Source organism: Sphingobacterium suaedae (assembly GCF_042684625.1).
GTDB classification, from domain to species: Bacteria; Bacteroidota; Bacteroidia; order Sphingobacteriales; family Sphingobacteriaceae; genus Sphingobacterium; species Sphingobacterium suaedae.
Map to the genome: position 1 here is coordinate 479,803 of NZ_JBHULR010000001.1, position 57,671 is coordinate 537,473.

Below are 57,671 nucleotides of genomic sequence, written 5' to 3' on the forward strand. Positions count from 1 at the left end.
TCGGGACAGGTCAACGGACAGCAGTTTGCCGTTCCGGTAAACATAGAGTAGGGACACGGAATCGTCAATCGACCGGTGCACGTAATCGAAGGGTTCACTGAGACTACCCGTGTGGTCGTCGTAAACGACCATGGTTTGATCCGTTTGCGTTATTCGAAAATAGCCATGGTAGCAATAGTGGATCTGCCGGTGCGCTGGGGAGGGCGCAATAATCCACCGATCCTGGGTAAGATGATAGTACCCCCATTGTCCTTGTACACGCAGGAAAAAGGTATTGGGCTGGTCACACGCAAAGCGTTCAACACGGACCTGTTCGATGGATGTATCGACTAGACGAAAGGCCTGTGCTTTGGTATCGAACATCAGCCACTGTTTGTTTTTGCGGATGGCAAAGCCGCTATAGTTCTCAAATGTGCCTCCTATCAGCTGATCTACGTGCTCCAGGAAAACCTGACCCTGTGGATCGATGAGCGAAATCTTCTTCTGCAGTTTGTTGGCGCTACTGGCGAAATATCCATGACCGATAAAATCGAGACTGTCTTCCAAAAATTCGCCCAAATAGACGCCATGAAGGGTGTAATAACGGTGTTTTGATGTACTTTTTGTTTTCGTGTAGAGCAGGTATGGATACGCTATTTCGTACGGTGCGTCTGATCGGTCTGTGATTAGAATCTCGTTTTTGAGGTTGAGCACCCGGAAGCCTCCTTCGTCTTTCACATTGTAAAGTCCAAGCGCGATATGGTCGATGGAGCTATAATCTGCGGGCAAAAGCAGTCGGTTTTGTTCCACATCCAAAACGCCTTGTTTTCCATCTTTGGTGACGATGCCGACCTGAAAGGCCCGTTGCTCGGGAAGGGTCTGCAGATAGGCTTGATCCACGATAGCGTAGTAATCTATATCCTGGACATACGAAACACAGTCGATGGTATCGACATCAAAGGCATCGTCCCATGCGCACGGTACGGCGAGCACGCCCTTATTTGTTAAATAGCCGAAGGCCTCTGCTTGCCGTACAACGGCGTAACCGGAACGGCTAAAGGCATAAATATCATCGTATAATGCGCTGGTCAACAGCGCGCCTTGCCGATCGTTGATGCCGAATTTCCCCTGTTCTTCGAAGACTTCTGTGTAGCCATCTCCATACAACTCTTCATTCCAATAGCCTAAGCCGTAGTGGATCCAATCGGTTCGCAAGAGATCTAAAAAGGAAAGGTCTCTGTACGTCCGCTGCAATACGTCCTGCAGCGGTTCAAGACGCTGTGTTGCCAAGGTTGTGTCTACGATGCCGGCATAGTCACGCATCTCCTGCACCCAGCTTTTTGCCTGCTCTTCATGGCGTTCTTCGTTCATGTTAAATACGTCGGTGGCGTCGATGTGCAACCGGTCGTAAGGCAAGCCACGCAACAGGGCGAATATTTTCTCTTTGGCCAACTGGAAATCATCGTCACGGCTAAGTTCATACTGTTGCTCCAGCAGGTCGTAAAACCGCTCCAGTTTTTCAATACCTGTGTGCAGATCGAAGACGAGCTCTGCTTTTCGATGTCGGGGATCCCCGACAAACAAAGGATAGAGCAAGTGCGGTATTTCGTACTTCCATTCCCCCAGGTAGGTCTCGTAGTAGGTGTTTGTTTTGCTGTCTACATTATAAACATAGAGTCGATGTGCCATGTCAAAGTCGAATGAACGGTTATACACGTCCCCGTGAGATCGCTAACCACAGCCAAGTTGTGCGCACAGAAAGCCTAGATGATGCTCCGGGAGTTGTTTTTTTCTTCCCATCAAAGGTACTTCGGATCTGGAGGATATCTATCCTTGGAAACCGGTATTTTTTTATGATCTGGATTTTCTGAAGATATTTAATAAATTTATAGGAGCGTTTAAAAATGAAGAATGTTATGGAAAATATGGACAAACATGATCAACGTATCGCGCAAATGACTTTCGCATCGGTTTATCCCCATTATGTGACAAAAGTGGAAAAAAAGGGGAGAACAAAGGAAGAACTGCATGCAGTCATCCAATGGTTGACAGGCTTCGATGACGCAGCATTGGAAAAACTGATTGCAGAAAAGGTGACATTCGAAACCTTTTTTCAACGGGCCACACTGCATCCGAATGCGACGTCGATAACAGGCATGATTTGCGGATACCGCATTGAAGATATAGAGAACCCATTGACGCAGCAAGTCAGGTACTTGGACAAAGTGGTGGATGAGCTGGCCAAGGGAAGAAAACTGGAGAAAATTATGCGTACGGGTTCGTGATTGGCGACAGAGACCGTTGCAGGAGGGTTTTATGCCGTAGGTTCACATCGTCTATCTTTTACTTCCCATTAATTCTTCGTATTTTTGTGCCCGTATACCATTGAAGGAGGAGAAACCGTGCCAGTCAAAATACCCGATAATCTGCCAGCGATAGAGCTTTTAAAGAAGGAGAATATTTTTGTGATGAACGATCTACGTGCTGATGCCCAGGATATTCGTCCGCTTCGTGTGCTCATACTGAACTTGATGCCGATCAAAATCACAACCGAGACGGATTTTATTCGGCTGTTGTCAAACAACCCATTACAGGTTGAAGTGGAATTCCTTCGGTTAGACACCCATACACCCAAAAATACATCGGAAGAACATTTAGAGTTATTTTATAAAGGCTTTGGCGAGGTGACAGATAATTATTACGATGGAATGATTATCACAGGTGCTCCGGTAGAGATGATCAAATTCGAGGAGGTGACCTATTGGGAGGAGATCAAGATGATTTTCGATTGGGCACAGCGCCATGTGACTTCCACGCTTTATATTTGCTGGGCATCGCAGGCGGCGCTTTATCATTTTTACGGCGTGGAAAAGGTGCCTTTGCAAGAGAAATTGTTCGGGGTATTTAAACATACGGCCGTGGAAAAAGGGCATCCGCTCTTCCGCGGTTTTGATGATGAATTTTTTATCCCGCACAGCCGGCATACCACCATATTAAAAACGGATCTTGCCGAAAAGGAAAAGATAACAATCTTATCCGAATCGGACGATGCTGGAGTGGCTATTGTTTCCTCAAGGGGAGGAAGGGAGTTTTATTTGACAGGGCATTCGGAGTATGCGCCTTTAACCCTGCACGAAGAATATATGCGGGATGTAGAAAAAGGATTAACGATCGCCATGCCACAAAATTATTATGCCCATAACAACCCGGTAAATCCACCGCTGGTACGCTGGGCGAGCCATGCAAATTTGCTTTTCAACAATTGGCTGAATTATTTTGTATATCAGGAAACGCCTTTTGATTTACGGGATGTGGAGCATTTAGGAGAGATCAAGCAACAGAGTTAAATAGGCGATGGTGTGCGGCTGGCATAGTCCGACGCGTGTAGGCGCGCCTGTCGCGTGCAGTTCTTGGACGAATACGATGGCGCTGCCCGGGTCAAACGGAAATAAACCTTATCTTTGTTTCGTACATAAACTGAAATGGCATGAGTAAGGTGTTGATAACCGGCGGAACCGGAGCTTTAGGCAGATTGATTGCCTCTCGGATAGACCGTCACGACAAGGAGATAGCGATCTTAACATCCCGCACGGATACCGTGGATCTCGATCACGTAACGGTATATCATGGCGACTTGGCACGCGGAACGGGACTTGCCGACGCTATCCACGGAAGTCAGACCATTATCCATTGTGCCAGTAATCCGCGTGATTTTCAATCCGTGGATATCGAAGGGACGATGAAATTGCTTGCCGCAATCCCCACCGGCGAGAAGCCCCACATCATTTATATTTCTATGGTTGGTGTCGATCAAAGTACGTACCCCTATTATCAAGCGAAGTGGGCCGTAGAACGGCAACTGGCCAACAGTGGCTACCCGTTCAGTATACTCCGGACAACACAATTCCATCACTTCGTCGAGGCATTTATCGAGATGCATCTTGCTGATGCAGGTAGCGAAAGTTGTATCCCTTCGGGATTACGTTTCCAGTCGGTTGATTGTACGGAGGTGGCCGACAGGTTGATCTCCATGGCCGCCGCCGGACCCTCAGGGCTCGCCCCAGATTTCGGAGGCCCCGAAATAATCACGTTGGAAACCATGTTCAAGCAGTATCTGGAAAGCTATCAGATGCCGCTCTCCTGGGAAACGAAACCGCTAGACGGACCGCGGTATGCACTATTTCGTAGTGGTATCAATCTATGTCCAGCACATCGGGAGGGACGGATTTCGTGGCGTGAATTTCTATACCAGCGCCGCAATGGTTGACGCCTCTCGTCCAGTCAAGTGGTTCGTAAACTTTTTCTGTATATTTTTCTTTTGCAATACCGTTGCGTTGTTTTATTTTCTAGATTTGCTCTGAATGAGATGGTTGACAACGATATTAGCTGTTTACCTGCTGGGACTTCTGCTGATCCCTTGCAGCGATATGGATACGCGTTTCGCCGATCAGCATATCGAACCGACCAGTCAACAGAAACACGAGCACGAGCATACACGGAATGATGGTTGTTCTCCACTTTGTTGTTGTTCGTGTTGCAGTGCCACGATCACGTCAGTTGATGTTCTCCATCCGACACTCGATGCGCCGCTATCGATCCTGTTATCGGTAACACAAGGTATAGAGACTTTATCCATTATCCCTGAATACCCCTCAAGTATTTGGCAACCGCCAAAAATCAACGCATAAATTCGTATCGTATATCGTTCACATCGATGGAAACTGCTGATCAGCGTTTTATCGATGGACGGTTTATGGCTGATTTTCTTTAGATCTGTTTTTCAAGACATCTTCGATGTTCATGGAAAGCGGATGATTCGCTTATTAACAAGACATGTTGTGTTAGATCATATTATCAAATTTAGTATTAAGAACAAGATCATTATCGGATTAATGACTTTACTCTTGATTATTTGGGGGGCGTGGAGTGCAACGAAATTACCGATCGATGCGGTTCCCGACATCACCAATAACCAGGTGCAGATTTTTACTTCCTGTCCGACGTTGGCCGGTCAAGAGGTGGAACAATTGGTTACTTTCCCTATCGAGCAAAGCATCGCGAACGTCCCCAGGGTGGAGGAAATTCGTAGTATATCCCGGTTTGGACTTTCCGTGATTACCGTTGTTTTTGAAGAAGACGTCGACATCTACTTTGCGAGACAGCTCATCAACGAACAGCTAAAGGAAGCGGTAGAAGATATCCCCGAAGGGATCGGTTCCCCAGAGATGGCACCGGTGAGTACGGGATTGGGCGAGGTATATCAGTATATCATTCACCCAAAGAAAGGCAGCGAAGCAAAATACAATGCGAAAGACCTCCGCGCCATGCAGGACTGGATTGTCGCCCGGCAGCTTTACGGAACGCCGGGTATCGCCGAGGTAAACAGTTTTGGTGGAGAACTGAAACAATATGAAGTGGCGGTCAATCCAGATCGATTGAAAGCGATGAACGTAAGCATCCCCGAAATATTTGCTGCCCTGGAGAACAACAATCAGAATACGGGAGGTGCCTATATCGATAAGAAACCCAATGCCTATTTTATCCGGGGTATCGGGCTCGTGACCTCCCTGGAAGATGTCGGCAACATTGCTGTCAAGATGTCGGGGGCCATACCGGTGTATGTAAAAGATGTGGCCGATGTTCGGTTCGGAAGTGCGGTGCGCTATGGCGCATTAACCTACAATGGGGAGGTGGATGCCGTGGGGGGAGTGGTTATGATGCTAAAGGGCGAAAACAGCAATGAGGTGGTTAAACGCATAAAAGAGAAGTTGCCTACCATTCAGAAATCGCTGCCCGAGGATGTCGTCATCGAGCCGTATTTGGACCGGACAGATCTAGTGGGGCGTGCAATCAGTACGGTCGAGAAAAATCTTATTGAAGGGGCACTAATCGTTATTTTCGTACTGGTGGTTTTCTTGGGGAACCTCCGCGCCGGACTGATTGTGGCCTCTGCAATTCCGTTATCACTGCTGTTTGCGCTGGGTATGATGAATGTGTTTGGCGTTAGCGCAAATTTAATGAGTTTAGGCGCGATCGATTTTGGGCTGATCGTGGATGGGGCAGTAATCGTGGTAGAAGCTACCTTGCATCATCTGGGGCTACGTAAATCCACCGAACGACTGACGCAGCAGCAAATGGATGACGAGGTTTTTGAGTCGGCGTCTAAAATACGGACAAGTGCCGCATTTGGCGAAATCATTATTTTGATCGTCTACATACCGATATTGACGCTCGTGGGCGTAGAGGGGAAAATGTTCACGCCAATGGCGAAAACTGTTGGTTTCGCCATTTTGGGTGCGCTCATTCTTTCACTGACATATATCCCAATGATGTGTGCTTTATTTTTACCGAAGAAAAATAGCTCGAAAAAGACATTCAGCGATCGACTGATCGATCGGTTACAACAGGTGTACCAGCCTTTGCTGCAGAAAGCAATCCGGATGAAATACCTGATCGTTACGGCTACTGTAGCGGTATTTGCTCTTGCCGTATTGCTGTTCAGTCGCTTGGGCGGAGAATTTATTCCGCAGTTGCAGGAGGGGGATTTTGCTTTTCACTGCATCCTTCCTCAAGGGAGCTCCTTGAGTCAAAGTATAGAAACATCAATGAAGGCGTCCCGCATTATCAAAGAATTTGACGAGGTGGACATGGTGGTCGGCAAAACGGGCGCGGCCGAAGTACCCACGGATCCAATGCCTCCGGAGGCAACAGATATGATGGTGGTGTTGAAGCCGGAAAGTGAGTGGACATCCGGACGCAGTTACAACGAACTGGCTGATGCGATCATGGAAAAATTGGAGGTTATTCCCGGCGTGTTCTTCGAAAAAAACCAGCCTATTCAGATGCGCTTTAACGAACTGATGACAGGGATTAGACAGGATGTAGCCGTGAAGATTTTTGGCGAAAACATGGATACGTTGGCCGTATATGCTGAACAGGTCAGTCGGGTCGTTCAATCGGTGGAAGGTACAACGAGCCCACAGGTAGAGCGCGTAAGCGGGTTGCCGCAAATTAATATCACCTACGATCGCACACGAATAGCAAACTATGGGGTCAGCATCTCGGCCGTCAATGATGTAGTCAGCACCGCTTTTGCTGGAAAGCGAGCAGGACAGGTGTACGAAAACGAACGTCGTTTTGATTTGGTTGTCCGATTGGATAGTGCCGCACGGAGCAGCATAGCGGATGTGAACAACCTGATGATACCGACAGCAACCGGGGTACAGGTCCCGTTATCTCAATTGGCTACAGTCGCCTACAAGCTAGGCCCAGCACAAATAAGCCGGGAAGCAGGAAAACGACGTATCGTGATTGGCTTCAATGTGGCGGGCCGCGATGTGCAAAGTGTCGTCAACGATATCCAAGAGCGGTTAGAAAATCAGGTAACATTACCGTCGGGCTACTACTTTACATATGGGGGACAGTTTGAAAACTTACAGAAGGCCAGTGCCCGCTTATTGATTGCGGTACCAATATCGCTATTGCTCATCTTTATGTTACTTTATTTCACGTTCCATTCGGTAAAACAGGCTATCCTTATTTTTACAGCGATTCCGATGAGTGCGATTGGTGGGGTCTTCGCTCTTCTGGTCCGTGACATGCCCTTCAGCATCAGTGCGGGTATCGGGTTTATCGCCTTGTTTGGGGTAGCGGTATTGAATGGTATTGTGCTGATCGGAACATTCAATCAACTAGAAAAAGAGGGCATCACGGATGTGCTCGAACGGGTAAAACGAGGAACGCAAATCCGGTTGCGGCCGGTACTGATGACGGCATTGGTCGCGTCCTTCGGTTTTTTGCCGATGGCGGTGAGCAGTAGCGCAGGAGCAGAGGTGCAGAAACCGTTGGCAACGGTGGTGATCGGTGGACTGACGACAGCTACTTTTCTAACCTTGTTTGTCTTGCCCCTGTTGTATATGATTGTTCAGGGACGGTTTAGTTTTAAAAAAGGAAAATCTATGAAAGCAACGATGATGATCTTGATCGGTGTGTTGTTGGGCATATCACCCGGATGGGCACAGAAACGCATGCCCATTGAAACGGCTTTGGAGGTCGCCTTGCAGCGCAATCAGCAATTCAAGATAAATGAAGCCGAAGTACAACGTGCAACCTTTGCGGGTAAAACGGCTACAGATATTCCGAAAACGGGCGTTTTTGTGGAGAACGAAGATTTTAGGCCTTCGGATCATGCCGGGATCTTAAAGATTGGCGTCTCCCAAGAAATCGCCTGGCCGGGATTGTATGCCGCGCGCCGTGCGTACCTGCAGGAGCAGTTGGTGTATGCACAGATGAATAAGCAGTTGTTAGAGGCAACTATTATTCGAGATGTTCGGGCGGCGTATTATCAATTGTGGTATTTACAGGATCGGCAGGCGTTATATGAACAGTTGGATAGCATTTACTTATCGTTGTCTAAAGCGACAAATCTTCGGTTCCGCACGGGAGATGTGGCTGCTTTAGACAAAATAGCGGCTGAAGCGAAGGCAAATGAGCTGCGTGCGCAGATGGAACAGAACAAGAAGGAAATGCTGGTTCAACAACAACAGCTCATGATGTTGTTAAATCAGCCTGAATGGATTTTGCCCTTAGCGTCTTCGCTCGGAAAGGTGGAGGTCAATATAGGAGAGGGGGGAGATGGTCATCCGGCACTGGATCTGCAGCAACAGAATATCCGTATTGCCGAAAAAAATATTGCCGTGCAGCGAAATAGCAATGGCCCTGATTTTTCCGGACGTTTTTTCTCGCAACGTTTGTGGGGAGCGAAGGACCCTTTTACCGGTTTCTCGGTGACGGCGTCTTTTCCGTTATTTAATTGGAATACAACTAAAAATAAAGTGAAGGCAGCGCGTGCAGCACGGGAGGTCGAAGAACAGACATTCCAGTTCAAGAAATTGGAATGGCAAACGCAACAACGGAATGCAGCAGCGGAAATTGAAAAGAATATGGCTTTGCTGGCATTTTACGAATCGTCTGGACTCCAGCAGGCCGATGAAATTATGCAAGCGGCCACGCTAAGCTACTCAACGGGCGAAATCGGTTTTGCCGAATTGAGTCAATTTTTGAGCCAGGCGATCGGTATTCGCCAGAATTACCTGGATGTCTTGAATGTATATAATCAATCGGCCATTCAATTCCATTATTTTACGAATAAATAGTCAACAACATGAAGGGATTCAACTATATATTTACAGTGCTGTCGTGTACGCTACTATGGACGGCATGCGGACCATCTCACTCGGAAGGAGATGGACACAACCATAGCGGTAAAGAACGTGTGGAACAGGAGGGAAAAGAAAGCCACGTGCAGGAAGAAGAAGAATCGACCGTTACATCACTGACAGCGGAACAGATGGCTGCGGTCGATATCCGTTTTGGCAACATCGAACGGAAAAATTTAACCGCGACTATTAAGGCAAATGGCGTGTTGAGCGTGCCGAACCACAATAAGGCGAATGTAACGCCGCTGTATGGCGGGGTCGTGAAAACGTTACGGGTACAACTCGGAGATCAGGTGCGTAGAGGGCAAGTGGTGGCTACGGTAGCTAACCCACAGTTTATCCAGGTGCAGGAAGAATACCTCACCGTGAATAGTCGGATCGTACTCGCCGAACAGGAATTGCAACGGCAACGCGAACTTAACGAAGGGAATGCTGGAGCACGTAAAAACTTGCAAGCCGCCAATACGGAGGTGAATGCGCTTCGGACAAGAAAGTCATCACTGCAACAGCAAATACAGCTTATGGGGATCGATCCGTCTTCCTTGGCTAACGGTAATTTACGATCCACGTTATCGGTGGTCAGCCCGATCAGCGGGACCGTGAGCAATGTGTTTGCAAAAATAGGAAGTTATGTGGATGTGGCTGCTCCGGTAGTCGAAGTCGTGGACAATAGTTTGATTCATTTAGATCTACAGGTCTTCGAGAAAGATCTGCCCCACATCAAAGTCGGCCAACTGGTTCATTTTACATTGACAAATAATCCGACGACAACCTATACCGCCAAAGTGTTCACGATTGGCGCTTCATTCGAAAACGAAAGTAAATCGGTTGCTGTACATTGCGCGGTGGTAGGTGATAAACAAGGGTTGATTGATGGGATGAATACCATTGGCTCCGTAGGCCTGAAGGACGTGCTTCTGGATGCTGTTCCGAATGAGGCCATTGTCGAAGCCGATGGTAAGTTTTACGTATTTGTTCAGACCGGCAAAGAAGGCGAAGAACATCACGACGAAGAGGGACATGTGCACACGGATGGCGAAGGACATGCACACAGCCATGAGGATAGCAAAGCAGATTCGGGACGAATAAACTTCGAAAAAATGGAGGTTACGAAAGGGGTTTCCGACATGGGCTATACCGCAATAACACCCGTACGCGCAATCCCTGTCGGAGCGAGAATCGTTACGAAGAATGCGTTTTTTATCCTTGCGAAAATGAACAACACCGGCGGGCATGATCATGGACACTAAGACGAAGTAACAGGATGAAAAAGGAAATAGAAGACAAGCTTATCCAAAAGCACACCAAGCCAACAACGATGCGCATTTTAGTCTATGAAGTGCTTATGCAGCACGACATAGCGCTATCCCTATCGGAAATTGAACGCGCTTTTCAGGTGGCTGATCGCGTAACGATATATCGTACGTTGAAAACATTTGAAGAGCGGGGAATTGTACACCGCATTTCGGAAAACAATACATCCAAATACAAATTGTGCGGAGAAACTTGTACAGCAGAGAAACATCAAGATCGGCATTTACATTTTTATTGCAAGCATTGTAAGGAAACAACATGCGGTACTACTATTCAATTGCCTTCTGGCCTTGACGCATCCGTGAAAATCGATGAGGTGCGATTTTTTGCTACAGGAACGTGCACCCTTTGTCTGAAAAAAGGTTTGCAATAGTATTGCACGTATTTGATGTGTACCTTTATGTTGACAACACCGCTGTGATGATCGAAGGCTTTGGACAGATAGCGGTGCAGAACAAAAGAATAAAATAAATGGACTATGAAAAATGATGCCATGGATACGCAAAAAAAGGTTCCTGCCCAGCAGCATCGAGACGACGGGTGCTGCTCGGTAGACACGCATGCGAATGCGCAGGTTGATGCAGATGGGCACGATCACTCCGAAGGGGCGCAACGGCCCTTCAGGCTGTTTGCACCGGCGATGATCTCTTTATTATTTCTTTTATGCGCCATTGCGTTCGACAACTGGATCCCACAGCCTTGGTTTTCAGGCTGGGTACGTTGGGTCTGGTATGTGATCGCCTACTTACCGGTGGGCTTTCCCGTGATAAAAGAAGCACTGATCAGTATACGAAAAGGGGACGTGTTCTCTGAATTTTTGTTGATGTCAATTGCAACGATTGGCGCATTTGCTATTGGCGAGTACCCCGAAGGAGTGGCCGTTATGTTATTCTATTCGGTAGGAGAGGTGTTTCAAACGCTGGCGGTTTCCCGCGCCAAGGGCAACATCAAAGCGCTGTTGGACCAGCGCCCGGATGAAGTAACGCTTCTGGTTCCGGGGGGAACAAAAACGATCCGCGCAGTGGACACAGAAATTGGAGCTGTCATCCTGCTCAAGCCTGGAGAAAAGTTGGGGCTCGATGGTATTTTACGTTCCGAACGGGCTGCTTTTCATACAGCCGCGTTAACCGGAGAAAGTAAACCCGATAATAAAACGAAAGGGGAGGTCGTGTTGGCCGGAATGATCAACTTGCAATCGCCTAGCCAGGTGGAGGTAACAGCCGCTTATCACGATAGCAAATTAAGCAGGATTTTGGAATTGGTTCAGCAGGCCACAGCACAGAAGGCTCCAACAGAACTTTTCATCCGGAAATTTGCCAAAGTATATACGCCGATCGTTGTTTTTTTAGCCATAGGCATCTGCCTGCTTCCTTGGATGTTTGTAGACGATTATTCGTTTCAGGTGTGGCTGTATAGAGCGCTCGTATTTTTGGTGATTTCTTGTCCGTGTGCGTTGGTCATATCCATACCGCTCGGCTACTTTGGAGGGATAGGTGCGGCCAGCCGAAATGGCATACTGTTCAAAGGAAGCAATTACTTAGACACGCTGGCCTCGGTTGACCATGTGGTCATGGATAAAACGGGAACAATGACTGAAGGTGTCTTTCAGGTTCAAGAGGTCAATTTTGTGGAGGGAACCGAACAAAAGAAGATGTTAGACTGGGTGAATATGTTGGAAAGCCACAGTACGCATCCCGTTGCGACCGCCATTCGCCAGTATGTAGGCGAACTCGATCCGCGTATTTCGTTGCAACACGTCGAAGAAATAGCCGGACATGGCCTGCAAGCGAACGTGGAAGGAAAGCAGCTTTTGGTCGGTAATTTTAAATTGCTCGACCGGTTTGGTATTCCGTATGACATCGATCCTGCAAAAATTGCATACACGACCATTGCCGTCGCACTGGATGGAAAGTTTGTGGGGTATTTGACCATCGCAGATCAACTAAAAGAAGACGCACAACGTACGGTTAACCTGCTGCATCGGCTACGGGTCAAGGTGACGATGTTGAGTGGGGACAAAAACAATGTGGTGCAGCAGGTGGCTGACACGTTGGGGATTGATAAAGCCTTTGGTGATCTGTTGCCGGAAGATAAAGTATCGAAATTACAGGCCATTAAATCGGCTGGCGAACGGGTAGCTTTTGTTGGCGATGGGGTAAACGATGCTCCGGTGGTTGCCTTAAGTGATGTCGGTATTGCGATGGGCGGACTTGGAAGCGATGCGACCATCGAAACAGCGGATGTCGTTATACAGGACGATAAGCCTTCGCGAATTCCGATTGCTATTGAAATCGGGAAACAAACCAAACGTGTCGTTTGGCAAAATATTTCCTTAGCTTTTGTCGTCAAAGCGATTGTACTCGTACTGGGGGCTGGCGGCTTGGCGACGATGTGGGAGGCCGTCTTTGCAGACGTCGGTGTGTCGCTGATTGCCATCCTAAATGCCATACGCATCCAAAAAAGAACCTTTTAAAGCGTACAACACATTCCAATATCGAGTAAATGCCAAACGCATTTACTCGATGTTGTGAAAGTAGGCGTTAGTTTTCCTTGGCGTTGACAATCAAGTATGCACGCACCAATTGCCCATCGCGATCATTCAGCTTGGCTTTGGGGATCATGCGCTTGACGATGCGGTTCCACTGCTCGGGATTACGCGTTTCCGGTTGCTTCAGATCATGACATTTGCCACAGTTATTCGTAAAAAGTACCTTCCCTTCAGCGATCTGCTCGCTATTGTATTGTGCTAAAATTTGTTCTTTGCTTTCTACCGGAAGTGCGCGGATGACTTCACTGGCCTTTGGAAAACAGCCAACGAGTACACTGACAGTCAAGGCCGTCAGGCTTAAGATTTTTAGTTTTTTCATGGTTGTATAGATATGATCTCTTCTTACTCCTTTAACTGTTTTCGCCTCTATTTTGTTTGGATAAATCCGCTAAATAGCTCTGAATGATGAAAGCTGGATCCAAGGAAACGTGCGTGACGAGGACCAAGCGCTCGGCATCGCGTAGACGAAACGAGATAAACGTCCAACCAACGTACGTATGTTCAACAAAAAGGCGTGCCCATGCTGCCGTAGGAGCAGGGCAAGCCTTTTTTGCTTCAATCATCGGAATAGGAAAATGATAGCTTATGGATAAGTCGTTACGACTTTGCTAATTTTCCACCCCTCTTTGCTGTGATTTAAGGTAATGTAGTCAACCCGCGTAAAATTGGAGAATTTCATGGTCGCTTTGGCAACGCAGGCCTGTCCGCTCTCATCCAAAATTTCATAATCTGTTTCACAGTTAAATTTCAAACCTTTGTGTTTATTCAGAAAACTGGTATACTCCTTTTTTCCAAAACGTTTATTGCTCGCCGTGTTATGATATTCAAAATCATCCGCAAACAGAAATTTGTTCATACCAATGCTACCTAAAGTAGTCGCTTCCAAATAAACATGGACGATACTCTTCGAATTATAATCTTTCAGCGGATCTAATTTTTCTGCTGCGAAGCTGCCGAATGATACGAATAAGATCATGGTAATGGCGATGGTGGTTAGTACTTTTTTCATGACTTTATGTTTTTTGTTTACTAATTTCTAAAGGTGTTCAATCGTTAAATTTGTCGTTCCAAAACTAGAAGATGCCTGCTTGTTCCTGAAGCTAAATTCGATGGAAACTTCTATTTTCTCGGTCAACACCACGTTGGTGTCGGTAAAAATTGTGTGGGTCATATTTACGTTATTTAAATAATACATTCGTCTATGCCACTGGAGAGACAACTTGATTGCCAATGCGTTAACATATTGTAAGTCATGTAGTTATAATTAAACAAAGTGGGGCGTCCCTGTTCGGATTTGAACACATCGTGTGCGGAATCGAACGGGTTTCGGCGTATTTTTCGTTCGATAGGAATGAGGTGGCAAAAGAGCGTTATTTCCAGCAGGCAATTAAACTTGTTGCGTTGGGTTACATCCAACGTGTACATGGGAGCTTATGAAACGCCGATGTTTCCGGAAACATATGTGCACGCCATATGACCAGTAAACAATAAATGATAGGCATATGAAATAACTAGATGGATAGGCCGCGCAACACGGTTGACAATCCGTTGGATATTCCATATAATTGCTCAAGAACTAAGGATGTACATATGAATTATTGGATGCTTTTTTTTCTGCTGTTAATCCATTCAACAAACGCATGCGCACAACGTGCATCGATAACGACGGATATTTTCGGTAATCTTGATTTTACGTCGGTTGATGGCAGATACACCGCCACCTTAGAAAAAAATATTTTTTCTGATCTGATATTTTCCGATAGCAAACAGAACGAAGTCGTATTTGAAAAGAAGTATGTAGAGAAACAATATGCCGGAATAGTAAGAAATAAGAAAAAACAGACGGCCTTATTCCAGAATCTTATTCGGCAGTATGCAAAGCAATCCGGCTATCGGGCGAAATACCGGATTGATATTTTTGACAACATACGCATAGAAGATAATCGAGGTTATCAATGGGAAGAGGGAACGGATATCTTTGGAAACGAAACGCTTGAAGAGGTGAATGGGGGAATAAAAACATCGTTGAAAAGAACCATACAGGGCGGGCTTGAATTTTCACAAGGCACGGAGCGCGGAACTTTAAAAAAAGATATATTCGATGTTTGGCATTACGAAGATACCTACGGCAACCACGTTCAATTTGGCAAACCGGCTTGGAAGCGCCTTTTGAACCGCTTTGGCGACGACAAAGAAGTTTTTATCCATCTCCTTAATCAATATTTTTTTTGAATTTTAGTGCGACAGGCCACTTTTAAAACTAATAATGGATATTCTTGTCTTTTATTTTTTTTGATTACCTTTGTTCTATACATACTTCTTAGGTTATGCAGGTGAAATCTATCTTAACGCACGTGACATACGACGATAAACATCCGAAATTGGAGGTTTTACTCGATACCGAACGTAGCCGGGAAATTCGGATAGCGTTTCAGTCTGGACAGCATTTGAAAGAACACCAGGCGGCGGTTCCTATCCTCATTCAGGTGGTCGAGGGCGAAATTGATTTTGGGACAGAAGGGGGCCGACAGGCTCTTCCAACCGGCACCTTGATCGCGTTGGAACCTAACGTACCGCATGATTTGATCGCAACCAAACAGAGCATCGTCCGTCTTTCTTTGCACAAAGACGTAGATGGCCGTGTAGATAAATAAAAGAGATCATATGACGAATTCAACAAACAAATACAACTACGACACATTAAGCGAAGCGGTAAACGATTTGCAGAAACGGGGTTATACACAGGATTTTCTAATCGAGGATCGCAAAGAATGTTTGTTTTGCAAGGATCATTCGTTAGAGCTGTCGCCTGAGGAATTTGTGATTGACGAAATCCATCGATTCGAAGGACTGACCGATCCGGCAGATGAAAGTATCGTATTTGCTATTTCTTCAGATAAGCATAACATCAAAGGATTGGTGATCAATAGTTTTGGCGCTGAATTTGGTTATCGTTCCTCAAAACTCGTCGAAGAACTTCATCTTAAGGCCAGGTAGATCTGTAGCTATGGGGATTTTTTCAAAAACATGTGAATATGCTATGCGGGCGGTTTTTTTCATCTCGCAAAAGTCTCAACAAGGTAATAAGACGGGTATTAAGGAAATTGCAGAAGGTATTGATTCTCCCGAACACTTTTTGGCAAAGATCCTTCAAAAATTGAGCCGGGAGGGGATCATCCAATCAAGTAAAGGGCCTAATGGTGGCTTCTTTCTAGATAGTACGAACTTTAGCCGGCCGCTGGCCGATATCGTCGCTGCGATCGAAGGCGACCAAATTTTTGTTGGCTGTGGTATGGGATTGAGTTATTGCTCAGAAGAAAACCCATGTCCGCTACATCAGGAATTTAAAAAGGTCAGGGATCAACTGATCCGGATGCTCCACACAACCACCATCGGGCAATTTAATGAAGAATTGATACAGGGGCAAATGACATTGAATAAGTAAATCTTTTTTTAACTAAATAAAGGACAAAAAAGTCTTTTATTAAAATGCAGTAAAATGACAACAGAACAAAAACAATTGGTTAAAGCGACCGTACCGGTACTTCGGGAACATGGTGTTGTATTGACATCTCATTTTTACAAACGCATGTTCTTACATAACCCCGAGTTGAAGCATGTGTTCAATATGGGGAATCAAAAAAATCAAAAACAACAAACAGCCTTGGCCATGGCGGTGCTAGCCTACGCGGAACATATAGAGGATCCCTCTGTTCTATTGCCTGTCGTAGATAGCATCGGGCACAAACATACTAGCCTCGACATCCGCCCAGAACAGTATGCGATTGTGGGGCGACATCTTATTGCCTCTATTCAAGAGGTGTTAGGAGAGGCTGCCACGCCCGAACTAGTGGAAGCGTGGACCATCGCCTATCGCCAGCTAGCGGCATTGATGAGCGGTCACGAACAGATACTATACGATCAGCAAACGCAGAAGATCGGCGGATGGGCTGGCTGGAGACCTTTTATCGTCCGGAAAAAAGTGGAAGAGTCGAGCGAAATCACTTCGTTTTACTTGTACCCGTCAGATGGCGGGACAGTAGCCGACTTCATGCCCGGTCAATATATCAGCCTTCGGCTTTTCCTGCCGGAATTGAACCTATGGCAACCTCGCCAATACAGTCTATCTTGTGCGCCGAATGGACGGTACTACCGCATATCAGTCAAGCGGGAAGCAGGAACTACGCATCCAGATGGCATGATCAGCAATAGACTGCACGATTTTGTCCAAGAAGGAGATGTGGTCGATTTGTCTGCACCGGCAGGCTCATTCGTGCTGCAACAAGATTGGAGCGTACCGAAAGTCTTCATTAGCGGTGGTGTTGGTCAAACCCCACTGATGGCTATGCTGGAAGGAATAGCGGGTACGAACGAAAGGGAAGCGATGGGACGGATTACCTGGATTCACGGTTGCCGGAGTGAAGCGGTGCATGCATTCAAAGATCGCTTACAAGAAATCGGCGGTAGCGGCATCCCGCTTGTTACCCATATTTTTTACGATGAGGCGGCTGAGGAGCGAGAAGGTCTTCATAAAGGTTGGGTCGAACTAAATCCAATCAAATCAGACGTGCTTCTGAAAGAAGCACACTATTATTTGTGCGGGCCAGCACCATTTATCGCGAAACACTATACCTTTTTGGTGGAACATGGCGTAGCAAGCCAATGCATTCACTTCGAAGAGTTCGGACCGGCCTCCCTGCACTTGAATTAACCGAGCGAATATAGCGCCATGGCGCTGCCGGGGATCCAAACAATACGGATGTATCTTGACAGGTACGTCCGTCTCGTTTATGCCATCGACCGACGGAACGCGTAACAAACGAGAACGGTTCTCTGGCTTTTAACATAGGACTGACAATCGGCGTGGCCGAAATGGAATAATTTGGCTATGTTTGCGATTTTGGATAGCGGAGACCGTTCTTGATAACGGTTGGTTGCGAAAATTTATGGATATGATTGCGGATGTAGCAGAAAAGCAAAGTAAAGAGATTTATAGCACATCGATAGTCCAACAGACCGCCTATTGGTCGAAGGTGAAGTCGCTGCAAGGCGTGGACTCGAAAGCATTTGATTTTAAAGTAAAGTATACCGATTTACTCGCTGGTTCTATGGACAACACGTATGTAATCGGCGACCTATTGGTTATTCTCCAAATGCTCGATTCCGAACACTGTTTGGCATACGTCCCCTATGGTCCGGAGATAGAACCTTCTGCAGAAAATCAAGGTTATTTTTTGGAACAGCTGTCGGAAAGCCTTCGGACGTTTCTTCCTGCGAACTGTATTTTGATTCGATATGACCTTTCCTGGGAGTCGCAATGGGCAAAAGAAGGGGATTGCTATGATATTCATGGAAATTGGATCGGCCTGCCCGATCGAAAGATACAGGAGATCAGGCTGAATTTTAATACAGAAAATTGGGCATTACGAAAAGCGAATACGGATATACTCCCCTCGAATACTATTTTTATGGATCTGCGCCAAAACAACGATGATCTGTTGGGGGCTATGAAAAGCAAAACCCGTTATAACATCCACTTGGCTAACCGGAAAGGCGTCGTTGTCCGCGCGTTAGGATTGGAGAGTTTAGAGACTTGGTATACGCTCTATCGGGAAACAGCCCTGCGAAATAATTTTGTACTTCACGATATCCAGTATTTTCGGATCGTGTTGACAGCTCGGGCGAATAATACGGCTTCCCCAGCGGATGTGTACCTTTTAGTTGCTGAAGTAGACGATAAGCCATTGGCGGCGATGTTTTTGGTGATATCAGCTCACCGCGCAACCTACCTATATGGTGCATCAGCATCCACCGATAGAAATTATATGGCTACGTATGCGCTGCAGTGGCGGGCTATGCAATTTGCCAAAGAAAACGGATGTGCAGAATACGATTTTTTTGGCATCGCACCGCACGCTGATCCGGCACATCCTTTATACGGTCTGTATAGGTTTAAGTCAGGATTTGGGGGGCATGTCTACCGCCGCATGGGATGTTGGGACTATCCGCTGCACCAACAAAAGTATAATTACTATAGCTCTATGGAATTTAAGAATCAAGCCTACCATTTATCGTAGGACAAGAAAACCGCCGTTCCATAAGGAAAAAGTTCGGATTGTTAGCTAAAGTCGATATCCTGACGACGACCGGTTTGGCACGCTTGGTAAATGGCTTCAATGATCTGTAAGTCTTGCAACCCCACTTGGCCGTCGACAGCTAATGTGGGTACTGCGCCGTCCAAGAGGATCCGGGCCATTTCATCCATTTGAATCGTCTGATGGGCGATATGTGGAAACGTAAGCGTCCCGGTATTTGTTTTTCCTTTTATAGGACCGTAGCCGGTAGCGGGCCATAGCTCTGCAAAGCCTTTTTCTCCGTTCAGATAGAAACGGTCGAGGAAGTTCATCGCGTAGGTGGATAGGCAGGAAGCTACTGCTCCCGAGGGAAATCCGAGTTGAAACTGTATGGTTTCATCAACCCCATCCTTGAATTTGTTGAAATCTGTTTTGGTTTCCTGTGCCGTCACCCAAATAGGATCTTCACCCACCATGTACCGGGCGCCATTAATGGCGTAAATACCAATATCCATCAAGGCACCGCCACCCGCGAGTTGCTTGTCTAACCGCCACTGGTTAGGATCACCAATTTTAAATCCGCATTGACCTTGAAAGAAGTTGATGGGACCGAGTGTGCCTTCCATACGGCGTCGCACCACGTCAAGCGTGTTGGGTTCAAAACGCATGCGGTATCCGATAAGTAGTTTGACACCCGCCGATGCACAAGCGGCTACCATTTCTTTTCCTTCACGAACGCCAACAGCCATTGGCTTTTCACAGATCACATGCTTGCCTGCTTTGGCCGCCCGGATAACATGTTCGTGGTGGAGGGCGTTTGGCGTCAGGACATACACGGCATCTATGTCGGGATTGTTTTTCAAATCGTCGATGTCTGCATACGTATATCGGTTTTTCTCGGCTACATGATACAGCTCACCCCATGTTTGTAGTTTGGAAGGCGTACCGCTTATTAGACCGGTTATCTTCGCGCGTTGACAAGCGTTCATGGCGTCCGCAACACGTTTGGCATAACCGCCTAACCCTAAAAGTGCAACCCGTAGCACAGGTCCCTGTGGTTGTGTCCTGAGCCAGCGCGTGTGTTCTGTGGCAAACGACGGTAAGATGGGGAGCGCCAACGAGGACAAGGCAAACTTGTGTAAAAAATCACGTCTGGAATGGTTCATAGTTGATGGAATAAATGTTTTTTTATAAACAACCGAAACGCCGGTTAGTTTGCACATGCGCATATACGCCGCGACGTATGCGCTCCAAATTACCGAATGGGCATTCTATGGGCGTCGTAGAGGCCCACCAACAGACTATTGCCTAGCGTGTCCACACGCAGTGCTCCGTATTTCGCTAGGGCATATTTGTTTGCTTGCCCTTCTTCAAAAAAGAAAGATTCTGCACCAATAATAATACGCCAGGTGTCCGGAGATGAATAGGCAATTGCATATTCTGCCGGCCCTAACGGCGTAAGTCGTTCTTGAAATCGAATGCGATGGGCTATTCCTGTGCTGTCCATCCGGACGATACAGTATCCGCGTCTCGGGATGCGTTCCACGTCGATACTATCGGCTATTCGATACCGTAAATCCATATAGTCTCCTTGCATCAACGACCTAGGATCGACTGGTGACAATTCCAATAAAACAAGATCTCCCGTTCGCAATATTTTTTCTTTGGAGACAATAGCGTAGGTCATATAGCACAGGACCAAAATAAGATTGACAACTAAGATACTGGGGATATATTTTTTCATGATGCAGGACGATTTTTAATAGTGATGAAGTATAGTATAAAGAAAAACAGACCAGATAGGAACAATAATCCCGACTTGGTAAGCAACGATAGATCCAAATCGTAATAATATTGGGCAATACCATACACGAATGCCGCCAGCCCGGTAACAAACCCTGTTCTGTAGTTCACAAAGAAACTGAGCAGAACCAATAAAATGGCGCCTGAAAGGGTTGGCGAATATAGGGTTGGCACTAAGGTGAGTACCAGGAGTACATATAAGACGTAAACAAGATAGGTATGATGTATACCCAAATGTTGAAACAGTTTGTGAACGACAAACAACATGCACAGGACGTGCACAAGGGATGTGATCCACAGCCTATCAGAAGTCGTATCCATCCAACCATTCATGCCCAGCAGTAAAAGTCCGCCCAGGAAGGACAACAACAATCCCGTGCGGACGGGTGTATAACGGAAAGGCATATTTTTGGAAATGCATAGAATTTTCGGTTCTGCTAAGAGGTAGTAGCACAAGAGGATAGCCAAAATCGACGTTTGGATATGGATAAGATCCCCATGCCCAGAAAGAAGGAGAGCAAGCACGCTGCCGTTTATGACCAAGACATGGATCAGTAGGAGTACATGGCCTCGTACAAAGGGGAGCGTACAGATAGAAAGTATCCCGAAAATGAGGTAGATGAACTGCTCACGGACGTCGAATAGATCCAATGCTACGCCGAGGAGGACAAAACCGATAAGGAATAGCGATACACTGATTGTTTCTAAGATGACCTTAGGATAGTTTCTACTCAACCAAATGGCTGTTAGTACCGCTATTATGCCCAGGGCGAGTAGAGCATAACTCGATTCATAGATGCCTGTAACAAATAAAAACGCGGCAAACGATAAACTGGCGAGTACCCCGCCCACTACGGCAACGATTTTGATCGGCAACGATTGTACACCGTTGTCTTTTTGTTGATAGCTGCGTAACTCGTCTTCTGCAAACGTCACCTGATCCGGACTGACGGTTTGTAAATAGTGTTTTAAATCGGTTATATCGTTCATAGGTTTCATGATCTTGTTTTGTTAGACAGGTGTAATAGGTTTTTGATGACGATGGTAACGCTCAGGACGATGAAAATACCGACTACGACAAACATAGCTTGCCCGTCCCATATATCCATGATACATGCGGAAAGCAGGATGATGATACTGAACGGAATCAAAGCTAGGTAGAACGTGCTTCTTTTCCGTATACCATACCATAATCCAGCGGAATAGACTACAGCGGTGCTAAATAGGAAATACCCAAAAGGTGCCTGGTAACTGCGAAAGATGCCGCCTACCACACCGATGGTGCTACAGGCGACTGCGGATAAGGCGACGATGTTTAAAAAATAAGTGGGGATGTTTCGTATTTTATCATACCGCTGTATCCCTATACAAAAGAAGACAATACCCGTATGCAACAAGAAAAGGAGATGCAGGAGCGTGCTGCTTGCCCAATGTCGTGCGACCTGTTGTTCGTACAAAACAATCGTCGTGCTTATCAGCAGGATATACAACAGCCATAGCGGTGGAAAATTCGCCACGAATACCCATATGGAAATGCATAGGCACCAGGCCAAGAAGAAATCGTAGGCATTGGCGCCGGTTTGGTATATCTGTCCGAACACGGCAAATAACACGCCCACTAGAAGTGCGCTGCCCATCAAGAGCACATTTCGGGTCAGTGAAGGAACTTTCGGCCAAACGGCATAGATGGTTGTTCCGAACAAAAGGCCTTGTAACAGGCCAAGCTTCCAAAATTTAGATAGATCGGCCCAATTGTAGGCAAAAAAGAAAACAACAGCCGAAACCGTGAACCCAATTCCCAGGCATAGGAAAAATAGGCGGAGGAAATCATGCCAAACGTGCTGGTCAGGATATACGCGCCTCTTGAATACGGTTCGTAGGGTTTCCTTGGAAACATCGCTATAGCGGGCCAGTACATGGATATTTTCCCGTTGGTTAGCGTTCTTTAATTTCTTTGTATGCTCCATAATACAGGGGTTTAGCGAAATAAACGTACTCGTTGGTGTATCGGTACGGTAAACCCCGCAGCCCTGCCGTGCAGGAACTGCGGGGAGGCAACCGCTAAGTTATACGTTTTTATCTTCAAATAGCTTTGCATCGCGGGTGTTTTTCTGAACCGCAATAGCGGAAAAGACACTGAGCACGAACGACATACCATAAAATCCTTTTTCACTCAAGGCAAGATCGGCGTTCCAAAGACCAACAGTGAGTAAGACCATGCATGCTATGGTCGCAAACCAGCTTAGCCCATAATAAAGTTCGGTCACCGGCAGGCCTTCGGCTTTATCCCGAACGCTTTTCTGTACGGAGATCACGGCGAAAAGCCCGAAGAGCAGGATGGTGAAATAATATCCTTTCTCGTTTAAAGCCATATCGGCATTCCATAAACCAACGCAGTATCCGACGGTCCCAGTCAATAGAGCGAACCACGATGCGCCAATAAACGCGCTTGTGGGTTTGAACGGATTTTTGCCGTCCTCATCGTGTTTTGTTTTTAACACCTGTTCTTCGTGTGGATTGTTTAGCGGTTCCATTTTTTTTTTTGTTGATGAATACAGAAGCAAATGTCGGCGATAAATGGAATGTTTGAAATCCTAAATTTTGAAAAAACTGACGATATAATGTGGTGTTTTTAGTAGCTTAGTCTTTCATTTGATCGGCATGGATACATTAACATCATTGATAAATTTATTAGATGACGGTGATTTAGATAGTTTTTCGCTTTTTTTACGTAAACGGAATACACGGGCGGATGTCAAAAATATACAGATGCTGGATTTGCTGAAAACTGACGATATAAAGTCTGTTAAAAAAAGATTTTATACGGGAGATAATACAGATGCCTACCATGCACTCCGGAAACGGCTGCAGGATAACTTACTTTTATTTTTGTCACAGCGCACCTTTGAACGGACGAATAACGAAACGTACGATGCGCTACGGCTTTTGGTAGTCAGTCGCTTTTTGTTAGAAAATGAACGTTGGAAAATCGCACGGAGATGCCTGCGTAAAGCAGAAGATATAGCGCGTCGGCTCGAACAATTTAATCTTATGCATGAGGTGCTTCTACTGCGATTGCAATTTGCCCACCTTCATGAAGATGAAGACTTGGACGAGTTAACCCAGGAGTTTTTGCGTAATCAGGAGGCCATGCAGCGGGAGGCTAAACTTAATTTGGCCTACGCCTATCTGAGGAGAGAATTGCAGAACGTACATGTAAAAGGCAAGGTGATCGATCTCGCAGCGTTGATCGGCCAAACCATCCGTACACATCGGATTGCCTGGCGGGAACTAATGACGTACAAGACGTTGTATCAAATTTTGTTTATCGCCAACGAATATGCCGCTATACAGCAAAACTATCAGCTAATAGCATCGTATGTAAACAAGAGCTATCAATTTATGGAAAGACAGATACCGACGAAAAGCTATCATGTGTTTTACGAATTGCATATTCATTACTATTTGGCCAATTTCCATTTGCGGAGTAAGGCGTTTGCTACAAGTGCTGTTCACCTGGCCCATATGCTTCGCTTGATGGAAGACCATCCCCGGTATCGGACTGTTTTTTATTTACGTCATCAACTTCTCTTGGCATTAAACCGTCATTTTTCCGGCGAGGGACAACAAGCTGTATGGATCCTAAAAGGGGCATTGGCTGCAGCCACTCGAAAGTCAAAAACCGAAGATCTGGACGATGTCACGCTATGCTTGGTCATGTGTTTAGCTCAACAAGGGGATGCGGTTTGCCTGCGTTATCTGGCAACGTTCGGACATAGCGACGCCTGGTACGAAAAAAAAATGGGCATGTTATGGACGATCCGTAAAACGTTGATGGAAGTTTTGATCTATACCCAATTTGAGGATATCGACCTCGCTATGTCTCGGTTGCGGACATTTAAGAGGCGTTATAAGCGTTATTTAAGGCAGACAAAAGAACAACGTGTTCTGGATTTCGTTTCGCTGATAGAACGCTTCTTGATGAAGCCTGATGTCGTCCATGATCGTACTTTTCAGGAGCGTGTACTCGGTATGCTAACGGTGGTAGAGAATACCGATATTTTCAATTTGAGCTTTATCGGCTGGTTGATTTCACGTTGGGAGAAAAAGACGCCATACGAAGTTGCGTTGCGTCTCATGAGGCATGCACATGGACCGCAGGAACACACTGGAGAGGAACGGCCGTTGTCTGGGGGCCAAAGCGACAAACGAACCAAGCGGACTAGTCACCTGACGAAGTAAAACGATCTTCAGAAAAGCAATAAAGACACGAAAAGCGCATCAATCGATGGTATTGCTTTCTGACAGTGACAGTGGATTGTTTTCCTTCGATCGTCTATTGGTCAACTCCTTTATAATGAAGGAGCAGTGCCGTGTTGGAAAGATAGCGGTACATGTTTTCGTAGGTAGGCACCGCTACACCAGATGCATGGGCTTCCCGAACGACATAGCCGGTCAGTGACTCGAGTTCTGTAACTCCTTTTTCGCTTAAAAAATCGGTATGCATAGAGGTCGTTGCTTCATCGGGAGCTTGTACGAATTGAGCCCAGGTCTTTTCCGCCGCCTCAGGAGGTAGATCTATCCCCAGCGTACGCGCAACGTCCAGAAGTTCGTGGACCAACAGACGTAGGGTCTTCGTATATACCGCTGATTTTTTAATTTCGCCGAAGGTTTTGTTGAAATAGGAGGTGGCTGTAGCAGCGGTAGAAATCAACAAAAATTTTGACCATATCGCTTTTTTAATGCTAGGGGTCAAGGTGACATCGACACCCGCGGTGTACAAAATCTGATAGAGTCGGTCTAATCGCTCATGGCTTTCCTGTTCCACACCCATATGTAAGGATTTAAATGCCGAAAAGTTTTCGACATAGCCCGGAGCGGTCAATCGCGTAATAATGTTAGCACAACCGTCGGTCACGAGGTTTTCGGGATACAATCGCTGTATACGCGCTCGGCTATCCACGCCATTCAGCAAGGGAACAAGTACGGTCTGCGGACCGACTGCGTTTTTTAACGAGGCAATCGTTTCCTCCAAATCATAACTTTTCGTGCACAGTATGATGTAATCGGCCAATAGATGTTCCGGGACTTTTGAAGTCACGGTCTTTGGCCGCGTGATAAAGCTACCTGTAGGCGTCGTAACATGTAAACCGTTTGCTTCGATTGCGGAGAGATTCTGTCCCCGTGCCAAAAAATGAATAGCGATCTCGTCCGAGTTTTCATAGGCTCGTGATAGAAGGCCGCCAAAAAAGCCTCCAATACCTCCGATACCGACAACAAGAATGTTAAGCATAAGCTGTGTGATGAGGATGATACACTAGATGTGTGAACAATATAGTGAAAATTTTCGACACCCATGTGGATACCGTTCGTTTTTGTTGCGTTTACCGACTGTTTCGTATCTTTACACGAAAATCGTCCAATGGACATCCTTATTGTGCCCTTATGAAGTATATAAAAACCGGGAGATACCTATCGCTGTTGGCACTCGTGTCAGCGGTCGGTTGTCATACCCCAACGGGCGAAAGCCAACAGGTTACGGCCCCTCCGGATTCGCTCCATGTCCGGAACCGACCACACGAAACATTGGTGTATGCGAATGATACGATCTCTATTTATCAAATCGATTCGCTGTCATTTTTTGCGGAACAAGACCGGGAGAACAGTAAACGGGATACCATACCATACCTAACCGATATCGCGCAAGTGAAAGACATGTTGGCCGGACGCGTGGTTTTTGGCGGATGGAATGCCGGAACCGATCAGGTGGATTCGCTGTTGGCGGGAGAAATGATCGCGTCCATACAGGTGCCGGGAGAAAAACTGACAAAGCCAGTGTCTCCGACAGCTTTATACGATGCTTCTTTTTCGAAGTATTTTCCAGACGAAGACATCTTATTACTGGAAGGAGGCCATACTTCCGACCTGGCCATTGATTTAAAAAGCGGAAATACGGATGTCGGGCAAGTCGGCAACCCGGATTACGTGGTGCAAAAACAGGGGCTGCCTTTTCGGTTAACAGGTTGGTTTCCGGGGCAAGAATGCTCGTCTTATTTTTTACAACGACGGGTTGGCGACCGCTTTGTCTACTATACATCCCTACCGATTCACGTGGAAGACAAACCCTTTACATGGTGTACATTGACCGCTATTTTTTGGAAATCAGAAAAGGAATTGTATTTCAGGAATACCTATTTTGGCAATACAGACGACGAACGGCTCGGTTTTTTTAAGTTAATCATCAAGTAGCGACTGAAAAAAACTCCTGAAGCGGGGAGCTACAGGAGTTTTTACTAACTAACCAATTATTAACCTAAATTATGAATCACAAATATAACGTATGTTGAATCCTTTCGTTTGATTCCTTTTCGTGTTTAACAAAACTTTAACACAAAACTTTAACACAAAACGTTGCAAAATACCGCCCTGTGTGGTTGTTACTCGCCCTCCGGCACATACTTGGGATTAATGCCTGCACAGGCAACAATTCCTTCGAAAAGGCTCTTCCAAATGGTTTTAAAATGGGAGTATTCCGGCACACGGGTATGCTGTACACGACCGATATGATAGTGTTCATTAGCGTCAGGATTGCTGTCATGAACCAGCATCTGATTGACGAGGAAAGACAAGATGCCTTTTTTCGATCGGTTAGATCGTTTGGCGGGTGCGCGGAACACGCTAATCTTGAGGTGATCGTAGTCGAACCGGAGTTCTCCCCAGTTTTTGTAATCCGTGCCTTGCATGTCGAAACGAATAGACCGTATATTGCCCGACGCAATCTCAAAATTGAGCAATGGTCTAAGTATGCTGTTAAAGGCGGGCGCCTGCATTTTTCCTAACGACCCACTGTAGGTGTGATGTCCAGCCGTACTCAACATATCAAACCCAAACCGGGCATGTAGTGGACCTGTTCCCATGATAGCTGCCCGTAGATCAGCCCGCATGTAGCGATCTTTTTTCAACTGAGCCGTATCATTGGTTAGGTTGGTGATGGTTCCTGTCGCATCTTGAAACGAAATCGCCCCCTCGGCTTGGTGCTTTTTACTCATCTGCCGATATATAACCGCTACATCGGAAACAAAAATACGATCGAACCGTATCCGTGGCTTCAACTTCATAATGTGTTGATGGGGGGCTTGGCCAATTTTTGATACATTGTCTTTTTGATAACGTTTGTCTTTTTTAAACGATGCATGCCCATGTTTCAGATCGACGTGGGCAACGTGCAAACGCCCTTCTTTGGAAAGCGCATGAAAATCGATATGTTTTAGATGGAGGGTATCCCAAGCGAGAGAAATGAGCGCCTTATTTTCGGTATCCTGCCTAAAGTAGGCCTCTTCAGAAATACGGGAATGGAGCTTGATCTTTGAAAAGAGCGCCTGTTTGCTTTCGGTATCAACGTGAAGCTTCTCGAAGTTGATCTGGTACACACTTTCGGGGATCTGGTACGAAAAATTTGGAATCGTGAGCTCAATCCCCCGCGTGTAGAAAAAGCGATTGGTATCTCGTTCAGCTTGTTCCGTCACGAGGAAGTCCCGGGCTTGAAAGCAGCTGTTTTTAGCCCGTACGGTTTGTGTGCGCCCATTCTCGATTTTGGAAAGATGAACATGCAGTTGATTTACCTCTATCTTCGCGATCGAAAGGGCTTTTAATGTTCCTTGTAGACGGCGAGCGAGCGAAGCAGATGGGGTATCCACAGGAGCAAAGGAGTGCGGCTCGTTGAGGAGTCCTAAAGCAAGGGTATCGACCGCTAAACGGCGTATCCGGAGATCGTTGTGTACGATCAATCGCCACAAGTTGATGTTTTCAATGGTCAGTTCGTGCAACTGTATGTTCACGCGTTGTTCCGGTGCCGTTTTAGCCTTTACCATTGCCTGATAGCGTAGGCTGTCGGAAACGAGCTCGGCATTCTTGATGACGACAGTCCCCGATAATAGATTGATCGTGAGATCGTCGTAGTGTAGCCGGTATAGGCTATCCGTAGACGAGGCGATCCGTGCCGCAAGTTTTTCCTTAATAAGGGGTTTGTAATTCGCGGACAGATACCAGCTGCCCACCCCTAGCACCACGATCATACCGGCCACGGCGATACCTACCCATTTCCAAAATTGTTTCATAAAGTCGCTTGGTTTACAGCATATGCCTCCTATTGCTAACAAAATGTGGGTCAATAAGTTCAAGGAAATGCAAGAAGAGACGGGCACATTTTCCATTTCAGGTGCCTATTTTGGAATAAAATGAGGATATTAGTCGAAAATGCAATGGATTTAACGAGGATGAACTATGCTTAAAACTCCAGCTGTCGCAGAGCATGATTGGTATGAAATCGCGTCCACAGCAGAAATAGACTCGCCGGCCCTTTTGGTTTACCCGGATCGTATCCGCGCAAATGTGTTATTGGCGATACGAATGGTCGGCGATGTCGAACGGTTACGCCCCCATGTAAAAACGCATAAAAGCAGCGACATCACCCGGCTGCAAATGGAAGCTGGTATTCGGAAATTTAAGTGTGCCACGATTTCAGAAGCGGCTATGCTGGCGGCATGCGGAGCTCCAGACGTGTTGTTTGCTTATCCATTATGTGGCCCGAAGCTCACGCGTTTTCTGACGTTAGTGCGCACGTATCCGGACACTCAGTTCTCGGCGATTGTTGATGATCAAGAAAGCGCACTGGCCCTTTCTAGGGCCGCCGAATGCGAAGCGGTATTGCTCGACGTGTATATCGATCTAAATATTGGGATGAACCGAACGGGCATACCTCCGGATTCTTCCGCATTGGCACTTTATCGGTATTGTGCGCAAATGCCACAGCTACGTGTGAAAGGCTTCCACGCGTATGATGGCCATGTCAAGGAAGAAAAATTGGAAACGCGGAAAGCGCATTGCGACCGGAATTTTGAGCCGATCGCGATCTTACGGTCCACGCTGCAGGAAGAGGGGTTTGAAAAACCAGTTGTTATCATCGGCGGCTCGCCGAGTTTTCCGATTTACGCAGGTTATGAAGATGTCGAATGTAGTCCGGGAACATTTGTCCTTTGGGACCATGGGTATTCGGTATCCTTTCCCGACCAACACTTTGCCGTGGCAGCCGTGCTGATGACACGCGTCGTATCTATTCCTGCCCAAAACCGCATTTGTGTCGATCTGGGCCACAAAGCGATAGCATCTGAAAACCCCTTGGAACAGCGATGTGCCTTCTTAAACGCCGCTGGATTGACCCCCGTTAGCCAAAGTGAGGAGCACCTCGTTTTATCCCACAACGAAGGAGACCGATTCCGTATTGGCGATGTGCTGTATGTTATTCCCACACATATTTGTCCGACCGTAGCGCAGTATAATAAAATGCTAATGATTAGCAATCGCCAAAAAACACAAGAGTGGCCCGTAAACGCCCGCGACCGGTAGGTGGCGGTTTAATGTGCAGAAAAAAAGCCCGCATTGCTGCGGGCCGGCTAAACTAAACATTAAACAATTTCTTTATGGGATGTGCCTTATTTGGGATACGTGGTGACGACTTTGCTGACTTTCCACCCGTCTTCTGTTTGACTCAATGTAATGTAATCGATTCGCGTAAAATGGCCAAAGTTCATGGTCGCTTTCGCCATACATGCTTGTCCTGTCTGGTCTAAGATCTCGTAGGATGTCTTACAGTCATATTTTACCCCTTTGTGTGCTTTTAAAAACGCCGTGTATTCCTTTTTGTTAAATCGATCCCCATTGGCTGAATTCCGATATTCGAAGTCTTCCGAAAATAGAAACTTATTTAAATCGACGCTTCCCAAGGTTGTTGCCTCCAGATACGTGGTCAGGATCTTTGTCGAGGTGACATCCTTCAATGGATTCAAGGGTTCTGTGGCCGATGCACTAAATGACAAGAGCATCATGACGGCTAGTGCAATACTGTTAATTACGTTTTTCATGGTCGTATTTTTTATGTTTTTAACGATGGATGTTTGATAGTCATTCCTTACTTATCGATACCCGATACACATTCCGACCTCTTCTTCGATAAAACAAAAGTATAACCAAAGCGGTAGCCCGAGAACAGGAATTAGATTAGTGTACGGAAATAATCGGTGAATACAGACAATCGGTCGGTAAGTACGGCGGCCAAGAATGGACGGCGTCAGAAAGATGTTAATCCTTGTTAAACTTTTGGTTAATAATGGATTAAGTAGCTACATTGATTAGAAATTAAAAGACCTATGCGCAGTGTTTTTATTCTTTTTCTAATCGTGCTCACGAGTGTAGCGCGTGGACAGCAGGTGGGTGTTGTCCGGGATACGCACGATGGACAGCCTATACACAAAGCTGCTGTGTGGCGAAATTCGACGGTGCTATTTACGGACTCGCTCGGACGATTTGTCGTATCGGAAATGGAAATGGGTGATACCTTGCATATCATTGCTAAAGGGTATCAGCCACAGCAATGGGTCATGAAAACCCCTCAACAATCTTTTTTCATCGACGTCACGCCGGCAACCATCGTACTGCAAGAAGTCGAAGTTACTGCGATCAGGAGAAGACCGGTTGATACCACGAGTTGGCGCCATGTACGCGCGCGGAAACTGGAAGCTCAAAAAAGGCGGGAGAAACAACTGTCCACCTTTGTTCCGCGTGCGTATACGGGCTCGCATTGGAACAGGCAACTGGCTTCGGGGAGCACGGCAAGACTCTTCACGATCAATGTATTACACCTAGCGAAATTGTTTAAGAAAAAGGATATTCCTGCCGAAAACCGCGTTAATCCGGAGGCAGATAAATTGATCGATCAATTTTTTAACCCTAGCGATATTCATCGGGTTACGGGCCTATCTGGTGATAGCCTGCAGTACTTTATGATTCGATACCGCCCCACATGGGACGAGCTAGAAGACGTAAGCGAGTATCATATATTACGGTATACGAAGGAGGCATATCAACGGTACAAAATGGAAATCCAATGACGTCGCATACGCTCGGTCATGCCTAAAAGACATCCCGTATGGAAGGGCTAAGGATGCCTTGTGTTCTCTCGTGGCCTTCTGCAGGACATACACAGGGGTACTTAAACAAGATGCGATCGTTGTTGTGGCATCGCTAGCCTCGACTGACAGCGCATCCATCCTAATGCTTTATATTATGAAATCAAATCATGAGCGCAGAAAACAGATAAGGCTTAACGGCAAAGCGCCTATCTCCGAAGGGTTAATTACGTAATTCCTTTTAGGAAAAGGAACGCAGCGGTTACCTCCAATGAACATGGACACCAAAAAATAGTCCTGAAAGAGGGGCTTTCAGGACTATGTACTAACCAAATTATTAACCTATGAAATTATGAATTTATAAGTTGTTAAGCAAAGACAAGACCATTTCTACAGCACCGCCGCGGATTAACTTTTTTTAACGTACGTGGTTTATGGATCTCCGTCCGAATGAGTAGGTGAAGAATGTAAAAACTTTTTAGGTTAAAAATCGTCCCCTTATTAAAAGATTCGATTTCCGGGTTTTTTAATTAGTTAGGGGGAGTGGGCGATACCTGCTCCTCCCTTTTGGATAATCCCTTAGAAGACAATCATGCGCGCGAATATCATTTTTTTTTAAACATTATGATCTCAAGATTGTCCTTAGAAAAGCAATTAAAAAAATCTCTCTACAAATGTGTACAAAAATCCCCTGTCGTGAGACACGGGATTTTTACTTTTTGGACGGTTTAGCGCTGTCGGGATAGCAAAAGATGTAGAAAATGCAATTTACTCTTTTATGAATGCGCTGGTTCTGCTATTTTTCGGAAATCTTTTGGTCAGTTGATGGAACAGCTTAAACTCGTACAAACAGGCATACATTATGGGTTGCATTTTTTAGCACCAGGGGCTATCGCCTATTTTTTTTTCAGGCCGTACTGGAAAAGAGCATGGACTATTTTTTTAATGACCATGTTGGTGGATTTGGATCACCTGGCAGCAAATCCGGTTTTCGATCCGGATCGGTGCAGTATTGGGTTTCACATCCTTCATTCGTATATAGCCATAGGTCTTTACGCTATCGTATTTTTGCTGGCAAAACGGGGTACAGCATGGCATCTAATTAGTTTGGGGCTGCTGTTCCATATGTTGACCGATTTCATGGATTGCCAGCTGGGAAGCATATTTCGGTAAAAGAAGAGGACAAGAGCTGTCAAATAAAAACACCTGGGGCGGGGAACCTCAGGTGTCTTTCTACTAACCAATTATTAACCTAATTATGAATTACTATTATAACGCTTCTGCGCGTAATTATTGCCTGTTTGGGTGTGGTTTAACAACTTTTAACAAGTAGGCAACGCGCTCAGGCATACGTCATGCGCCGGATAGTCAAGCTTTGCCGTCACGGCTTAATAAGACGATTGTCGAAGCCGCCTATCCGGAGACCACGCGCACACAGGCTGTTAATAGGTGTATTTCTTTATGTATTGTTGCCGTTTTTCGTCGGAAATCTCCAGTCCGTCGCGGATGAAATGATCCATCGTACCGTATTGTTCATCTATCGCGGAAAAGGCGGCTTCCAGATAACGTCGATCTACACGCATCAGTTGTACCATAACGGATGGCTGAATCTTGCCGCCCATGCCGGCAATCATCTGATCCATACTTCGTGTCAACTTTTCATGCGTGTAGTAGTTGGTCATGAGGTATTCCTGAATGACGGTCTCCCGGTCGACCCCTAAAATGGACAAAATCAATGCTGACGTAAAGCCTGTGCGGTCTTTTCCCGCTGTACAGTGGAACAGGCTAGGCTGGCTATTTTCCAGGATCTGTTGAACCACGGATCGAAACTTACCCACATTTTTTGTCGCAAAATCCCGGTTGGCCTCGGTCAGTAAGTTCCGGGCACCTTCTTCGGTCATCGTGCCATCGGCAAATTGCTGCATAACGGCTTGCGTTTGCAGCGCGCTATTTTCGTCAAATATGGGGCTATGGACCCAGTGCATGTTCGACGGCAGGTGATCTTTCTTCTTCGATACCTCTTCTGAACTGCGTAGATCATAGACATAACGGATTCCCGTGTTTTCCAGATAAGGAAAATCCTGTTCGCGGAGCGCAGAGAGATCATCTGCGCGAAAAAAATTCCCCCACGCAACATGCCTGCCTGTCGTCGTTCGGATGCCACCTAAGTCACGAAAGTTAGCCGTTCCTGAGAGTGGCAGCTTCCGTTCCGATACGATACTGGTATCCCGATCCGTCACGATCGCGAAATACAGACGAGCTTCTGCTTGCCCCTGTATGACGGTATCGCCTGTTGCTTTTAACGGGTTTCCATAATCAATCGATGTTGGGGTTTTTCCAATAAAAATTTGGTGCGGGCGGTTCGGCAATTTCAGCTGATAGCTGCCGTCTTGCGAACGCTCTGCGCGGTATGTTTCCGGTAAGGTGTTTACTTTAGCGGGTAACTGTGCAAAAGCGCCAGACGTTACCAGGGCAAGACAAGCTAGGGTAGCCATTTGATGTTTCATGTTGCTATATGAATTAAAAAAGTTGATAATTGATGCCAATCATTCCGCGGAGGGAATAATATTCCAGCTGTTCTAATCGGCGGTTGTCGCCATGGTAATAACGTAGTGGCGCATTGGTCAGATTGTTGAGTTCGATGAATGTCGAAATTTTCTTGTTGATGCGATAGTTTGCAGAGAAATCAACTGTAAAGTTCGCGCCATACCATCGGTAGTTCTCCGGATTGCCCTGTACAAGAGCCAGTGCCGCACCCTTATAGTTCCCAGCGATCCGGGCCATGAATTTTTCATTTTCATAAAATAACGCGGTGTTGAACAAATGCTTCGACTGATTGGGCAATGCTTCTGTGGTGATCGTCTTGACGGCGTTCCCATTTTCGTCTATCGTGTATAGGGGGACATCCATTTTTGAAGACGTAAAGGTATAGTTTGCATCGATCCCGAATCCACGCCAAAAATCAGGTAAGAAGGAGAGCCTCTTCGACAGGCCAACTTCAAAACCAACGATTTGACCATTTTCCGAGTTTTCCGGCTGTGTCAAACGATGCAGGACACCGTCGATCTGCTGGAAGGATTGGGCAGCATAAATGACATTATCCAGTTTTTTGTAGAATACACCGGCACTTGCAACACCGATATCCGAAAAGAAGTATTCCCCCATCAGGTCCACATTATGGGCAGACGTCGGTTTTAGATGGATGTTGCCCCGACTGATGGACGGAATCGTGCTGAGCGGATTGATACGTTCTGTTGGATTCAGATCGCTGAAATTGGCTCGGGCGAATGTACGTGTATATGCCGTGCGTATGTTCATATTTTCCGATGGCTTGTATTTCAGGTGCAGCATGGGAAGAAATGCGTCGAAACTACTGCTATTGGTGATCTCTCGAATCGTTGCCGTTTCGTCGCGCTCAGTTACCTCGTAGCCATCATAGGTCAAGTCTGTATGTTCGTAACGCATGCCTCCAATGATATCCAGGTAGTCGGTTGCTTTCCATTCGGCCATGGCGAATCCGGCAGATACATTTTCGGTTCCTGAATAAAAGGAAGCAGCGGACTCTGGATCCTGTTCGTTACGACTTAGGTGGTAATAGTTGCCTTTAGCCAGCGCGTCGGGCGCAAAGAGTCCATCCAATTGCTTTAGGGAGATTCCGTCGAATAATACCGAACTATAGTCTACGCCTGTTTCTTGCATATATCCGCCATTAAAATTATACGGCTCTGTACCCAGACTACTCAGCGTGGTGGGTTGCTGTGTGTTGATGTAAATGTCCATAGGACCGCCGCGGCGTAGACTTTTATTTTTATACTTTGCACCCAGTTTCACGGTCAGCTTCGCGTTTACATGGTACTTGCCATCTAACTCAGCTACTCGATCCTGCTCAAAACTTGGAGTCTGTATGGCAATAAGTTGATTCAGCCGCATGTCTGCTGCTGATACGGGCGACGCAAAAATAGGCAGGAACTTCTCGAATGTCGTGGCTTCGTATCCGGCAGGAGCATCGAGCGCTAAATAGGCTCGGCCATTCGACGCAATATTCGTAAAGGAAGCATCTGTTTGAAATGTCGCCATATTGTACGATGTTGTTCCCGATCCGCCGTTGTAACGGACACCCCTGTTTTTCATTTCTGTTTCATACGAAGATAATTTCCAGTTTACGAGAAAACGGTCTTCAGCAAATCGATGGTTTCCTCCCAGTTCTCCGCCAAATAAACCCACGCCCGTAATTCCTTCTCTGCGGCGTTGTACAAATTTTTCTGCTTGGTATTGGAACGTATGCTCCAACGCGGTTTCCCGATCCTGAAAATCCGTTTTTACACCTCGAAAAAAAACTTTATGGCTGGGTGAAAACATATACTCCATTCCGACATGTATACCATAAGTGGTTCGGATGCCCTTGTAGTCCCGCAATTCAAAATCCTGTATACTGAAATCGTCGAAATCGTAACGGGTCTCCGTATTGTCGGTCCCCCAGTTCCGTTTCCAATACGAGGCACCGACAATAAATCCAAATTTATGGTTAAAGAGGCGATCGCCATAAAGCAGCGAACCGCTATATGTACCTTTTTGCGCTTGTCCATTATAACCTCCACCGACGGATATTTTTGCCACGCTTGAAGAAGGAGCGGTGCGTGTGATGAAATTAATAGATCCTCCAATAGCGTCTCCTTCCATATCGGGCGTGATCGCTTTGGCAACCTGTACGAACTCGATCATTTCCGACGGAAAGATATCCAAAGGCGACGAACGGGTACCAGACGTATTATCGGAGGTGCCTTCGGATGTGGGCATGCGGTTTCCATTGATTAGGGTGGAATTCCATTGCATCGGCGTCCCACGTACGCTGGCATAACGCCCTTCACCGTGGTCACGTTCAATGGAAACTCCTTGCACACGCTGCACCGCTTCTGCGGCGTTGCGGTCGGGCAGTTTTCCAATGGCATCGGAGGCGATAACGTTCATGATGGCCGGACTCGTTTTCTGTATATTTAATGCCTTTGCCTGGGTGTTAGCCATACCGCCACGTACAACCACTTGTTCGATCGTTGTACCACCGGTTTCGCCGAATTGGATAACACCCATATCCACTACTTTCGCGCCAGATACGGCAATTGTTTTGGTGACGGGAACGTATCCGATATACGAGAAAGTAAGGAGTTGCTCTCCTTCAGGGAGTCCGGTTAAACTGAATGAGCCGTCCAGGCCAGAGGTTGTCACCTGTCCATCGGCCGTGCGGATGGTCGCGCCGGGGAGATTTCCATTTGGATCTTTTAGAACACCCGTGATTCCTGCTTTTTCTTGTGCATATAAACAGCAACTAAAGAAGAAAAGCAGCATGCTGCATGCATAATTTGTTTTCATATTTCTAATGCTTCAAAAACTTTCAGCAAAGAGAAAAAATCGCAGGAAAGGTATCGACCGAACTAATTAGGAAAGACGTCTACACCCTTGTGTTTGATTTAAAGTGTTGATTTTCAGTTTTTTAATTGGTTTTAAGAAATTGTTAAGCTTTCCTACGATAGCGCCATCTCTGCCTTTTTTACGTAATCCGTTGGCGATATCCCCGTGGTCTGCTTGAAGTACTTGTTAAATGTTGACTTGGATTGAAAGCCCGATTCGTACGCTAAAGCTAGAATGGTTTTCTTGTCTTCCATCACGAAGTCAATATGCTTAATAAAATAATCAATACGGAGCCCGTTGATATATTGATAAAAATTCGTATCCATCAGTTGACTGAAAACCAGGGATAGGTCATGATTGGACATGTTCAATTTTGCGGCAAGGTCGGAGGAAGAAATATCCGCGTCAAGAAAAACGTGCTCCCTGTGCATTAATTCTTCAAGTGCCGTACGTTTGCCTTCCAAGTAAATGATATCGATCGCATTCTTTTGATATTTGCTGCTTACCCGATCGTGCAGGATATTGGTGGGATCGGTATGCGCCGCTGCGGGCTGAAGCATATGACTTTTATAGACCTTGAAGTAGAGGATAAGTCCCAGCACGATGCTTGTGGATGACAAACCGGGATACACAACCAGATTGCCGAGATCGACGGAAAACCAGAGCAAAATAAATAAGATCGCTAAAAAAAACTTGTGACAAAGGAATGCTAGGGCCAGTTGTCCGTCCGTTCGCTGGCGGATAGACTTCCATTCGCTGCGGTGGGTAAGTAAGAGATACAGATCGAAGCCTATACATCCGAAAAGGATAATATTCCGGAAATGATGTGCCACATGTTGATACGCCGTATTACTCAAGCTTTCTTCAGGGTTCGCAAAAACATAAAACAGGCATATACCGGAAGACAAGACAAGTGGCGTGAACGTGAGCAAGACGTGTTTGTATGTGTCTTGCCGACCCGTGACGACACGGTAGATGTACAACGATGCAAACGGCACAATACATACCGTAGAAGAAAGGCTATAAATTAACGCTTGCTCCTCGCCAGTCAAATAAAAAAAAAGCTTCGAAAGTAAGCCAACACAGCCTCCAACAAGAATGACGAACAAAATTCTACTGTAGGAATCGCTGTGAATTATTTTCCAAATAGCGATGATGCTGATAATCAGTTGAACAACAATGAAGGTTAGAAAGGGTACCATAATACAATGCTACTATTTTAGTGTTATCCTAACGCTAACAAGATGTTAATTCCTCTTATTTTTTCGGTAGGCCACGCGAAGAGTACGTTGGGGACAACGAAGAGCTGGCCTATAAAAAAGTGAGCTAAAATCAATAATTGCTCTGGAAGATTTGTACCTTCGGAATACCGGTTATGAATGGACATACACATATAGATGAACAAACCCTGCTGAAACAAGTTTGCGAAGGCAATGTACAGGCATTTGGTATATTGTATGAAGCCTATGCGCCGGTACTGTACAGCCGACTATTGCGGCTGGTCAAAAATCCGGAAAACGTAGAAGAAATCCTGCAAGATGTATTTTTGAAAATATGGAATAAACGTTCCAGCATCGAACCCGAAAAAGGATTTAAGACATTTGTATACCGGATGACGGATCATTTAGCTATTGACCTGTTCCGGAAAGCGAGTAGGGACAAGACGCTACAGTTGGAGTTGTGGGCTGCGTCGATCAGCTATTATTTTCACGCGGAGGAAAACCTCTTAAACAAGGAGAAGATGGCGATCATCGAGGAAGCCATTCAGCACCTGCCTCCAAAACGAAAACAAATTTTGGTGTTATGCAAGCTGGAGGAGAAAAGTTACAAGGAGGTGGCCGACTTGCTCGGTTTGTCGGTGTCTACAGTAAGTAATCAGTTGGTTAGCGCTATGAAAGACGTTAAAAATTATATCGTGAGACACTATTCCCACGACTACCTCATCGGCTTCTTATTCCTATTCATGGCCACCGGCTAAAAAAAATAAAATTTTGAATAGTGTGTTTTAGGATTCCGTTCGTATAGTATAGCGAAATGTGGTGGAAGCATTTCAGCCAAATATAAACGAAGTGGAAAACAAGTCGCAATTCTATACGTTGCTAACAGCCTATATTCAGGGAGATATCGATCGAACCGACGTGGAAAAACTCTTTCACGCCATGGACGAGCTCTCCGACGAACAACTGCATCAAGCCATACAAGCTATTTTGGACAGACCGTTGGAAGAAGCGCGTTCCGAGTATATTCAAGAACGTGTCGCTTTTTTGCATGAACGGATTATGCGGCAGGTCGAAACGGCGCAAAAGGATAACAAAAGACATACGATAGGGATCAAACGGGCGCTTGTGGGTATTGCGGCAACGTGTGCGTTGTTTTTCACCGTCGCCTATTTCTGGAAGGAAACCCAACGAAACGATCAGCAGTTCTTAACCGCGGTAGATCAGGTGAAACCCGGCACAACAAAAGCAACGATCCGCATCGATGGCCGGGAGTATAGCCTCGACGGAAGCAAGGAAGGGCTTATTTTATCTGCGGACAGTCTATTTTATACCGATGGGACACCACTGTCGGTTAGCAAACCTCAACATGTTCGTATTTCTACGCCGTACGGCGGACAGTACCAGCTCGTATTGGCTGATGGCACGAAGGTGTGGATGAATGCGGGGAGCGTGCTGGATTATAGTGCTGATTTTGGCACTCGTGACCGGCACATTCGTCTGGAAGGGGAGGCGTATTTTGAGGTTGTCCGTAACAAACAGCTTCCGTTTATCGTCGAAGCAGGCCATCAAAAGGTTACAGTGCTTGGAACTGCCTTTAATATTAATGCGTATCCCGAGGAGAAACGTCTGCAGACCACGTTGCGAAGTGGTTCATTGAAAGTCGAAACGCCTACGGATCAGTTGACGCTTAAGCCAAACCAGCAAACGGTTTTCGATCGGCAACGGGGCGAACTGCGGGCCAGGGAGGTGGATGCGGAATCTATTATCTCGTGGACGGACGGGGTCATGGATCTGCATGGCGTGAGCTTGGAAGAGGGCATGCGTATCGTCGGGCGCTGGTATGATCTTCAAGTTATATATGCCAATGAAATTCCGGCGATACAGCTCGGCGGAAAAATGAGCCGTGGCGTGAAATTATCGTCATTACTCACGTTCCTCGAACAGAATTTTAACATAAAAGGAGAGGTGACCACCGATCGAAAGCTGGTCATCCGTACTATTCGCTAACCCCTAATTATAAACTGAATGCAAATGATAATCCTATACCACCCACCCTAGATGATTGATCAGGAACAAAAAAAGGGGAGTGGTTGCGACACTTCCCCGAAAGCGTTGTTCATGACGGTAATTGTGACATCACAGAATCATAAACCTTACTTACTACAATATTATGAAAAAAAATCTAGGATTGGAGAGCGCTTGCGTTCTCCAGTTCAGGGGTATGTATATACCCGCTATTCGGAAACTACTTATGTTTTTTAAAGTCTGTTATCTCCTGCTGCTGATCAGTTGTTTTCAACTTCGAGCGGAAACGTTTTCCCAAACGATCACCCTAAAGAACAAATCCATTAAACTGGAGGACGCCTTTAAATGGATTGAAAAGCAGAGCGATTATGTGGTATTATACGACTATACCGAACTCCGAAAGTTGCAGCCAGTGCACGTGGATGTGACAAATGCAACATTAAATCAGTTCTTAGATGTCCTGTTGAAAGGTCTGCCGTTACGCTACACGATCGACGATAAAACGATTTTAATCACGAAACGTAAAGCGCAGGCAGAAAGCAAACGGCAAAACGACCAGTCCGCTGTGCAACCTGTCGATCGCTCGCTGCAGCGCTCCGTGAGAGGGACGGTCACGGACGAAACCGGTGTGCCTTTGCCCGGTGTATCGATTTTAGAAAAAGGTACATCGAATGGCACGTCGTCTGGTGAGGGCGGGAGGTTCCAGTTGCAGACCACTGCTGCTCAACCGACGTTGCAATTTTCGCGGATAGGTTACGAAACGGTTGAACAGATTTTTGACGGCACGGCGGCAGTACGCGTAACGCTGAAAACTGCCATGAGTGATCTTGATGAGGTAGTTGTTGTCGGATACGGCGTGCAAAAAAAGACAAACCTAACCGGCGCCGTCTCCGCGGTATCGGGTAAAGACATCGCCACGCGTCCGACCGGACAAACGTCTGCCGCCCTGCAAGGCATGGCTCCGGGCGTTACGATAACCCAGCGTTCGGGAAAACCGGGGAGCGACGGAGGTGAAATTCGGGTGCGTGGCATCGGGACAATGGGCAATCCGGGGCCTCTCGTGATGATCGATGGGATCGAGGGATCTATCAATAACATTGATCCAAACCTCATTGAGTCGGTTTCTATTTTGAAGGATGCCGCATCGGCGTCTATTTACGGATCGCGGGCGGCAAACGGGGTGATTCTCGTGACCACAAAAAGGGGTTCGGGCGATCGCATTACGCTGTCGTACAACAACTATTTCGGTTGGCAGAACCCCACCAATATGCCCAAACTGGTCAATGCCCTTGATCACATGCTCCTGACCAATGAAGCGTATACCAACGTTGACGCTAGTCCCTTGTACGGCGAAGAGATCTTAGAAGCTTATCGACAGCAAGGTCAGGGCAGTTCCGACGCCTATCCAAACACGGACTGGCAGAAAGAAGCGTTATTGGGAAACGGCTTTCAGCAGAGTCACTTCTTAACCGTCAATGGCGGGACCAATAAAGTTCGGATGTTGGCCTCCTTTGGTTATTTTGATCAAAAAGGCTTGACATTAAACAGTGGTTTCAAACGATACACCATACGTAATAATATGGACGTGCAGTTTTCCAGTAAATTATCAGCAAAAATAGACCTGCAATACGTCAATCCAATCATTACTTCCCCGTCTGCTGGTATTGAAAATTTGTTCCAGTGGATGAACAGTATTCCGGCAAACCAGTCGTTCCGCAATTCCGACGGCAGCTGGGGGCTTGGCTGGAATGGGAATAATCCCGTGTCGGCTGCGCAGGACGGGGGGGTGGCCACCAATAAATCTCCGTTTGGCAGTATCAATGCATCGGTTATCTATAAACCTGTTGAATGGCTGACGGCTGAGGTAAATTATGCACCGAAGTACGCCACCCAGGTCAATAAAAACTTTCGAGAAGTGGTTCAATCGTATAATCCCGACGGAACGCCAAGTTTTGCCGTACCCGTACGATCTGCCTTGACGCAATACAATGCGCAGGAGATGTACAATAACATGCGGGCCACATTGACGGCCGCCAAATCTTTCGAAAATCATGCTTTTTCCTGGTTGATTGGTGCCTCGCGAGAGGATTACAAAATAGAAAACATACAAGGGTTTCGGGATACATTTGTGCTTCCTGAATATCAAGTGCTCGACGTCGGATCGGCGCTCAACCAAGCAGCAACGGGTTCTGCATCGGAATGGGCGTTGCAGTCGTTCTTCTCCCGAATCAATTACAGCTACAAGGATCGCTATCTACTAGAGCTCAATGCACGATATGACGGGTCTTCCCGGTTCCTCAAAGGAAACCGCTACGGGTTTTTCCCTTCGGCATCCGCCGGATGGCGTTTTTCGGAAGAGGATTTTTTGAACGATGCGAAAAGCTGGTTAACCGAGGGAAAACTACGGGTATCCTGGGGGAGGTTAGGCAACCAATTAATAGGCACTTACCCAGCCGTATCCGCCGTTAACTTGGGCTCGTATACGTTGGGCAATCAGATTGTTAGTACAGCAGCCTTAAATGATCTATCGAATCCAGATATCACTTGGGAATCTACTGCCGAAAAGAATTTCGGTCTTGATCTAACACTGTTCCAAAATGTCACGGTCACAGCCGATTACTACCACCGTAAAACCAGTGATATTTTGTTGAAGCTGGACATCCCCTTAATTATGGGACTGAATGCTCCTTATCAAAATGCAGGTGTCGTGGAAAACAAAGGATGGGAATTAGCAATTGGATACAGGAGTGATTTCGAACGCGCACTCCGGTACAATATCCAGTTGAACGTTTCTGATGTTCGCAATAAGGTACTGGACATGCGCGGTATCAACCAAACTGGATTGACCGTCAATCGCGAAGGCTACGCTATTAATTCTCTTTTCGGGTATGAAACCGAAGGATACTTTCAATCGGTCGATGAGATCGAAAACCACGCCACGCAGTTTGGAGAATTAGCGCCAGGTGATCTGAAATACAAAGACCAAAACGGTGATCAGGCCATCACGGAAGCGGACAAGATCATTATTGGAAGTACGGTTCCGCGTTTCACCTACGGATTAAACGCAGGCTTTTTTTACAAAAATTTTGATCTCAGTTTTGTGATACAAGGGGTAGGTAAAGCTGATGGATACTTGTATGGAGCGGGTATACAGCCCTTTACAACGACAGGGGCTATCGGGGGGACTATACGCGAAGACAATAAAGACCGATGGACGCCAGACAACACGGACGCCGCCTATCCACGCTTGGCGTTCGGTAAAAACAACAACCAACAGGCCTCCCAGTTTTGGATGAAAGATGCATCGTATCTGCGCTTGAAAAACCTGCAAATTGGATATGAGCTTCCAAAAAGCTTGACAGAGAAGATACGTATACAGCGGTTGAGATTGTTCGCCAATGGTTCCAATCTATTCAGTATGGACAGCTTCTGGGAAGGATATGACGTCGAGGCACCCGTCGGCACGGGCAATTTTTATCCGCAGGTCAAGGTGTACACGTTCGGTCTGGATATTACTTTTTAAAAACGATCAACATGAAAACATTTCAACTCCACATATTCGCATGCTTCATGATCCTTATCGGTGTAGCATCGTCCTGTGATGGTTACTTAGACAAAAGCCCACTATCTGGGCCATCAGACGATAACTACTTCACCAATGAAGCAGAACTCACACTGGCCGTCAATGGAATTTACAGTGCGCTGGTATTTCATCCCACCGACGAAATGCCACTTAATCTGACGTTGGACGATGCGACCGATATCGGTTGGGACCGTAACACATCGCCTTTGCAATCACTTGGCCGTGGCGATCATGATAGCAACAACGACTACGTAAAAAATATTTGGGCCAATTCGTACAAAGTAATTGGAAAATGCAACTTTATTCTGGACAATATTCAAAAACTAGAAGGAAAAGTAGACCCCTCGTTGCTGACGCGGTATCGCGCGGAGACGCGTTTCGTGCGTGCCTATGTGTACCAATACCTGATTGATTATTTCGGCGGCGTGCCACTCGTGACCACCCGATTGGGATTGCGTGAAGCACATGTACCTCGCTCCTCCAAAGCAGACGTATTGTCCTTTGTCTTGACGGAGCTGCAGGAAGCGGCGAACGACCTCCCCGTGTCGTATGGAAGCGCAGATCAAGGGAGGGCTACCAAAGGAGCCGCTTTGAGTATCCGTGCGCGTGCCGCCTTGAACAATGCAAACTGGGAGGAAGCCATTGCCTCAGCTAAAGCCGTCATCGATCTGGACGTCTATACGCTACATCCGGATTATGGTGCGTTGTTCACGTATGCGGGAGAAAACTCAAAAGAAATCATCTTTGCCTTTCAATATCTGCGTCTGCAGAATACCAGAACGCACAGCGCCACACGTGCCTTCTTGTCCCGAAACGCGCAAGGAACGTCCAATAAAATACCGTCGCAATCCCTTGTTGATGCGTTTACTTGTACCGATGGACTGGAAATCGACAAATCACCAAAATATGATCCAAAGCAACCTTTTGCGAATCGAGATCCCCGATTAGGCTACACCGTAGCCTTGCCCGGCACTGTTTTCTTTGGCTATCAATTCGAAACCCATAAAGACAGCCTAAAATGTTGGAACTACAGCTATGGTACCTCGGTGCCGAGCCGGGTCGACAATCAGGATGCAATCAATGCCTATGCGTCGTTTTCCGGCTACTGTTGGAAAAAATACGTCGACTTCCAAGACCGGGAATATACGACACAATCGGAACTCAATATCATTCAGGTGCGGTATGCCGAGGTGCTCTTGATCTATGCGGAGGCCATGGTCGAAGCAGGCAAGATCGACAACAGCGTCTACGAAGCAATCAACCTGGTTCGTCAGCGCCCTACAGTAGAGATGCCGCCTATCACCGTAGGCAAGAGCCAAGCGCAACTCCGCACGCTCATACGAAAAGAGCGGTTATATGAATTGGCAAACGAAGGCTTTCGACTAGTTGACCTCCGGCGGTGGAAACTTGCCGACGTCTTTATGAATTCCACGTTGTACGGACGGGTTCCCCGTGGATTGCTCAGTAATGCCCCCATACTTGATGAAAACGGAAAGGTCGACTACAGCCAAGTCGCCAACCGTTCCAGTATGCGGGTCATCGAGACCCGTAAGTTTAACGCAAACCGGGATTATGTATGGCCGTTGCCCAATATCGAAGTCGTTACAAATACCAGTTTAGAACAGAATCCAGGATATTAAACCGTTTAACCAACATCATATGAAAACGTATCTCTTTCTATGTTATACATTTTTTTGCCTCAACAGTTTAGTTTTTGCGCAAAAGACAACCCACGTAGACATCTGTATCTATGGAGCGACCTCGGCAGGCGTGGTTGCTGCCTACACTGCTTCTAAAGCAGGCAAGTCGGTCTTATTAGTGGATCCAGGAGCGAGGCTAGGTGGGTTGAGTTCCGGCGGACTTGGGATGACCGATATTGGTAATAAATTTGTCGTCCGGGGCGTAGCATTGGATTTCTACCGTAAAATCGGTAAGCATTACAACTCCTTTGAGCAGTGGATCTTCGAACCTAAGGTGGCCGAGCAGGTGTTTCTAGGTTATATGAAAACTTGTGATGCGATGTCGTTACTGAAAAATCGGCTGATCGATGTTGAAAAAGAAGGACCGACGATCCGACGGGCCAATTTTACGAATGATGCTGGAACGATCACGAGCGTCGAGGCGACGGTCTTTTTGGACTGCACGTACGAAGGTGATCTGCTGGCAGCGGCAGGAGCTTCTTACCATGTGGGGCGGGAAGCAAATAGCGTGTATGGAGAGACCATAAATGGTGTGCAACTGTTAGATGGTCACCAATTTCCAGATGGCATTGACCCATACGTGGAAAAGGGCAATCCAAACAGTGGATTGCTATGGGGAATCCGGGCGGGACAGGTGGAACCCCAAGGTACAGGCGATGCGAAAGTGCAGGCCTACAACTACCGGATCACGTTAACCAACGTTCCCGAAAACCGTGTGCCGATTACCGAACCCGACAATTATGACCCAACACGGTATGAATTATTGAAACGGCAGAAAGAAGTGCAGCCCTGGAAAGGTTTGAATGATGTGTTCATATGGAGTCTGATGCCTAATGGAAAAACCGATATCAACAACCGCAATGGTTTTTCAACCGACATGATTGGCATGAACTGGGACTATCCCGAAGCCAATCACGAGCGGCGGAAAGAGATCATCAAAGCGCATGAAGAGTATACGAAAGGGCTGCTGTATTTTGTAGGACACGACCCGGCTGTTCCCGCCTTTATCCGCGAACAGATGTTGGAATGGGGATATCCCAAAGATGAGTATACGGATAACAACCATTGGTCGCCCCAACTCTACATACGAGAGGCGCGACGCTTAGTGGGCGAGCTGGTCATGACCCAGCACCATTGCCAAGGACGGGAAGTGGTGACCGACGAAGTGGGGTATGCGGCGTATACGATGGACTCCCACAACTGTGACCGTGTTGTGGTGAACGGTATGGTTAAGAACGAAGGCAATGTGGAAGTAGGCGGTTTTCCGCCGTTCCCGATTTCCTACCGCGCGATTGTTCCGAAGCGCGAGGAAGTCTCCAATCTGATCGTCCCGGTCTGTCTGTCTGCGAGCCATATAGCTTTTGGATCGATTCGAATGGAGCCGGTGTTTATGGTGCTAGGGCAGTCCGGCGCGGTAGCTGCCTGTCTCGCCGTAGACAAGCAAGTCGCTGTACAAGATATCCATGCAGACGATATCCGAGCTACCCTCGCTCAGAACCCGAAGGCGGATAATCGTCCGGCCGATATCCTGATCCACGTTTCGCAAAAAGATCAGGTTAGCCTGGACGGTACTTGGACGAAAGGGACAGGCAAAGGTTATGGAATGTCTTATATGGAAACTGCTGGAGACGGCACGGCAGCCAAGGCTGTTTTTCATTTACCGTCCACCACAGGCGCCGGACGGTATATGCTGTATAGTTATTTTCCGAAAACGAAAGACAGCGCAGATGGGTATACCGTCCACGTATTCAACGGAAAAGAAAAAAAACAGGTGTACCTGGATCTTGCCAACGTTGAAATAAAGGGACAAACCAGTAGCACCTGGGTACCGGTTGGCGAGTTCACGTTGGCAGAGGGCAAAACAAAACCCTATGTGGAAATAAACCAGGCAGAAGCAAAAGGAACCGTTGCAGCCAACGCTATTCTATTGGTGCCGGTAGACGACCAGAAGCATTGATCGTAAGGTTTGCCGGCGAAGGAAAATCCATATCCGGTTTCTCCACGTATTGTGTATATTTGTTTTAAGCTAACTAAAAATATGGACTATTTGAATGGTGTGAATGCACTAACCCTCGTGTTCGTTGCCTTGCTGTTATTTGCTATAGCCTACCGGGTATATGGTATCTTTATGGCGAATAAAGTACTGCGACTGAATGCGCGCAACGAAACGCCCGCGGTCGAATTTGCCGACGGACATGATTATGTGAAAACCAACAAAAATGTTTTGTTTGGACACCATTTTGCAGCGATCGCCGCTGCCGGCCCTTTGGTCGGACCGGTGCTTGCCGCGCAATTTGGCTATCTGCCGGGTGCCTTATGGATCTTAATCGGATGTGTCCTGGGCGGTGGCGTACACGATATGGTGGTGCTCTTCGCGTCCGTCCGGCATAAAGGAGAAAGCCTGGCATCGATTGCCCGTAAGGAGATCGGAAAAACGATCGGCACGATCACCGGTATTGCCGTGCTCTTTATTCTTATCCTCACACTGGCCGGGCTCTCGCTAGCCTGTATCAGTGCGATGCACGAGGCTTCTTGGTCACTTTTTACGGTGATCATTACCATGCCGATCGCCATCATCATGGGGCTTATTATGCGGTATCGAAAAAATAGCATCACCTTCGCGAGTATCTTAGGCGGAGTCCTGTTGATCGCTGGTATATTAGGTGGACATGACCTCATGCAACAGGAAGCTATACGTAATCTATTTCACTGGAACATCAACACCATCTCGATTGCCATTGCGGCATACGGATTTGTGGCATCGGTCTTACCGATTTGGTTATTACTGGTTCCTCGCGATTATTTATCGACCTACCTGAAAATAGGAACAATCCTCATGCTGGCGGTTGGTATTTTTTTTGTACATCCAACCCTCCAAATGCCTGCATTGACAAACTTTATACAGGGCGGAGGGCCAGTGATCGGCGGCCCAGTTCTGCCGTTCATCTTTATTGTCATCGCCTGCGGTGCGATTTCAGGTTTCCATGCGATCATCGCCACCGGAACCACTCCGAAAATGTTAGCCAATGAAAAAGAGATTCTCTTTGTCGGATACGGAGCGATGTTGGTCGAAGGCTTTGTCGCATTGATGGCCCTTATCGCTGCCTGTACGTTGATGCCCGGCGATTACTTTGCGATCAACACACCGGTGGCCGCATACGATTCATTCCTGGCGGCTCATCCGCATTTACATGCCGTCGATTTACCGCATTTCGTCGAACGTATTGGTATCGACCTTCATGGGCGCACGGGAGGTGCCGTATCATTGGCCGTAGGTATGGCCCATATTTTCGATAAGATACCGTTCATGGACGATGTAATGGCTTATTGGTACAATTTTGCCATTATGTTTGAGGCTGTATTTATCCTAACGGCAATCGACGCGGGGACACGCGTCGGACGCTTCTTTTTGCAAGAAATGTTGGGCAATGTGATTCCTGCGTTTCGCAATAAAAATTGGGTGCCGGGTATTCTCCTCAGTAGTTTTTTATTTACGTTTTCGTGGGGATACTTGGTGTATACGGGCAACGTCAGTAGTATTTGGCCACTGTTTGGTATTAGTAACCAGCTGCTTGCCGCTTGCGGACTCATCGTGTGCACGACCATGCTTATCCGTATGAATCGAGGCAAATATGCGTTATGCGCCGCCATTCCCGGGATATTTATGGCGGTCATTACCTTTTGGGCGGGATACTTGCAAGTGAAGGATATTTACCTGCCTCAAGGGCAATATCTGTTATCTTCGCTCGCAATTGTTGCCATGGTCTTAATGTGTATGGTGTTTATCGGTGCCTTTCGGAAATGGTACCAGCTCTACACCACAAAAACAATAGCCACAGACTATTACGGAGAATCGGTTAAGGAACTGGTCGAACGTTAAAGGGGGTAATCCCTTTTGTATGCGGCATGGGCCGCAGTGGACGTACACGGGTGAAGTTACCGAAAGGGGCTTCACCCGTGTGTGTATGGGTGTGCAGACACCCTATTCGCAAAACCGTCAAGGCCTTCCTGGTACACCACGTTGTGCCAAAAAAGCCCGCATCACTGCGGGCCGACTAAACTAAACATTGAAACAAATGCTTTTTTGTATCCAATTACTGCGTCTGAAGGGGGCTTACTTTTGTTGCGGGTAGGTCGTTACCACTTTGCTTACTTTCCACCCATCTTCGCCATGGCTCAATGTCATGTAATCCACACGGGTGAAATTTTTAAACGTCATGGTGGCTTTGGCTAAACAGGTATTGCCCGTCTGATCAAGGATTTCGTAGGCTGTAGTACAGTCAAACTTGACCCCCTTGTGCGCTTTCAGAAAACTGGTGTATTGCTTCTTATTGAAATGGTCATTATTCGCTGTGTTGTTATACTGGAAGTCGTCTGCAAAAAGAAACTTATTGAGCTCCACACTGCCGAGCGTCGTTGCTTCTAGATAGGTCATAACAATTTTTGTCGATTCGAGGTCCCGAAGCGGGTTATTCTTTTCTACCGCGAAGGCACTAAAAGAAGTAACCATCAGGAATGCGGCGAGGATTGTTGTACATGTCTTTTTCATTGTCGTAGATTTTTATTGTTAATATGTTAATGTTTTACTTCGTTCTTGATGATTCAAAAGTAGTACAGAATTGGCTTCGCGGGAATATGGATTAGATTGGATGCCGCAAATTCTCGGTGAATGCGGAAAAAAAATCGGCGAAGCACGAATTGGCCGAGTGATGCGCGTCTCTACCTGGGCTAAGCTCTGTGTGTGTGCACGTTTGATTCATGCCAAACCTAAGGCAAGGATGTTACCAACAAGCACAACTGCTTATTTACTAGGGGTTTGCTTTATTTTGTTAGCCTTGAAAACGTCCGTTAGCGTACAGGTGCTGTCCGTTTGCGGACAGATAACAGCGATATCCGACAACACGAGCTTTCTGGATGATTGATGTTGAGGCTACGGTTTTTCCTGGAAATAATGTATCTTTATATCAATCTACTCACCTTATAGCTAGTATGTTATGAAACGGTTCCTGATCGTAAGTTTTTCGTTGATAGCTTGTCTGTTAGTACGCGGGCAGCAGGCAAATTCTCCGTCGTATCAATTGGTTTGGGCTGATGAATTTAGCCAAGACGGCCCTCCCGATCCAAGGTATTGGACCTTTGAAGAAGGGTTCCAACGCAACCGTGAAGACCAGTGGTACCAACAGGAAAACGCATATTGTAAGGATGGAATATTGGTGATTGAAGCACGAAAAGAAAAGCGAAAAAACCCGATACATCAGCAGGGAAGTAAAGATTGGGCAAAATCACGGAAAGAGATACAATACACCTCTTCGTCTATCAATACCCGCGGAAAAAAAGAATGGCAATATGGGCGGATGGAAATGCGGGCACGCATTCCGGTCGGAAGCGGACTGTGGCCGGCATTTTGGACGTTGGGTGTGCAGGGCGAATGGCCGTCTAACGGGGAAATTGATATCATGGAGTACTATCGAGGTAATATACTCGCCAATATTGCTTCCGGCACAAAAGATCGGTGGAAGGCATCGTGGCATACAGCGACCAAAGCCGTTCGAGAACTTGGTGGACAAGCCTGGGCGAACGAGTTTCACACTTGGCGAATGGATTGGGACGAACGGGAAATCGCCCTGTATGTAGATGATAGCCTGATGAACCGTGTTCCTTTAGACCAGCTTGTAAATACAGATGCACGCGGCATGAACCCCTTCCATCAGCCCCATTATATGCTCCTAAATTTCGCGCTCGGTGGAATAAACGGGGGGACCATTGACGATGCTCTTCTGCCTGCGCGGTACGAGATTGACTATGTCCGCGTATATCAGCGCGAAGCGGACGGCAAGTAGGGGATGGCAGCGTTTTCTCCAGCGTTTTTTCTGAAGGGGCGGTCGACAATGTATGTCAGCAATAAGATACGATTTGGCAATTAATTGAGATTCCATGCATACAGATCCACTTGGATTTTTTGCATCTTGCATAAAAGACGCGGGCCAGCTAACCGATGTCGACGTCCGCATAACGTGACCAAACAAAAATAATCCATCTATGCAAAAGAAACTGTTCATGGGCTTTGGCATAGCCTTAAGCCTTTTGGCTGCCTGCCGAACATCGAGCCCCGATAGCTATCAGGCAGACCTCATTATCTATGGTGGTACGTCCGCCGCTATTACGGCAGCCGTGCAGGCGAAGAAATCCGGTAAATCCGTCTTGGTGATATCGCCCGATAAACACCTCGGCGGCCTGTCTTCTGGAGGCTTAGGTTTCACCGATACGGGTGATAAGTCGGTCATTGGCGGTTTGGCCCGAGACTTTTACCACCGAATCTACATGTACTATCAGGATAGTGCAACGTGGCGATGGCAAAAGCCAGCGGACTATGGAAACACCGGGCAAGGTACTCCGGCCATAGATGGAGACGCCCGCACGATGTGGATATTTGAACCGCATATCGCCGAACAGGTGTTTGAAGATTACGTGAAGGAATATAAACTTGATGTGCGGCGGGATGAATGGTTGGATAGAACGAACGGGATCGTAAAGAAAGATGGGCGCATTGTTTCGCTGACGACATTAAGTGGAAAGACCTATACCGGAAAGATGTTCATTGATGCGACCTATGAAGGCGATCTGCTCGCTGCTGCCGGCGTCAGTTATCATGTAGGCCGGGAGCCCACTCATCAGTATAAGGAAAAGTGGAACGGCGTGCAAACGGGAGTGCTGCATCACGACCATTGGTTCAAACAGGATATAAGCCCCTACATTGTTCCAGGCGACAGCAGCAGCGGATTACTGTATGGAATCTCCGGAGACGATCCCGGCACGTATGGGCAGGGCGATCATCGCGTACAAGCCTATTGCTTTCGGATGTGCCTCAGCAACCATCCCGACAACCGGATCGCATTTGCCAAACCCGACAATTATCGGCCGGAAAATTATGAATTGTTGGCGCGCGTCTTTGCGGCGGGTTGGCGAGAGACATTCCGCAAGTTTGACCCCATACCCAATCGAAAAACAGACACGAACAATCACGGACCATTCAGTACCGATTTCATTGGCATGAATTATGATTATCCAGATGCCAGCTACGAACGCCGCCGGGAAATTATCAAACAACATGAAGACTACCAAAAGGGACTTTTGTACTTTTTGGCCAATGACTCCCGTGTACCGGCAGATGTCAGGACAGAAATGGCGGAGTGGGGGCTAGCTAGAGACGAATTCAAAGACAATGGACATTGGCCGCATCAACTGTATATACGCGAGGCGCGTCGTCTGATCGGGGAATATGTCATGACCGAGCACGATACGTTCAGCGAGCGCGTAATCCATGATCCCGTCGGAATGGGATCGTATGCCCTAGACTCACATAATGTGCAGCGCTACGTAAAGGCCGATGGTTATGTGCAAAACGAAGGCGATATTGGCGTAAAGCCGAAAAAGGGGCCTTATCAGATTGCCTACGGTTCCCTCGTCCCAAAGAAAAGCGAATGCACCAACTTGCTTGTTCCCGTTTGTGTATCGAGCTCGCACATCGCGTTTGGTAGCATCCGTATGGAACCTGTTTTCATGATTTTAGGGCAGAGTGCCGCACTGGCGGCCGTACTTGCTATTGACCAGGGAGTGGGGGTGCAGGACGTAGAATATAAGGAGCTGCAGCAAGCGCTGTTGCACGAGAAACAAGTGTTGTCCAATAAACAATAGGCCGCTAAGCACTTGGAATAGCGGATACCGGGAAAGGACAAGTGCCGAACATGCTTAGCACGCGTAGAAAGATAGACGAGCCACTCGTACATCGGCCGTGCTGCCTCTTTTCGACGCGTATTGGCCACGGGAGACGGCTTATGATGAACAGGACGATGCGCAACGCACGAACATCCGCGCGATGATGTCACCGATCAGCTCTGGTTCCTGCACTTTAGGGATACCGGTATCCTGCGGAAGAGCACGTACACCAGCGTGCGTCCGCCTATGCGTGTCCACCGTTATTGGTTGCTGACCTCCCTGGCTCCTTATCGACGGATATGCCCGGTCGTTAAAACGATTGCCTGTTTCGCTGATATCCATATGCTTTCTGTATGTTATGTCCGACAATTTTCTACAGCAATACTAAGAAAAATAGTTTTTATATACTAATAATTTTAGTAAAAAAAATAACAAGAATGGGTTCTGTGTCTACGGTCTGCGCGGTATGAGGTGCGGTCAAAGGCGGGTTCCGCAACAGGCAACGATGCTGCATGTTATTTTCCAGATCGGGTACGCGGTTTAAGGCCGTGCTGCACGGGATGGGCGACTTTATAGGTTTCCATAGAAACCTTTCTGTTGGGGTTCGTTTTGGAGAAAAAGCAGCGAAACGCGTTAAAAAGCGCGGGCTCCCCCGGCAGACCCGCGCTTGTTTATTACGACACCACTTGGGGCTGCTTCGTGGTGCCCAGGAGATACATGCTCGGTGGTATACCGAAATGTTTGTGAAAATCCCTGGAAAAGTTGGATTGTACCGAATAGCCCACCATCGTCGCAATCTGTGTAATGGAGTATTGTTGCAGCGTAAGTAGCTCCGCCGCTTTTTTTAGTTTGGATACATGGATAATCTCGTTCGGCGTCAATTCGGAATACAGTTTGACCTTCCGGTACAACGTAGGACGGCTCATATGCATCAGTTTCGCCAGTTCGTTTACCGACAGATCCGTGTCGGAGATCCGTTCATGAATAAGGGCATGGAGCTTCGCTATAAAGTCTGCCCGCCGTGTCGATTCTATTTCCTGTTTTGTGCCTGCAGGATAGGCATGGGCAACATGATCTTTCACCATCTGGCGATTATGCAGTACGCTACGCAACTGGGCCATCAAAAACTCGAATGAAAACGGTTTCTCGATATACGCATCAGCGCCACTGTTAAGCCCTTGTATTTTGCGTTCCAGTGTTTGCTGTGCCGTAAGGAAAATCACAGGAATGTGGCTGTATAATACGTCTGTTTTCATCCGTCGGCAGAGGGCGATGCCGTCCATAATGGGCAGGCTGATCTCCGTCAGGACGAGGTGCACGTCATGCTGCTCCAGCATGTCGAGCGCCTCCCTACCGTTGTTGGCCCGTAAAACGGTGTACTGACTTTTCAGTTCTTTGTTCAGGTAGGCCAACGCTTGTTTATCTTCTTCCACAAGTAGGATGACGGGTTTCTCGATTTCATTCATCCGTTTGCGCAGACCGTTATCCGTCTTATCAGGCATTCGCTGCGGTTCGCCGGTTAAATACGCTGTTTTTGTAATAATAGTACGCATAGGTTTATCTGTTTCACATGTTTAGTCGGTTGATCTACACGGGAACGACTTTGCGTAAAAGTGTTCCCCATCCATTGTTTAGCGGTTAGCTGTTTCAGTCTAGCTTTCAGAAAATTAAATAATTTCCTGCAATAAAACACCATAGAAACGGCTCTTTATCGCTGCTATTTTTATGCCAAAGGTGGATAAATGCATTAACGTATTGATTTTTAGTGAGTTGTGTTTTTAAATAACGGTTGTTTCATTTTCGGGATCGTTCTCATTGAGACAAAATGATACAATATTGAGACGCTGTGATTGAACAGACGGCGCAGTTTTGCTGATTTTTATAGGCAGATATAACCAAAACGTAAACAAACGAAACATATGACTAAAACGACACATCTCCCGAAAATTCGGTTTCTCACTATCCGGATGAGCTGATCATCTGCATCTGCTACGATGTTGGTGACTTGCACCTAAAAGTGATCCAGTAATGCAATAAAAAACCTTGAACAATTAGTTGCACGGAAGCCTCACTTTCCGCCTATGCGGATCGTGGAGCGTGTCCGATGGAGCAACTTAAAAAACAAAACCGAGCTTTCGAGCTCCTGAACAATAGCACCCATATGAAAAATAAATTACGTATACGAAGCGTCCTAACGCTTATGCTCTTGCTCGTATCCCACATGATTTTTGCCCAACAACGGACATTAACGGGAACGATCCTGGACGAAAACGGTTCGCCACTTGTCGGGGCAACCGTCCGTGTCAAAGGAGGCACGGTAGCCACTACAACTGACGACAAAGGTAATTTCTCCTTGGAGGTCCCGGGCGACGCGCAAGTCGTGGAAGTGTCCTTCATCGGCTACGCCACGAAGGAAGCGCCCATTGTTGGTAATACCATACGTGTAGAGCTGGAACCCAATGCCGATCAAGATTTGGAAGAGGTGGTGGTCATCGGTTACGGTACGGCCCGCAAAAAGGACCTGACCGGCGCAATGGTAACCATATCCGAGAAGAATTTTAATAAGGGGCTTATGACCAGTCCGGATCAGTTGATTCAAGGAAAGACACCCGGTGTGATGGTCATCAACAATACCGGGCAGCCCGGTGGTTCCGTGACTGTGCGTATCCGCGGCAACTCCTCCATCCGCGCGAGCAATAACCCGCTGTTCGTATTGGATGGGGTTCCGATGTCTGGAAACTCCCCGCTGCCTGAAGGGCGAGGTGGTTTCTCATCCGACCGCGGAAATCCATTGACGTACCTCAATCCAAATGACATTGCCAGTATGGATATCCTAAAAGACGCCTCCGCTACCGCTATTTACGGATCCCGCGGCGCCAATGGTGTGGTCATTATTACCACGAAAAAAGGGGTGCCCGGATCGCCAGCGATCAACTTAGGTGTCACCGCCGGCGTGTCGAGTATGCGCGAATACCCCGATGTACTCAGCGCCGACAAATTTAGGGAAGCGCTCCAATTTTACACCCCGTCGGAGGTGTCCGACGCGGATTTCGGAAGCAATGAAGATGCGTTTAAAGCGATCACTCGCCACGCGATCACGCAGAATTATTATGGCGATGTCTCGGGCGGTACCGAGCATGGCAAATATAGGTTGTCGGGCGGGTACCTCAACCAGAATGGGATAATCCGCACCTCACAATTAAAGAAGTATACCGGTAACTTTACGGGCAATTTCCGCTTTTTGGAAAACAAGCGGCTGGGGTTGGACTTCGCCATGTTCGTGACACAAATGGACAACCGCTATGCACCGATCAATGCGATGGTCGGGTCGGAAGGTAATGTCATATCGCAGGCCTTACAATGGAACCCGACACGTCCGCTCCGCGACGAGCAAGGTGTGCCTACATTTGTCAGCACCACCACACGCAATCCCTTGACCAGCTTAGAGGCATTTAAGGATCAGGCGACTACCAATACCATGGTGATCAACGTGGCACCATACTATAAGATTACCGACGACCTCGAGTACCGTTTTATCTACAGCGCGATGCGACAAACCGGCAACCGGGAAGGCATGTACCGCGCAGGGTTAATTGATCCGTCCGCTGCTGAAAATGAGCAGGCTTTTCTGTCGAACAACAGCGAAACCAATCTGCAGATGACGCATATGCTTTCGTACAATAAGCAGGTGAATGAAGACTGGAATATCAATGCCGTAGCCGGCTATGAATATCTGGACTACAACTACAAAAACAACATCTCTTTTGGTGGAGGATTCCAATACTTAGGTCTGGACTATTTTGATTATTTACAGTATTCACCAGTTTCTACGCGGGAAATCTCTTCCTATCGCAGTCCCACGAACCAGTTGCAGTCTGTATTTTTGCGTGGCGGTTTCAATTACCTGAACCGCTACTTGCTCACGGCAACGGTCCGTCGCGATGGTTCCACCAAGTTTGGATCGAACAATAAATATGCGGTCTTTCCATCGCTGGCCGTTGCTTGGAATGTTGCCGAGGAGAGCTTCTTAAGTTCGGGCGATGTCTTTGATCAACTGAAGATCCGTTTGGGATGGGGTAGGACCGGTAATCAGGAGTTCCCGTCGGGGGCGTCCTTGGATA

47 protein-coding genes (2 of these 47 only partly in view) are annotated in these 57,671 nt (G+C 46.9%); 28 read left to right on the forward strand and 19 right to left on the reverse strand.

Annotated elements, in window-relative coordinates; translation table 11 throughout:
• Positions 1–1,668: the 5' portion of a tetratricopeptide repeat protein gene (locus ACFSR5_RS02065; protein WP_380900201.1), read on the reverse strand. It extends 870 nt beyond the left edge of the window; only the first 1,668 of its 2,538 coding nucleotides appear in the window; it begins with the start codon at positions 1,666–1,668; its stop codon lies beyond the left edge, outside the window.
• Between the two features lie 215 nt (positions 1,669–1,883).
• Here ACFSR5_RS02065 and ACFSR5_RS02070 point away from each other — a divergent pair, with 215 nt between their 5' ends.
• The 8 genes from ACFSR5_RS02070 to ACFSR5_RS02105 all read left to right on the forward strand — a co-directional run bounded on the left by ACFSR5_RS02070 (position 1,884) and on the right by ACFSR5_RS02105 (position 12,984).
• Positions 1,884–2,264 (forward strand): DUF2200 domain-containing protein, encoded by a 381-nt coding sequence (locus ACFSR5_RS02070; RefSeq protein WP_380900203.1) that lies wholly within the window; start codon positions 1,884–1,886, stop codon positions 2,262–2,264.
• Between the two features lie 117 nt (positions 2,265–2,381).
• Positions 2,382–3,326: a homoserine O-acetyltransferase MetA gene (metA, locus tag ACFSR5_RS02075; RefSeq protein WP_380900205.1), complete on the forward strand. Its 945-nt coding sequence runs from the start codon at positions 2,382–2,384 to the stop codon at positions 3,324–3,326.
• 140 nt (positions 3,327–3,466) lie between these two features.
• Positions 3,467–4,246: an SDR family oxidoreductase gene (locus ACFSR5_RS02080; RefSeq protein WP_380900207.1), complete on the forward strand. Its 780-nt coding sequence runs from the start codon at positions 3,467–3,469 to the stop codon at positions 4,244–4,246.
• Positions 4,247–4,340: 94 nt separating this feature from the next.
• Complete coding sequence (locus ACFSR5_RS02085; RefSeq protein WP_380900209.1) at positions 4,341–4,667, forward strand: DUF6660 family protein; 327 nt, start codon at positions 4,341–4,343, stop codon at positions 4,665–4,667.
• 150 nt (positions 4,668–4,817) lie between these two features.
• Entirely contained in the window at positions 4,818–9,134 is a 4,317-nt protein-coding gene (locus ACFSR5_RS02090) for a CusA/CzcA family heavy metal efflux RND transporter (RefSeq protein ID WP_380900211.1), read from the forward strand.
• A gap of 8 nt (positions 9,135–9,142) precedes the next feature.
• Positions 9,143–10,447: an efflux RND transporter periplasmic adaptor subunit gene (locus ACFSR5_RS02095; protein ID WP_380900213.1), complete on the forward strand. Its 1,305-nt coding sequence runs from the start codon at positions 9,143–9,145 to the stop codon at positions 10,445–10,447.
• 14 nt (positions 10,448–10,461) lie between these two features.
• A complete protein-coding gene (locus ACFSR5_RS02100; protein WP_380900215.1) occupies positions 10,462–10,884 on the forward strand; it encodes a Fur family transcriptional regulator in 423 nt (140 codons plus the stop codon).
• Between the two features lie 105 nt (positions 10,885–10,989).
• Positions 10,990–12,984 carry a heavy metal translocating P-type ATPase gene (locus tag ACFSR5_RS02105; protein WP_380900217.1) on the forward strand — a complete coding sequence of 665 codons (1,995 nt, stop codon included), beginning with the start codon at positions 10,990–10,992 and terminating at the stop codon, positions 12,982–12,984.
• Between the two features lie 67 nt (positions 12,985–13,051).
• Here ACFSR5_RS02105 and ACFSR5_RS02110 read toward each other — a convergent pair whose 3' ends face one another.
• The 4 genes from ACFSR5_RS02110 to ACFSR5_RS02125 are packed head-to-tail and all read right to left on the reverse strand — an operon-like array spanning position 13,052 to position 14,230.
• Positions 13,052–13,378 carry a c-type cytochrome gene (locus tag ACFSR5_RS02110; protein WP_380900219.1) on the reverse strand — a complete coding sequence of 109 codons (327 nt, stop codon included), beginning with the start codon at positions 13,376–13,378 and terminating at the stop codon, positions 13,052–13,054.
• A gap of 31 nt (positions 13,379–13,409) precedes the next feature.
• Complete coding sequence (locus ACFSR5_RS02115; RefSeq protein ID WP_380900221.1) at positions 13,410–13,622, reverse strand: hypothetical protein; 213 nt, start codon at positions 13,620–13,622, stop codon at positions 13,410–13,412.
• Positions 13,623–13,642: 20 nt separating this feature from the next.
• Positions 13,643–14,068 carry a nuclear transport factor 2 family protein gene (locus ACFSR5_RS02120; RefSeq protein ID WP_380900222.1) on the reverse strand — a complete coding sequence of 142 codons (426 nt, stop codon included), beginning with the start codon at positions 14,066–14,068 and terminating at the stop codon, positions 13,643–13,645.
• A gap of 27 nt (positions 14,069–14,095) precedes the next feature.
• Positions 14,096–14,230, reverse strand: a complete 135-nt coding sequence (locus tag ACFSR5_RS02125) for a hypothetical protein (RefSeq protein WP_380900224.1) — start codon at positions 14,228–14,230, stop codon at positions 14,096–14,098.
• 419 nt (positions 14,231–14,649) lie between these two features.
• Between ACFSR5_RS02125 and ACFSR5_RS02130 the strand changes: the two genes are divergently transcribed.
• From ACFSR5_RS02130 to ACFSR5_RS02155, 6 genes are all read left to right on the forward strand, one after another.
• Complete coding sequence (locus ACFSR5_RS02130) at positions 14,650–15,291, forward strand: hypothetical protein (RefSeq protein WP_380900226.1); 642 nt, start codon at positions 14,650–14,652, stop codon at positions 15,289–15,291.
• Between the two features lie 95 nt (positions 15,292–15,386).
• Positions 15,387–15,713: an AraC family ligand binding domain-containing protein gene (locus ACFSR5_RS02135; RefSeq protein WP_380900228.1), complete on the forward strand. Its 327-nt coding sequence runs from the start codon at positions 15,387–15,389 to the stop codon at positions 15,711–15,713.
• Between the two features lie 10 nt (positions 15,714–15,723).
• Entirely contained in the window at positions 15,724–16,056 is a 333-nt protein-coding gene (locus ACFSR5_RS02140; RefSeq protein ID WP_380900230.1) for a phosphoribosylpyrophosphate synthetase, read from the forward strand.
• A 10-nt stretch (positions 16,057–16,066) separates the two neighbouring features.
• Entirely contained in the window at positions 16,067–16,504 is a 438-nt protein-coding gene (locus ACFSR5_RS02145; protein ID WP_380900232.1) for an RrF2 family transcriptional regulator, read from the forward strand.
• Positions 16,505–16,558: 54 nt separating this feature from the next.
• Positions 16,559–17,770: an NO-inducible flavohemoprotein gene (gene hmpA / locus ACFSR5_RS02150; protein ID WP_380900234.1), complete on the forward strand. Its 1,212-nt coding sequence runs from the start codon at positions 16,559–16,561 to the stop codon at positions 17,768–17,770.
• A gap of 235 nt (positions 17,771–18,005) precedes the next feature.
• On the forward strand, positions 18,006–19,136 hold the full coding sequence (locus ACFSR5_RS02155) for a lipid II:glycine glycyltransferase FemX (protein WP_380900236.1): 1,131 nt from the start codon (positions 18,006–18,008) through the stop codon (positions 19,134–19,136).
• Between the two features lie 41 nt (positions 19,137–19,177).
• On the opposite strand, the gene ACFSR5_RS02160 is transcribed toward ACFSR5_RS02155, so the two are convergent.
• The 5 genes from ACFSR5_RS02160 to yiaA form a co-directional block, all read right to left on the reverse strand.
• Complete coding sequence (locus ACFSR5_RS02160; protein WP_380900238.1) at positions 19,178–20,299, reverse strand: Gfo/Idh/MocA family protein; 1,122 nt, start codon at positions 20,297–20,299, stop codon at positions 19,178–19,180.
• An 89-nt stretch (positions 20,300–20,388) separates the two neighbouring features.
• Positions 20,389–20,877: a GDYXXLXY domain-containing protein gene (locus tag ACFSR5_RS02165; protein ID WP_380900240.1), complete on the reverse strand. Its 489-nt coding sequence runs from the start codon at positions 20,875–20,877 to the stop codon at positions 20,389–20,391.
• Entirely contained in the window at positions 20,874–21,926 is a 1,053-nt protein-coding gene (locus tag ACFSR5_RS02170) for a DUF4401 domain-containing protein (protein WP_380900242.1), read from the reverse strand. The genes ACFSR5_RS02165 and ACFSR5_RS02170 overlap by 4 nt, the downstream gene beginning before the upstream one ends.
• 5 nt (positions 21,927–21,931) lie before the next feature.
• Positions 21,932–22,903, reverse strand: coding sequence for a DUF2157 domain-containing protein (locus ACFSR5_RS02175; RefSeq protein ID WP_380900244.1), 972 nt, complete (start codon positions 22,901–22,903; stop codon positions 21,932–21,934).
• A 99-nt stretch (positions 22,904–23,002) separates the two neighbouring features.
• On the reverse strand, positions 23,003–23,470 hold the full coding sequence (yiaA, locus tag ACFSR5_RS02180; protein WP_380900246.1) for an inner membrane protein YiaA: 468 nt from the start codon (positions 23,468–23,470) through the stop codon (positions 23,003–23,005).
• Positions 23,471–23,597: 127 nt separating this feature from the next.
• Here yiaA and ACFSR5_RS02185 point away from each other — a divergent pair, with 127 nt between their 5' ends.
• Positions 23,598–25,178: a hypothetical protein gene (locus ACFSR5_RS02185; protein WP_380900248.1), complete on the forward strand. Its 1,581-nt coding sequence runs from the start codon at positions 23,598–23,600 to the stop codon at positions 25,176–25,178.
• 94 nt (positions 25,179–25,272) lie between these two features.
• On the opposite strand, the gene ACFSR5_RS02190 is transcribed toward ACFSR5_RS02185, so the two are convergent.
• Entirely contained in the window at positions 25,273–26,229 is a 957-nt protein-coding gene (locus tag ACFSR5_RS02190; protein ID WP_380900250.1) for a ketopantoate reductase family protein, read from the reverse strand.
• A gap of 152 nt (positions 26,230–26,381) precedes the next feature.
• On the opposite strand from ACFSR5_RS02190, the gene ACFSR5_RS02195 reads away from it, so the two are divergent.
• The gene (locus tag ACFSR5_RS02195; protein WP_380900252.1) at positions 26,382–27,185 is read left to right on the forward strand and encodes a hypothetical protein; all 804 of its coding nucleotides are present in this window, start codon (positions 26,382–26,384) and stop codon (positions 27,183–27,185) included.
• A 188-nt stretch (positions 27,186–27,373) separates the two neighbouring features.
• Here the strand turns inward: ACFSR5_RS02195 and ACFSR5_RS02200 are convergent, their stop codons facing one another.
• Positions 27,374–29,053, reverse strand: coding sequence for a hypothetical protein (locus ACFSR5_RS02200; protein WP_380900254.1), 1,680 nt, complete (start codon positions 29,051–29,053; stop codon positions 27,374–27,376).
• A 166-nt stretch (positions 29,054–29,219) separates the two neighbouring features.
• On the opposite strand from ACFSR5_RS02200, the gene ACFSR5_RS02205 reads away from it, so the two are divergent.
• Positions 29,220–30,341 carry a D-TA family PLP-dependent enzyme gene (locus ACFSR5_RS02205; RefSeq protein ID WP_380900256.1) on the forward strand — a complete coding sequence of 374 codons (1,122 nt, stop codon included), beginning with the start codon at positions 29,220–29,222 and terminating at the stop codon, positions 30,339–30,341.
• A gap of 86 nt (positions 30,342–30,427) precedes the next feature.
• Here ACFSR5_RS02205 and ACFSR5_RS02210 read toward each other — a convergent pair whose 3' ends face one another.
• Positions 30,428–30,856 (reverse strand): nuclear transport factor 2 family protein, encoded by a 429-nt coding sequence (locus ACFSR5_RS02210; protein WP_380900258.1) that lies wholly within the window; start codon positions 30,854–30,856, stop codon positions 30,428–30,430.
• Between the two features lie 285 nt (positions 30,857–31,141).
• Between ACFSR5_RS02210 and ACFSR5_RS02215 the strand changes: the two genes are divergently transcribed.
• Positions 31,142–31,882, forward strand: coding sequence for a hypothetical protein (locus tag ACFSR5_RS02215; RefSeq protein WP_380900260.1), 741 nt, complete (start codon positions 31,142–31,144; stop codon positions 31,880–31,882).
• A gap of 843 nt (positions 31,883–32,725) precedes the next feature.
• Positions 32,726–33,073 (forward strand): DUF6122 family protein, encoded by a 348-nt coding sequence (locus tag ACFSR5_RS02220; RefSeq protein WP_380900262.1) that lies wholly within the window; start codon positions 32,726–32,728, stop codon positions 33,071–33,073.
• Between the two features lie 269 nt (positions 33,074–33,342).
• Here ACFSR5_RS02220 and ACFSR5_RS02225 read toward each other — a convergent pair whose 3' ends face one another.
• From ACFSR5_RS02225 to ACFSR5_RS02235, 3 genes are all read right to left on the reverse strand, one after another.
• A complete protein-coding gene (locus tag ACFSR5_RS02225; RefSeq protein WP_380900264.1) occupies positions 33,343–34,407 on the reverse strand; it encodes a tyrosine-protein phosphatase in 1,065 nt (354 codons plus the stop codon).
• A 13-nt stretch (positions 34,408–34,420) separates the two neighbouring features.
• Positions 34,421–37,267, reverse strand: coding sequence for a TonB-dependent receptor (locus ACFSR5_RS02230; protein ID WP_380900266.1), 2,847 nt, complete (start codon positions 37,265–37,267; stop codon positions 34,421–34,423).
• A gap of 152 nt (positions 37,268–37,419) precedes the next feature.
• Positions 37,420–38,508: a helix-turn-helix domain-containing protein gene (locus ACFSR5_RS02235; RefSeq protein ID WP_380900268.1), complete on the reverse strand. Its 1,089-nt coding sequence runs from the start codon at positions 38,506–38,508 to the stop codon at positions 37,420–37,422.
• 173 nt (positions 38,509–38,681) lie between these two features.
• Between ACFSR5_RS02235 and ACFSR5_RS02240 the strand changes: the two genes are divergently transcribed.
• The 6 genes from ACFSR5_RS02240 (at position 38,682) to ACFSR5_RS02265 (ending at position 49,714) form a co-directional block, all read left to right on the forward strand.
• The gene (locus ACFSR5_RS02240) at positions 38,682–39,284 is read left to right on the forward strand and encodes an RNA polymerase sigma factor (RefSeq protein WP_380900270.1); all 603 of its coding nucleotides are present in this window, start codon (positions 38,682–38,684) and stop codon (positions 39,282–39,284) included.
• 61 nt (positions 39,285–39,345) lie between these two features.
• Complete coding sequence (locus ACFSR5_RS02245) at positions 39,346–40,533, forward strand: FecR family protein (protein WP_380900272.1); 1,188 nt, start codon at positions 39,346–39,348, stop codon at positions 40,531–40,533.
• A gap of 163 nt (positions 40,534–40,696) precedes the next feature.
• Positions 40,697–44,074, forward strand: coding sequence for a TonB-dependent receptor (locus ACFSR5_RS02250; protein WP_380900274.1), 3,378 nt, complete (start codon positions 40,697–40,699; stop codon positions 44,072–44,074).
• 11 nt (positions 44,075–44,085) lie between these two features.
• Entirely contained in the window at positions 44,086–45,774 is a 1,689-nt protein-coding gene (locus tag ACFSR5_RS02255) for a RagB/SusD family nutrient uptake outer membrane protein (RefSeq protein WP_380900276.1), read from the forward strand.
• A 19-nt stretch (positions 45,775–45,793) separates the two neighbouring features.
• Positions 45,794–47,791 carry an FAD-dependent oxidoreductase gene (locus ACFSR5_RS02260; protein WP_380900278.1) on the forward strand — a complete coding sequence of 666 codons (1,998 nt, stop codon included), beginning with the start codon at positions 45,794–45,796 and terminating at the stop codon, positions 47,789–47,791.
• A gap of 81 nt (positions 47,792–47,872) precedes the next feature.
• A complete protein-coding gene (locus tag ACFSR5_RS02265; protein ID WP_380900280.1) occupies positions 47,873–49,714 on the forward strand; it encodes a carbon starvation CstA family protein in 1,842 nt (613 codons plus the stop codon).
• A gap of 234 nt (positions 49,715–49,948) precedes the next feature.
• Here ACFSR5_RS02265 and ACFSR5_RS02270 read toward each other — a convergent pair whose 3' ends face one another.
• On the reverse strand, positions 49,949–50,383 hold the full coding sequence (locus tag ACFSR5_RS02270; protein WP_380900282.1) for a nuclear transport factor 2 family protein: 435 nt from the start codon (positions 50,381–50,383) through the stop codon (positions 49,949–49,951).
• 445 nt (positions 50,384–50,828) lie between these two features.
• On the opposite strand from ACFSR5_RS02270, the gene ACFSR5_RS02275 reads away from it, so the two are divergent.
• A complete protein-coding gene (locus tag ACFSR5_RS02275; protein ID WP_380900284.1) occupies positions 50,829–51,674 on the forward strand; it encodes a glycoside hydrolase family 16 protein in 846 nt (281 codons plus the stop codon).
• A gap of 199 nt (positions 51,675–51,873) precedes the next feature.
• A complete protein-coding gene (locus ACFSR5_RS02280) occupies positions 51,874–53,529 on the forward strand; it encodes an FAD-dependent oxidoreductase (protein ID WP_380900286.1) in 1,656 nt (551 codons plus the stop codon).
• A 138-nt stretch (positions 53,530–53,667) separates the two neighbouring features.
• Here the strand turns inward: ACFSR5_RS02280 and ACFSR5_RS02285 are convergent, their stop codons facing one another.
• Both ACFSR5_RS02285 and ACFSR5_RS02290 read right to left on the reverse strand, forming a co-directional pair.
• A complete protein-coding gene (locus ACFSR5_RS02285; RefSeq protein ID WP_380900288.1) occupies positions 53,668–53,919 on the reverse strand; it encodes a hypothetical protein in 252 nt (83 codons plus the stop codon).
• Between the two features lie 305 nt (positions 53,920–54,224).
• Positions 54,225–55,103 (reverse strand): response regulator transcription factor, encoded by an 879-nt coding sequence (locus ACFSR5_RS02290; protein ID WP_380900290.1) that lies wholly within the window; start codon positions 55,101–55,103, stop codon positions 54,225–54,227.
• A gap of 608 nt (positions 55,104–55,711) precedes the next feature.
• On the opposite strand from ACFSR5_RS02290, the gene ACFSR5_RS02295 reads away from it, so the two are divergent.
• Positions 55,712–57,671, forward strand: the 5' portion of a protein-coding gene (locus ACFSR5_RS02295) for a SusC/RagA family TonB-linked outer membrane protein (protein ID WP_380900292.1). The gene runs 1,025 nt beyond the window's last position; only the first 1,960 of its 2,985 coding nucleotides appear in the window; it begins with the start codon at positions 55,712–55,714; its stop codon lies off the right edge, out of view.

Coding starts and splice junctions, on each gene's coding strand:
- ACFSR5_RS02200 (WP_380900254.1), bottom strand. CDS start 29,053: ATGAAACAATTTTGGAAATGGGTAGGTATCGCCGTGGCCGGTATGATC.
- ACFSR5_RS02110 (WP_380900219.1), bottom strand. CDS start 13,378: ATGAAAAAACTAAAAATCTTAAGCCTGACGGCCTTGACTGTCAGTGTA.
- ACFSR5_RS02145 (WP_380900232.1), top strand. CDS start 16,067: ATGGGGATTTTTTCAAAAACATGTGAATATGCTATGCGGGCGGTTTTT.
- ACFSR5_RS02240 (WP_380900270.1), top strand. CDS start 38,682: ATGAATGGACATACACATATAGATGAACAAACCCTGCTGAAACAAGTT.
- ACFSR5_RS02280 (WP_380900286.1), top strand. CDS start 51,874: ATGCAAAAGAAACTGTTCATGGGCTTTGGCATAGCCTTAAGCCTTTTG.
- ACFSR5_RS02160 (WP_380900238.1), bottom strand. CDS start 20,299: ATGAACCATTCCAGACGTGATTTTTTACACAAGTTTGCCTTGTCCTCG.
- ACFSR5_RS02190 (WP_380900250.1), bottom strand. CDS start 26,229: ATGCTTAACATTCTTGTTGTCGGTATCGGAGGTATTGGAGGCTTTTTT.
- ACFSR5_RS02265 (WP_380900280.1), top strand. CDS start 47,873: ATGGACTATTTGAATGGTGTGAATGCACTAACCCTCGTGTTCGTTGCC.
- ACFSR5_RS02230 (WP_380900266.1), bottom strand. CDS start 37,267: ATGAAAACAAATTATGCATGCAGCATGCTGCTTTTCTTCTTTAGTTGC.
- ACFSR5_RS02135 (WP_380900228.1), top strand. CDS start 15,387: ATGCAGGTGAAATCTATCTTAACGCACGTGACATACGACGATAAACAT.
- ACFSR5_RS02115 (WP_380900221.1), bottom strand. CDS start 13,622: ATGATTGAAGCAAAAAAGGCTTGCCCTGCTCCTACGGCAGCATGGGCA.
- ACFSR5_RS02255 (WP_380900276.1), top strand. CDS start 44,086: ATGAAAACATTTCAACTCCACATATTCGCATGCTTCATGATCCTTATC.
- ACFSR5_RS02185 (WP_380900248.1), top strand. CDS start 23,598: ATGGATACATTAACATCATTGATAAATTTATTAGATGACGGTGATTTA.
- ACFSR5_RS02120 (WP_380900222.1), bottom strand. CDS start 14,068: ATGAAAAAAGTACTAACCACCATCGCCATTACCATGATCTTATTCGTA.
- ACFSR5_RS02210 (WP_380900258.1), bottom strand. CDS start 30,856: ATGAAAAACGTAATTAACAGTATTGCACTAGCCGTCATGATGCTCTTG.
- ACFSR5_RS02205 (WP_380900256.1), top strand. CDS start 29,220: ATGCTTAAAACTCCAGCTGTCGCAGAGCATGATTGGTATGAAATCGCG.
- ACFSR5_RS02125 (WP_380900224.1), bottom strand. CDS start 14,230: ATGACCCACACAATTTTTACCGACACCAACGTGGTGTTGACCGAGAAA.
- ACFSR5_RS02195 (WP_380900252.1), top strand. CDS start 26,382: ATGAAGTATATAAAAACCGGGAGATACCTATCGCTGTTGGCACTCGTG.
- yiaA (WP_380900246.1), bottom strand. CDS start 23,470: ATGGAACCGCTAAACAATCCACACGAAGAACAGGTGTTAAAAACAAAA.
- ACFSR5_RS02140 (WP_380900230.1), top strand. CDS start 15,724: ATGACGAATTCAACAAACAAATACAACTACGACACATTAAGCGAAGCG.
- ACFSR5_RS02250 (WP_380900274.1), top strand. CDS start 40,697: ATGAAAAAAAATCTAGGATTGGAGAGCGCTTGCGTTCTCCAGTTCAGG.
- ACFSR5_RS02100 (WP_380900215.1), top strand. CDS start 10,462: ATGAAAAAGGAAATAGAAGACAAGCTTATCCAAAAGCACACCAAGCCA.
- ACFSR5_RS02095 (WP_380900213.1), top strand. CDS start 9,143: ATGAAGGGATTCAACTATATATTTACAGTGCTGTCGTGTACGCTACTA.
- ACFSR5_RS02270 (WP_380900282.1), bottom strand. CDS start 50,383: ATGAAAAAGACATGTACAACAATCCTCGCCGCATTCCTGATGGTTACT.
- ACFSR5_RS02170 (WP_380900242.1), bottom strand. CDS start 21,926: ATGAACGATATAACCGATTTAAAACACTATTTACAAACCGTCAGTCCG.
- ACFSR5_RS02080 (WP_380900207.1), top strand. CDS start 3,467: ATGAGTAAGGTGTTGATAACCGGCGGAACCGGAGCTTTAGGCAGATTG.
- ACFSR5_RS02085 (WP_380900209.1), top strand. CDS start 4,341: ATGAGATGGTTGACAACGATATTAGCTGTTTACCTGCTGGGACTTCTG.
- ACFSR5_RS02070 (WP_380900203.1), top strand. CDS start 1,884: ATGAAGAATGTTATGGAAAATATGGACAAACATGATCAACGTATCGCG.
- ACFSR5_RS02220 (WP_380900262.1), top strand. CDS start 32,726: ATGGAACAGCTTAAACTCGTACAAACAGGCATACATTATGGGTTGCAT.
- ACFSR5_RS02275 (WP_380900284.1), top strand. CDS start 50,829: ATGAAACGGTTCCTGATCGTAAGTTTTTCGTTGATAGCTTGTCTGTTA.
- ACFSR5_RS02165 (WP_380900240.1), bottom strand. CDS start 20,877: ATGAAAAAATATATCCCCAGTATCTTAGTTGTCAATCTTATTTTGGTC.
- ACFSR5_RS02290 (WP_380900290.1), bottom strand. CDS start 55,103: ATGCGTACTATTATTACAAAAACAGCGTATTTAACCGGCGAACCGCAG.
- ACFSR5_RS02235 (WP_380900268.1), bottom strand. CDS start 38,508: ATGGTACCCTTTCTAACCTTCATTGTTGTTCAACTGATTATCAGCATC.
- ACFSR5_RS02260 (WP_380900278.1), top strand. CDS start 45,794: ATGAAAACGTATCTCTTTCTATGTTATACATTTTTTTGCCTCAACAGT.
- ACFSR5_RS02215 (WP_380900260.1), top strand. CDS start 31,142: ATGCGCAGTGTTTTTATTCTTTTTCTAATCGTGCTCACGAGTGTAGCG.
- ACFSR5_RS02175 (WP_380900244.1), bottom strand. CDS start 22,903: ATGGAGCATACAAAGAAATTAAAGAACGCTAACCAACGGGAAAATATC.
- ACFSR5_RS02225 (WP_380900264.1), bottom strand. CDS start 34,407: ATGAAACATCAAATGGCTACCCTAGCTTGTCTTGCCCTGGTAACGTCT.
- ACFSR5_RS02105 (WP_380900217.1), top strand. CDS start 10,990: ATGAAAAATGATGCCATGGATACGCAAAAAAAGGTTCCTGCCCAGCAG.
- ACFSR5_RS02155 (WP_380900236.1), top strand. CDS start 18,006: ATGGATATGATTGCGGATGTAGCAGAAAAGCAAAGTAAAGAGATTTAT.
- ACFSR5_RS02130 (WP_380900226.1), top strand. CDS start 14,650: ATGAATTATTGGATGCTTTTTTTTCTGCTGTTAATCCATTCAACAAAC.
- hmpA (WP_380900234.1), top strand. CDS start 16,559: ATGACAACAGAACAAAAACAATTGGTTAAAGCGACCGTACCGGTACTT.